The 57,671-nt window shown below is 73.9% G+C and carries 19 protein-coding genes (2 of these 19 only partly in view); 2 read left to right on the forward strand and 17 right to left on the reverse strand.

Going from position 1 to position 57,671, the window contains the following annotated elements; genetic code table 11:
* Positions 1-333: the start of a glycoside hydrolase family 13 protein gene (locus ACZ63E_RS37940; protein ID WP_465341158.1), read on the reverse strand. 1,215 nt of this gene lie to the left of the window's left edge; 333 of the gene's 1,548 nt are visible here — the first part of the coding sequence; the start codon lies at positions 331-333; the stop codon falls past the left edge of the window.
* 25 nt (positions 334-358) lie between these two features.
* Between ACZ63E_RS37940 and ACZ63E_RS37945 the strand changes: the two genes are divergently transcribed.
* Positions 359-1,168 (forward strand): class I SAM-dependent methyltransferase, encoded by an 810-nt coding sequence (locus tag ACZ63E_RS37945; RefSeq protein WP_465341159.1) that lies wholly within the window; start codon positions 359-361, stop codon positions 1,166-1,168.
* Positions 1,169-1,393: 225 nt separating this feature from the next.
* Here ACZ63E_RS37945 and ACZ63E_RS37950 read toward each other — a convergent pair whose 3' ends face one another.
* From ACZ63E_RS37950 to ACZ63E_RS37970, 5 genes are read right to left on the reverse strand one after another with little or no spacing between them, the layout of a single operon-like run.
* Positions 1,394-1,792 carry a hypothetical protein gene (locus ACZ63E_RS37950; protein WP_465341160.1) on the reverse strand — a complete coding sequence of 133 codons (399 nt, stop codon included), beginning with the start codon at positions 1,790-1,792 and terminating at the stop codon, positions 1,394-1,396.
* A 19-nt stretch (positions 1,793-1,811) separates the two neighbouring features.
* Positions 1,812-4,970 (reverse strand): WXG100 family type VII secretion target, encoded by a 3,159-nt coding sequence (locus ACZ63E_RS37955; RefSeq protein WP_465341162.1) that lies wholly within the window; start codon positions 4,968-4,970, stop codon positions 1,812-1,814.
* Positions 4,970-5,287 carry a hypothetical protein gene (locus ACZ63E_RS37960; protein ID WP_465312132.1) on the reverse strand — a complete coding sequence of 106 codons (318 nt, stop codon included), beginning with the start codon at positions 5,285-5,287 and terminating at the stop codon, positions 4,970-4,972. Before ACZ63E_RS37960 ends, ACZ63E_RS37955 begins: the two co-directional genes overlap by 1 nt.
* Before the next feature lies 1 nt (position 5,288).
* The gene (locus ACZ63E_RS37965; RefSeq protein WP_465341163.1) at positions 5,289-5,558 is read right to left on the reverse strand and encodes an acyl carrier protein; all 270 of its coding nucleotides are present in this window, start codon (positions 5,556-5,558) and stop codon (positions 5,289-5,291) included.
* A complete protein-coding gene (locus tag ACZ63E_RS37970) occupies positions 5,539-7,170 on the reverse strand; it encodes a fatty acyl-AMP ligase (protein WP_465341164.1) in 1,632 nt (543 codons plus the stop codon). The genes ACZ63E_RS37965 and ACZ63E_RS37970 overlap by 20 nt, the downstream gene beginning before the upstream one ends.
* 356 nt (positions 7,171-7,526) lie before the next feature.
* Between ACZ63E_RS37970 and ACZ63E_RS37975 the strand changes: the two genes are divergently transcribed.
* On the forward strand, positions 7,527-9,905 hold the full coding sequence (locus ACZ63E_RS37975) for a BTAD domain-containing putative transcriptional regulator (protein ID WP_465341166.1): 2,379 nt from the start codon (positions 7,527-7,529) through the stop codon (positions 9,903-9,905).
* Positions 9,906-10,032: 127 nt separating this feature from the next.
* Here ACZ63E_RS37975 and gntA read toward each other — a convergent pair whose 3' ends face one another.
* The 11 genes in view from gntA to ACZ63E_RS38030 are tightly spaced (at most 43 nt apart) and all read right to left on the reverse strand, a layout consistent with a single transcriptional unit that may run on beyond the window.
* Positions 10,033-10,737: a guanitoxin biosynthesis heme-dependent pre-guanitoxin N-hydroxylase GntA gene (gntA, locus tag ACZ63E_RS37980; protein ID WP_465341167.1), complete on the reverse strand. Its 705-nt coding sequence runs from the start codon at positions 10,735-10,737 to the stop codon at positions 10,033-10,035.
* Positions 10,734-11,471: a 4'-phosphopantetheinyl transferase family protein gene (locus ACZ63E_RS37985; protein WP_465341168.1), complete on the reverse strand. Its 738-nt coding sequence runs from the start codon at positions 11,469-11,471 to the stop codon at positions 10,734-10,736. Before ACZ63E_RS37985 ends, gntA begins: the two co-directional genes overlap by 4 nt.
* Entirely contained in the window at positions 11,468-12,211 is a 744-nt protein-coding gene (locus ACZ63E_RS37990) for a thioesterase II family protein (protein WP_465341169.1), read from the reverse strand. The genes ACZ63E_RS37985 and ACZ63E_RS37990 overlap by 4 nt, the downstream gene beginning before the upstream one ends.
* Positions 12,208-13,272, reverse strand: a complete 1,065-nt coding sequence (locus ACZ63E_RS37995) for an HAD-IIIC family phosphatase (RefSeq protein WP_465341170.1) — start codon at positions 13,270-13,272, stop codon at positions 12,208-12,210. Before ACZ63E_RS37995 ends, ACZ63E_RS37990 begins: the two co-directional genes overlap by 4 nt.
* Positions 13,269-14,408 carry an acyl-CoA dehydrogenase family protein gene (locus ACZ63E_RS38000; RefSeq protein WP_465341171.1) on the reverse strand — a complete coding sequence of 380 codons (1,140 nt, stop codon included), beginning with the start codon at positions 14,406-14,408 and terminating at the stop codon, positions 13,269-13,271. Before ACZ63E_RS38000 ends, ACZ63E_RS37995 begins: the two co-directional genes overlap by 4 nt.
* Positions 14,409-14,422: 14 nt before the next feature.
* On the reverse strand, positions 14,423-14,674 hold the full coding sequence (locus ACZ63E_RS38005; protein WP_395922619.1) for an acyl carrier protein: 252 nt from the start codon (positions 14,672-14,674) through the stop codon (positions 14,423-14,425).
* A gap of 43 nt (positions 14,675-14,717) precedes the next feature.
* Entirely contained in the window at positions 14,718-15,575 is an 858-nt protein-coding gene (locus ACZ63E_RS38010; RefSeq protein WP_465312142.1) for a 3-hydroxyacyl-CoA dehydrogenase family protein, read from the reverse strand.
* Positions 15,572-18,529, reverse strand: a complete 2,958-nt coding sequence (locus tag ACZ63E_RS38015; protein ID WP_465341172.1) for a type I polyketide synthase — start codon at positions 18,527-18,529, stop codon at positions 15,572-15,574. The genes ACZ63E_RS38010 and ACZ63E_RS38015 overlap by 4 nt, the downstream gene beginning before the upstream one ends.
* Before the next feature lie 3 nt (positions 18,530-18,532).
* Positions 18,533-27,229 (reverse strand): type I polyketide synthase, encoded by an 8,697-nt coding sequence (locus tag ACZ63E_RS38020; protein WP_465341173.1) that lies wholly within the window; start codon positions 27,227-27,229, stop codon positions 18,533-18,535.
* A 32-nt stretch (positions 27,230-27,261) separates the two neighbouring features.
* Complete coding sequence (locus ACZ63E_RS38025) at positions 27,262-38,277, reverse strand: SDR family NAD(P)-dependent oxidoreductase (RefSeq protein ID WP_465341174.1); 11,016 nt, start codon at positions 38,275-38,277, stop codon at positions 27,262-27,264.
* A 39-nt stretch (positions 38,278-38,316) separates the two neighbouring features.
* Positions 38,317-57,671, reverse strand: partial view of an SDR family NAD(P)-dependent oxidoreductase gene (locus ACZ63E_RS38030; protein ID WP_465341175.1) — the 3' portion only. The gene runs 2,425 nt beyond the window's last position; only the last 19,355 of its 21,780 coding nucleotides appear in the window; its start codon lies beyond the right edge, outside the window; the stop codon is at positions 38,317-38,319.

Consider the following 57,671-nt stretch of genomic DNA (forward strand, 5'->3'; position numbering starts at 1 on the left):
CCGGAACCAGGGGTGGCGGTCGGAGGTGTGGTTCGGGACGACGTCGATGATCACCCGCAGCCCGAGCCGGTGCGCCTCGGCGAGGAGCTCGAGCGCGTCCTCGTCGGCGCCGAAGAGCGGGTCGACCGACCGGTGGTCTTCGACGTCGTAACCGCCGTCGACCATCGGCGAGCGGTACCACGGGGTGGTCCACACGGCGTCGACGCCGAGGTCGGCCAGGTACCCGAGCCGGGAGCGCAGGCCGGCGAGGTCACCGACACCGTTGCCGTCCGAGTCGGCGAAGCTGCGTACGTAGACCTCGTAGACCACGGCGTCGCGCCACCACTCGTTCATGGATCCGAGTATCTACGCTGAGGGCATGGATTCGTCGTTGTACGCGGGCAGCGCCGAGTACTACGCGCGTGGCCGGGCCGCCTACCCGCGCGAGCTCGCCACCGCGATCGTGGCCGAGGCCGGGCTCGACGGGTCGGGCCGCCTGCTCGACGTCGGCTGCGGGCCGGGTTCGCTGACGCTGCTGCTGGCCGGTGAGTTCGCGGAAGCGGTCGGGCTGGACGCGGACGCGGACATGCTCGCCGAGGCCGGGCGCCTCGCCGCCGCGGCGGGGATCGGGAACTGCCGCTGGGTGCACCGGCGGGCCGAGGACCTGCCCGCCGGGCTGGGCCGGTTCCGGCTGGTGACGTTCGCCCAGTCGTTCCACTGGCTCGACCGGCTCCAGGTCGCCACGGCGGTGCGCGCGATGCTGGAGCCGGGCGGCGCCTGCGCCCACGTGCACGCGACGACGCACCAGGGGGTCGAGGGCGGGGCGCTCGCGCACCCACCGCCACCGCACGACGCGATCACCGAGCTGGTGCGGAAGTTCCTCGGCCCGGTGCGACGCGCGGGCCAGGGGGCGTTGCCGAACGGCACGGCCGGCGGTGAGGCGGAGATCTACCGGGCCGCGGGGTTCGGCGGCCCGCGGCGGTTCGAGGTGCCGGGGCGGGTGGTCGTGCGGCAGCTCGACGACGTCGTGGCGGCGGTGTTCTCGCTGTCGAGCTCGGCGCCGCATCTGTTCGGGGACCGGCGGGCGGAGTTCGAGGCCGAGCTGCGGGAGCTGCTGGGACGGGCGAGCCCCGACGGCGTGTTCGCCGAGACGCTGCGGGAGATCGCCGTCGACCTCTGGTGGCCATGACCCAGCCGCGGGAGCTGCCGGAGCAGGCGAGCCCGAACGGCGTGTTCGCCGAGACGCTGCGGGAGATCGCCGTCGACCTCCGGCGGCCATGACCGGCCGCGGGGAGCTGCCGGGGCGGGCCAGCCCGGAGGGGGTGTTCGCCGAGACCTTGCGGGAGATCGCGGTCGACCTCTGGTGGCCATGACCCGGCCGCGGGAGCGGGATGCTCGCCGCGGCCTGCCCCGTTCACCAGGGGTTGTTCGTGAACCCGTCGTCGTCCTCGTCCATGCGTGCGCGGCGGCCGCGGCGGGGCGGCTTGTCGCGGGGTGACGGCGGGGCCATCGGGGGCGCCGATGTCGGGGCGAACGGGGACGCCGAGCCCGGCTCGCCGCCGAACGCGTCCGAGTCGAACGCCGAAGGCGGCTCCGCGCCCGAACGGTCCGTGCTCCACCCCGACTTCGTCTTGCGCTGAGCGAGCTCCCGGCGGCGCTGGACGTACCGCTCCGCGGCCTGGACCTGCTTCGTCATGTACTCCTGCGAGCGCGCCTTGATCTCCTCGCCCCGCTGTTCCCGCAGCGCGCGGCGCTCGGACTGCTCGCGGACCAGGCCGTCCAGCTCGGCCTTCATCCCGCTGATGTCGGTCATGCGTCCTCCCGTGCCACGCTCACCACCGGCGGGCGGCCGGCGGCTCCTCCTCGTCCAGCGAGCCGACGATCCGGCCGGTCGGCTCGGCGATCGGCTCGAAGACACCGCCGTCGATCCGGTAGGCCCGGTTGCTGCGCTCCTGGTCGCCGCCACCGCCGCCGGCTCCGCCCATACCGCCCATCGGCGCCATCCCGCCGCCGCCGAAGCTCTGGCCGGCCGCGCCGGGCGCCCCGGCACCCGCCGGGGCGAACGCCGCCGTGGCGGGCTGCGGCTGGTGCGCCGCGGTCCCGCTGTGGGCGCCTTCGGACAACGACGGCGTGTCGCCCAGCGCGCCCGACGCCGCTCCGGCGCCGACCGGGTCGAGACCGGCCGACGACAGGCCACCGCCGCCGCCGAGCCCCTCGTGCCCGCCGCCACCGCCGCCGGTGAGCCCGTCGAGGGTGCCGCGGTGGGTGGGCAGGTCGTCGATCTTGTCGCCGTGGGCCGGTGAGATCGGGGTGTCGCCGAGGGCGTCCTTCTTGCCGCCTCCGAGCGTGTCGTCGGCGAGGTGGTGGGCGCCGCCCGGGGTGTCCTTGCCGTCTTCGCCGAGGGTGTAGGTGGTCGGCTTGCCGCTGCCGTCGTCGACGGTCACGACGGTCGGCCCGTCCGGCCCGTCGGGACGCTCGGCAGTGATCTTCACGCCGCCGTCGTCGATGTGGATCTTGCCGTCCGGGCCCGGGCAGTGGACGTCGTCCGTCCCTTGTGGACCGTCGCCCGCCTTCGCGTCGTCGGACCAGTCGAGCTTGAAGTCCTTCAGCGGACCGGAACCGTCGCCGACCTTGATGTCCATCTTGCCGTCGTGGTCCGGCTCGGTCATCTCGAAGGTCTTGTCGCCCTGCTTGACCTTCAGAGTGTCCGGCGTGTCGTCGCCGTTCTTGTCGTCGCCGAGCAGGCTGTCCGGCTTGCCGTCGCCGTCCTTGTCGTCGCCCAGCGGGTGGTCCGGCTTGCCGTCACCGTCCTTGTCCTCGCCGAGCGGGCTGTCCGGCTTGCCGTCGCCGTCGGTGTCGAGGCCGGGGTGGTCGCCGGCCGGCTCGGTCTTGATCGGGTCGCCGCTGAACTCCTTCAGCGCGTCGGCCGCCTTGTTCTTCGCGTCCTCCGCGGCCTGCTCCGCCGAGGCCTTGCCGTCGTCGCCGGAGCCCGAACCGGACCCGGACCCGCCGCCCGAGCCGGAACCGCCGCCGCCGAGACCTTCGTCGCCGCCGAGGCCGCTTCCGGCACCGGAACCGCCGCCGGCGCCCGAATCCGTCTCGATGCCCGGGCCGCTGAACTCGGCCAGCGCGTCGGCGGCCTTCTTCTTGGCCGCTTCGGCGGCCGCAGCCGCCGCGTCCTGACCGCCGGAAGACGGCGGCGGCACCGAGGACGGCGAAGTGTCGTCACTGCCCGAACCCGAACCCGAGCCGGAGCCCGAACCGCCGCCGCCCGAGCCGAGGTCGGACCCGGAACCCGCGCCGCCCGCGCCCGAATCCGTCTGGATCCCCGGGCCGCTGAACTGCTTCAGCGCGTCGGCCGCCTTGTTCTTGGCCTCTTCTGCGGCGGCTTGGGCCGCGGCCTGGCCGTTGTCACCCGAGCCGGAGCCGGAACCGGAGCCAGAACCCGAACCGCCGGAGCCCGAACCGGACCCGCCGCCCGCCGGACCGCTGTCGGAAGGTGTTGTCATGTCGGGGATCGGCGGCACCGAGCCACCACCCCCCGAGCCCGAACCACCGGAACCCGAGCCCGAGCCGGAACCCGAGCCGCCGCCGTCGGGAATCCCCGAGCCGGAACCACTCCCGGAACCCCCGGAGCCCGAACCGCCATCGCCCGGGCCACCGCCGCCAGGGATACCCGAACCGGAGCCACTCCCGGACCCGCCACCCGAGCCGCCCGAACCCGAACCGGAACCGCCCGAGCCGGAACCCGAGCCACCCGGACCGCCGCCCGTGCCCCCGGTTCCCCCGGGCCCCCCGCCGGAACCCCCCGGCAGCGACACCCCTTCGAACTCGTTCTTGACCTTGCCCATCACCTTGTCGAGCGCGTCGTACGCCTGGTCGACGAGGTCCTTGGTGTCCTTGCAGGTCTTCGCGAACCCCTGGTACAGCCGGTCCCACATGTCGGGGTTGAACTGGTTCTGGATCCACTGCTTGGCCAGGTCCTGGCCGTGCTTCTTGATCTCGTCGCCGTCGCAGCAGCCCTGGTCGTTGAGGGTCTTGACCAGGTTCGTGCCGAAGTTGAGGTCCATCCAGCCCGCGATCTGGGCCAGGTCCTGCTCGTTGCCGTGCTCGCCGCTGGCGACCGCGATGACCTTCTGCGCCATCGTGTAGTCGGCCTTGCCGACCAGGTCGGTGTACATGCCGACCACCGCGTCGGCCTTGCCCTTGCACAGCTGGAACACCGTGGTGGCGGTGTTCAGCGTCGCCTCGCTCACGTTGCCGAGCGTCTGGGACAGCTTCGAGGCCTTGGGCTGGATCTTGTCGTTGTAAGTGTCGGACGCGGCGTCCGCGCCGGCGCCGGTCCACGTCTTGAACAGGGAGCCCAGCTGCGAACCGGTGTCCTCCACCGTCTGGTCCACCGTCTCCGAGCCGGTCTTGAAGTGCGCGGCGTCGTTGACGAAGTGCTCGAAGCTGATTCCGCGCTGCTCGTCGAACGGCGCGCGGATGTCCTTGTCGAGGTCGATCGCGCGGGTGTTGCCCCGGCAGTCGGCGGGGATCTTCGCCAGCAGCGACCCGAAGGTCTCGAACAGCTTCAGCGCGGGCGCGGCGGCGTCGAAGATCTCGTCCGACGTCTTCGTCCCGGAGGCGCCCGCGCCGTTCTCCCCGGCGGCGGGCGGCTTCGTGCCGTCGAGCTTGGCCTTGCCGTCGTCGACGGCCTTCTTCTCCTGGTCTTCGTTGTAGGAGTTCTGGTCGCCGCTCGACTTCGCCTTGTCGTAGGCCTCGTCGACCGACTGCCCGGCGAACAACGGGTTCGCGTTGTACGCGGTCGCGTACTTGTCGGCTTCCTGGCGCTTCTGCTTGATGTCGTCCGGTTCCTGGTCGGCCAGGAACGGCGGCGGTGGCGGGTTCTCGCGCAGCCAGCTGCTGATCAGCGTGCTCTTCTGGGCCGCCGGCACGCTCGGGTCGTCGAGGATCGCCTTGACGTCGGACCACTTCTTCTTCTCGGCCATCAGAGCGACCCTCCGGCGTTCGTAATCGCGCCCGCCTGGTTTTCCTCGTTGGCGCCGTAGGCCGACCCGGCGGTGCCGAGGTTCGTGCCGAACGAGCCCAGCGTGGTGCTGTAGCCGGAGACCGCGGCCCACAACGCCTGCGCGCCCGCGGTGTACTTCGCGGCGTGGGCGTTGTGCGCCCGGCCGAACCCTTCCGCGGTCACCTCCGGCGTCTCCAGGTCCGGGTTGTCGTCCAGCAGGTGCTCCGCCAGGTCACCGATCGTCTTGGACGCCGTCGACAACGCTTCCGTCGTCGCGGTGTACCCCCCGCCGCTCATGTCAGCGCCTTTCCTCGGATTCTTCGGTTCCCAGGGCTTCCGCGAGCACGCCGGCCACGGATCCCACGTCGGTGAAGCGGTCGAGCAGGTCGAGGTCGATGGTGACCCCGTAATAGACCTCGAGTGCCGCCAGGAGGCGGATCCGGCCTTTCGAGTCGATGCCGAGCTCCTCCAGCGGGGCGTCGGGCTCGACGAGGGCCGGGTCGAGCCGGAAGGTGTCGACGACGACCCTCGTGACCTCGGCGCGGTGATCACCCACGGCCGCCACCATAACGTGCCTTGGCGGCCGACCGGGCGACCTTGCCACTGGATGTGCGCGGAAGTCCGCCGGAAGGGACCAGACGTACCGCACGGAGCGTGAGATCGTGCTCCTTCGACACGGCGCGCAGCACGGCCCGGGTCACCTCTTTGGTGTCCGCCTCGGCGCCGCGCACCCATTCCGCGACGACGACGGCCCCTTCACCCTCGTCGTCGGACACCCCGAACGCGGCGACGCGGTCGCGGCGCACCGCGGGGTGGGCCTCGCCGGCCGAGGCTTCGATGTCCTGCGGGTGGAAGTTGCGGCCGTCGATGACGATGAGGTCCTTGAGCCGGCCGGTGACGTAGAGGTCGCCGCGGTGCACCACACCGAGGTCGCCGGTGCGCAGCCAGCCGCCGAGGCCGTCGAGGGTCGCGCCGAACGCCGTGCCGTCGCCGCGGCCCCAGTACCCGGTCGCGACGTTCGGGCCGTGCACCCAGATCTCGCCGACCAGGCCGTCGGGCTGCTCCTCGCCGTCGTGGACGATCCGCACCAGCTGCCCGACCGGACGGCCGACCGACAGCAGTTCGTGGCCTTCGACGGTTTCGACGGCCCGGCCCTGCGCGAGGGCTTCGCGGTCGAACACCGCGCCCCGCGGGCCTTCCGGCCCTGCGCTCGCGACGTAGACGGTGGCTTCGGCGAGCCCGTAGGACGGCCGGTGCGCTTCGCGGCGGAACCCGTGCGGTCCGAAGACCTCCTGGAACCGCTCGACCGTGCGCGGCCGGACGGGTTCACTGCCGTTGAGGGCGACACTCACGCCGGAAAGGTCGAACTCGCCCGCACCCGCGGCGTCGGCCGCCAGGTCGTAGGCGAAGTTCGGGGCGGCGGTGAACACCGCGGGGTAGTCGCTCAGCTGCCGCAGCCAGCGCTCCGGCCGGTGCACGAACTCGGCCGGGGCCATGAACACCGAGCGCCCGCCGGCGAAGACCGGCAGGCACAGCAGCTGGATCAGGCCCATGTCGTGGAAGAACGGGATCCAGCCGGCACACGTCGTGCCCTCGTCGACGGCGTAGGCGCGGCTGCCCTGCCAGCAGGCCGCGACGATCGCCCGGTGCGGGACCACCGCGCCGGCCGGCTCGCGCGTCGAACCGGAGGTGTACTGCAGGTAGGCGGGCGTTTCCGGCTCCGACGACACCGGGTCGGCGCCCGGGCCGGCCAGGTCGTCGACGACGATCAGGCCGTCCCCTGGCAGGCGCTCCGCCACGGCTTTCGACGTCAGCCGCAGCCGCGCGCCGGAGTCGGCGAGGATCCCGGTCAGCCGCTCGGCCTGCGCGGGGTTCGACGGCGCCATCAGCGGGACGGCGACCAGCCCGGCGGCGAGCGCGCCGAAGAACGCGAGCGGGTAGGCGAGCTCCTGCCCGGCGAGGATCGCGACCCGCTCCCCCGGCTCGGCGGCCCGGCGCAGCTCCCCGGCGACCACGCGGACCCGGGCGGCGAACTCCGCCCACGTCAGCGTGTGTTCCGTGGTGTGCGAGTGGTCCTGGTGGGTGAACAGCGGGCGCTCGTCGTCCGCACGGGCGAACAGGCACTCCACGATCGAGGTGCGCAGCACCGCTTCGGGCACGGACACGGTCGGACGGGACACGCTCCGCAACCTACTGGACGCCCCGGCTCCGGTTCGCCCGCGGTGCGCGGTGCTTTGTGGACGGTGCCCGCGGGCAGCACCGAGCGCCCGGGCCGCCGTCCTGCTCACGGGCCGGGCGGCCGTCCCAGGCGCCACCACGACCACTCGGACGCGGCGGGCCCGCGTTCGGTTCCCCTCGGTTCCGGCCGGTTTCCGATAGCAGTTGCCCCGGTCATCGTCAACACATCCGGCGGTAACTGGCATCGTTCCGGTGCGGCCTGGCACCCCGCCAGTATCGGGCCCCAGGCGTTGTCGGCGACCCCGTTCGTGGCCCACGGTGGAGATCGTCTTCACAAGCCCGGACAAGGCGGTGACCCGTGCGTTTCGACCTTCTCGGCCCACTCGACGTAGTCCACGACGGACGCCCGGTCGTGCTGCGCGGGGCGACCCAGCGAGCCGTGCTGGCCTTCCTCCTGCTCCACCACAACGAGGTCGTCGCGACCAGCACGCTGCTCTCCGCCCTCTGGCCGGACGGGGTCCCCGCGACCGCGCGCAAAATGGTGCAGAACGCCGTTTCCGGGCTCCGCACGACGCTCGCCGCGCGGTCCGGCGCCGGGGAGGAGCCGCCGATGCTGCTCACCCACGCGCCCGGGTACCTGCTGCGGGTCGACGGCGAGCAGGTCGACGTCGCCCGGTTCCGGCGGCTGGTCGCGGCCGGGCGGGCCGCGGCCGCCGATGACGAGGCGGCCATCGCGGCCTACCGCGAGGCGCTCGGGCTCTGGCGGGGCCGGATGCTCGCCGACCTCGCCGAGACCGGGGTCGCCTGGCCCGAGCTCACCGCGCTCGAGGACGAGCGGCTGGCCGTGCACGAGGAGCTGTTCGCGCTCGAGCTGGACCGCGGGCGCCACCACGAGGTGCTGACCGACCTGCGGGCGCTGGCCGAGGCCCACCCGAACCGCGAGCGCCTCAACGGCCAGCTGATGACCGCGCTGTACCGCTGCGGCCGGCACGTCGACGCCCTCGAGGTCTTCCGCGCGACCCGGGTCGCCCTCGCCGAGGGGCTGGGCCTGGAGCCGGGCAAGGAGCTGCGGGAGCTGGAGCGGGCGATCCTGCAGCACGACGACACCCTGCTGACCCACGAGCCGGCGCCCGAGCCCGCGCCCCGGCCCGTCGCGCCGCCGGTCCTGCCGGCGCCGCCGGTCACGCCCGCGCCGCCCGTCTCGCCCGCGCCGCCGGTGATCGCGGTCGCCCCGGCGCGCCCGGAGCCGGCCGACGCCGAGCGGAAGCCGGTCGTCGTGGTCGGCATCGCCCCCGCCGACACCGGCGACGACGACCCCGAGGACGCCGTCGAGGTCCTCGCCCGGCTGCGCGCCGTCGCCGAAGAAGAGGCCGAAGCCGAGGGCGCCCACCTGCCCGGCGGCCCGGGCCCGGTGCAGCTGGCGGTGTTCGGCCTGCCCGGCACCCGCGACGACGACGCCGTGCGCGCGGTCCGCACCGCGCTGCGGATCCGCGACCGGCTGGCCGCCGCGGGTGTCGTCACGCAGATCGGCGTCGACGCCGGCGACGTCCTCGCGGAGTCCTCCCCCGGCGGGCCGGTGGTCACCGGGCCGGTGCTGGACCGCTGCGTCCGGTCCGCGCTGGCCGCCCCCGACGGCCGCGTCCGGGTCTCCGACGCGGTGCGGGAGGCGAGCGAGCCGACGGTGGTCTACGGCGCCGCCGACGACTCCCCCGACTGGTGGCAGGCGGCGTCGGTGCGTCCGCACGTGGTGGCCGAGACGCCCGACCCCGGCACGTTCGCCGGCCGCGACCACGACCTCGCCCTGCTGGCCCACTTCCTCGGGTTTGTCGAGCACGGCGGCCGCCCGCACCGGATCACGGTGCTCGGCGAGCCCGGCATCGGCAAGACGCGGCTGCTCGCGGAGTTCGGCGAGCTGCTGGCCAAGCGGCCCGAGGTGCGGGTGCTGGAGGCGTCCGGCGACCTGGCGGCGACGTTCGCCGGCGCGCCGGGGCTGCTCCCCCGCACGGTGGCCCGGCTGCGCGCCGAGGGCGACGACGACGCGCTGCGCGCCGCCGCGACCGAGCTGACCGCGCACGGGCCGCTGGTGGTGCTGGCCGACGACGTCCACGAGTCCGGCCTGCCGGTGTCGGGCCTCGGCGGTGTCTGCGCGGGCCTGCCGGTGCTGGTGGTCGCGACGGCGCGCCCCGGCTCGCCCGAGCCGGCGCCGGGCTCGGCCGGGCAGACGACGGTCACCCTGGCCCCGCTCGCCGACGACGCGGTCGCCGGCCTGCTCGACGTCCTGCTCCCGGGCACGACCCGCCTGGCCCGCGGCAAGCGCGAGCTGATCACACGCATCGGCGGCAACCCGCGTTTCGCACACGCTTACGCGGACAGCGTCCGCGGCCGCACGACGCCGTTCGCGGCCCAGACGACACCCCCGCTGGTCCGCCGGACGCTGTCGGCCCTGCTGGACAGCCTGCCCCCGGCCGAGAAGGCGGTCCTGAAGGCGGCGACGCTGACGGGAGACGTCTTCGACGCGTCCGACGTGGCTTCGGTCTGCGACCGGTCAGCCTCGGAGGTGGCGGCGGCCCTGACGGCGTTGACCGAGCGCGACGTGCTGCAGCGCGAGGAGGACGGCTTCACGTTCCGGCGCGCGGCGCTGCGGGAGCTGGCCTACCAGCGGATCCCGCGGTCGGTGCGGACCGAGCTGCTGCGCCGTCCGGTGGGCCGGGCGGCCCGCACGGAGATCCCCGCCTGAGCGTCTGAGTCTTGTGCCGCCTCTCGCCTGCGGGAGGCGGCACAGCCATGTCCCGCACACGGCGGGAGTCCCGGCGCACGACAAAGCCCCGGCCACCGAAGTGACCGGGGCTTCCTCGTGTCCGACGTCAGCCGGTGGGGCGCTGCATGACGTCCGAGTCGTACTTGACCGCCGACGCCTCGTGCCGGGAACTGAACGGGCACTTCCAGTCCTCTTCGGTCATCCGGCCCGCGAAGTGGCGGGACGGCATCTGGTACTCGTACGTCGTGAAGCTCGGGTTCACCGAGCCGTTGTTCGTGTTCTCGCGCTTGCGGATCGCGTCCTGCATGGAGAAGAACTTGTCGCCCAGGAGCATGAACTGCATCAGGGAGTTGAACGCGATCGCCGGGCGGACGAACCGGCGGCTCGCGCGGGACGCGCCCGGGTGCATGCCGACGATGAAGAACGCGTGGCCGGCCACGTGGAAGCCGAAGTTGGGCTCGGCCGGGTCGGACGTCGCGCCTTCGTCGAGGCCGTACGTGCGGCTGTCGATGTCGTGCATCAGCTGGAGGTGGCGCCACAGGAGGCGCTCGTGCTCCTCCTCGTCGAGGATCCCGCCGGGTGTCTCGAACGTCGAGACGAACGTGCGGAAGCTCTTGTCCGACAGCGTCGGGCGGATGCCCCGCGCGTAACCGAGCAGGTCACGGTAGTTGGCTCGGGCCGACGCCGGGTCGCCCAGTGCCGGGTAGTGACCGTGTTCGATGGAGCCGCGCTTGAGCGCCGACCGGGCGCCGAGGCAGCTGAACTCCTTGGTCTGGATGAACTCTTCGAGCTCCGCTCTCGGCTCGCTCATGTCGCTCCTTTCCCGTGCGCTCCGGCCGGGGTCCGGCCCGGGAGCCAGTCGAAGGCGCGCACCGTCACCGGGCGCGCCGGGACGGCCAGCGCCGCGGCGTGGCCGGGGCCTGCGGCCAGTTCCGTGACCGTCCATTCGGGACTGTCCGGGCACACCGCTTCGCCGCCGGTGAGGGTGAAGGCCGGGCCCGGGAGCCCGGCCAGGCCGACCCCTTCGGCCTTGAGGTAGGCCTCTTTGCAGGTCCAGTACCGGAAGAACGTCTCCGGCTCGGCGACGTCGGCCGCTTCGGACGCGGCCAGCGTGCGTGAGGCCAGCCCGACGTGGTCCACGGCGCGGATCTCCTCGACGTCGACCCCGACGCGCACCCCGGCGGCGACCGCGACCAGCGCCAGGCCGCCGGAGCGGGACAGGCTGAACTCCAGCCCGGAGTCCCCGGCCAGCGCCGGGCGGTCGCTGTCGCGGGTGAACCGCAGCTCGCCGGGCACGTACCCGGCGAGCACGTCGCGCAGGGCGACGTGCGAGGCCAGGAACCGCGTGCGCTCTTCGTCGACCGTGATCCGGGCCGCGCGGCGCAGCTCGTCGTCGGACAGCCGGCCGAGCAGGCCGCAGACGTCGGACACGCCGAGGACTCGGCCCAGGCCGATCCGCCAGACGTGCACGTCGCGGCCCGGGCGCAGCCGCTCGCCGACCGCGCCCGAGGGCTGCCGCCACGCCGGCGACCAGTCCGTGGTCACCGCGCCAGCCTCCGCCGCATCACCCGCAGCAGCTCCGGCACCCGCTCCTCGAGGTAGAAGTGCCCGCCGACGTAGGTGAACATCGCCGGGTCCGTCCCCAGCTCGAGCCACGCGGCCAGCTCGTCCTCGCTCGCCCGCGGGTCGTGGTCACCGCCGAACGCGGTCACCGGCACCGGCAGCCGCTCCCCCGGCACGTGCCGGTAGGTCTCGTTGACGGCCAGGTCGGCGCGCATCAGCGGCAGGAACATGGCCAGCAGCGACGGCTCCCGCCGCAGGACGTCGGGCAGCCCGCCGAGGGCGTGCAGCTCCGCGGCGAGCCGGTCGTCGGGCAGCGCGCGCAACGGCGGGCGCGTGTCGGGCAGCTGGGGCGCGGCCCGGCCGGACACGAACAGGTGCCGCGGCAGGGTCGCGCCGCGCTCGGCGAGCCGGCGCGTCAGCAGGTAGGCCACGAGGGCGCCGAGGCTGTGCCCGAAGAAGGCGAAGTCCCCGGTCAGCGTGTCGGACAGCCCGTCGAGCGCGTCGTCGACCAGCGCCTCGACGCTGTCGTGCGGCCGTTCGCGGCCCCGCTCGGCGCGGCCGGGCGGCTGGACCGGGAGCACGACCAGGTCGTCCCCCGCGGCGGCCGTCCAGCTCCGGTAGACCGCCGCGCTCGCCCCGGCGTGCGGGAAGCAGAACAGCTTCGTGGCGCCGGTCGCGGGCAGCCCGCCGGGCAGCCACGGCCGCGCGGTCGCCGTGGTCATCGCACCTCCAGCGTCAGGTAGGCCGGCGGCGGCTGGATCTGCCCGAGGTCCGACTCCAGCACCAGCTGGTTGCCGTCGCGGAAGATCTCGCTGAACCCGGCGAACGCGTAGGTCACGTACATGACGCGGTTGCGGCCGGTCTCGACGAAGTCCGCGCGCAGCTTGGCGCCCTCGGCCTTGGCCAGCCCCATGATGTGGTTGAGCAGCACCGTGCCGACCCCGCGGGACATCACGCGGCACGACATCAGCATCATCCGCAGGTGCCAGGCCTCGGCGCCGCGCTCGGCGAGCGCCAGGCCGATCTTGCCGTAGCCGCCGTACTTGTCCGACAGCGACGCGACGAGCAGCACGTGGTCGGGTGAGGTCCGCAGCCGGTCCAGCTCGTCGTAGGAGTAGGTCCGCCCGGTCGAGTTGAGCTGGTTGGTGCGGACGGTCAGCTCCTCGGCGCGCTGCAGGTCCTCGCGCTGCGCGGCCGAGATCGTGAACGTCATGTCCAAAGTGGACAGGAACTCCTCGTTCGTGCCCTCGTAGTCCTGCTCCACCTGGTCCCGCTCGGCGGCGGCCCGGTAGAGCTGACGGCGGACGCGCGACTCGTCGGTGACGAACTTGGGCCGGAACTCCTCCGACGCCAGCGTTTCCGCCAGGTGCGCGACGTCGACGGTCTTCACCGCGGGCAGCGCGTGCGCGACCTCTTCCAGCTCGAACGGCTGGTCGTCGACGAACGCGATCGCGTCCAGGCCGATGTTGAGGGCCTTCGCGATCCGTTCCACGGACCCGGACTTCGGGTTCCAGGTGATCTGCGGGTGCAGGAAGTACTCGGCCAGCCCGGCCGCCTTGAGACGCGTCATCGCCGCGTCGTGGTCGTTGCGGCTGGCCACCGAGTGGAGCACACCCAGCTCGTCGAGCCGCTTGATCTCGGCGACGACGCCGGGGCGCACCGTGACGTCGCCGTCCTCCAGCAGGGTGCCGTCCCACACCGTGTTGTCCAGGTCCCAGACCACGCACTTGATGCGGCCGCGCTTCGGCTTCTCCGCCACCGCCGTGGTTTCCGCGCTGGTCATCCCGCCACCTCCCGGTAGGCCTCGTCCGCGATGGTCAGCTCCTGGATCTGGGTGCTGCCCTCGATGATTTCCATGACCTTCGCGTCCCGGTACAGCCGCGCGACGGGGTAGTCGGGGCCGCAGCCGTTCGCGCCGTGGATCTGGACGGCGTCCGACGCCGCCCGCGCGGCCGCGGTGGACGCGAAGTACTTGGCCACCCAGGTGGCCATGATCGTCGCCGGGTCGCCGGCGTCCTTGAGTCGCCCGGCCTTCTCGCACAGCAGCCGCGCGGCGTCGCGCGCGGTGACCATGTCACTGATCTTGGCGCGGATCTGCGGCAGGTCGCGCAGCAGCCCGCCGCCGGCCGAGCGTTCCGAGGTATAGGCGGCGGACGCGGCCAGCGCGGCCCGCACGATCCCGACCGAGCCGCAGGCGACGCTGTAGCGGCCGAGGTCGAGCGCGCCGGTCATCACCGTGCCCGCGGCCCAGCCCGGCGGCCCGACCAGCGCGTCCGGGTCGAGCCGGACGTCGTCGAACTCGATGGTGGCCAGCATGCTGGCCGTGGTGCCGAGCACGTGCCGCACCGGCGTGACCCGCACGCCGGGGTGGTCGGCGGGCACCAGGAACGCCGTCATCCCGTTGGCGGTGTGGGCGAACACCAGCAGCAGCCCGGCCCGCTGACCACCGGTGATCCACTTCTTGCGGCCGGTGAGGGTCCAGCTGCCGTGGCCGGCGACGGCGACGGTGCCGGCCGCGGTGGCGTCGCTGCCGCTGAAGTCCGGGTCGGTCAGGCAGAACGCGCCGAGGGTGTCCCCGGCGGCCAGGGCCGGCAGCCACCGCTCACGCTGCTCGTCGTCACCCCAGCGCTCGACCGTGGCGGTGACCATGGTGTGCACGGTCAGCAGGCTGCGCAGCGACGAACAGCCGCGGCCGACCTCCTCGTGCACCCGCCCGAGGGTCACCATGTCCATGCCCGCGCCGCCGGACTCCACCGGCAGGAACGGGGCCCACAGGCCGAGCTCGGCGACCCGCCGCCGCACGTCGTGGGGAATCTCTTCGGCCTGCTCCCACCCGTTCGCGTGCGGGGCGACCTCGTCGTCGACGAAGCGCCCGACCACCACGAGCTCGGGAGCCTCCGGCCGTGTCCTCGCCGTCACCTCGGCCTCCCCGGTCAGTGCGCGGCCGCGGCCGTGCGCCGCTGCACCAGCTCGGTCATCCGCTCGACGGTGCGGAAGTTGTCCAGCTTCAGCTCCTCGTTGGGGATCCGCGTGGCGAACGCCTTCTCGATGAACATGACGAGCTCCATCGCGAAGAGCGAGTTCACGAAGCCGAGGGCGAAGATGTCCTGCTCGTCGGTGAACGACAGGCCGGGGAACTTCGCCCCGATGAAGGTGCGGATCTCGCCGCGGACGTCCTGCGACATGGGAAAGCCTCTCTCGGGTAAGGGAAGGGGGGCGCCGGCGGGGTCAGCCGGCGCCGGCCGCGCTGTAGCTGTAGAAGCCCTTGCCGCTCTTGCGGCCGTGCAGCCCGGCCGCGGTCATCTGCTTGAGCAGCGGGCAGGGGCGGTACTTGCCGTCGTTGAACTCGTCGTAGAGCACCTCGACGCTGTAGAGGATCGTGTCGACGCCGATCAGGTCCGCGGTCTCCAGCGGGCCCATCGGGTGGCCGAAGCAGCTGCGGAACACCTCGTCGACGGTCGCCGCGTCGGCAACACCTTCGTGCACCAGGAAAGCGGCCTCGTTGACGGTGAGCATGAGCACGCGGTTGGAGACGAACCCGGAGGCGTCGTTGACCGGGATCGGCTTCTTGCCCATCGACTCCAGCAGCGTCCGGACGATGTCCTTCGTGGACTCGCTCGTGTGGTAGCCGGGGATGAACTCGCACGCCGGCTTCATCGGCACCGGGTTCATGAAGTGCACGCCCATCACCTTGTCCGGGCGCGAGGTGAGCGCGGCGACCTTGGTGATCGGGATGGCCGAGGTGTTGACGACGAAGACGGTGTCGGCCTTGCAGGCCTCGTCGAGCTTCGGGTAGAGGCGGGACTTCAGGTCCCAGTTCTCGGTGATGTTCTCGATCACGACCTCGGCCTCGGCGAGCAGCTCGAGCTCGGTGCCGGTGGTGATCCGGCCGAGCACGGCCTCGGCGTCGAGCTCGGGGCCGCCGAGCATCCGGCTCATCCGGCACTCGAGCTCGATCCGGTCGCGGGCGTCGGCCAGCTTGCCCGGGTCGACGTCCACGAGCACGGCGTCGTGCCCGCTGGTGGCGAGGTTCTGCGCGACCCCGGTGCCCATCACACCGGCGCCGACGACTCCGACGAGGCTCATCGTTCCTCCTTGGCTGCGTTGCTCGTGGTCAGGTCCAGCACGCCGTCGAGCCGGCCGTGCGTCGCGCGCACGGCGTCGGCTCCCCCGGGCTGTTCGCCGGCGAACAGGACCGTGGCGCCCAGCTCGGTGGCGAGCCGGGTGGCGAGGTCTCGGGCGGTCCGGTCGAGCTCGCCTTCGACGAGGTAGACCGGCCGCTCCGCCGTCATTTCCGCGGACCGCGCGCCGAGGGCGACCTCGGCCGCCGACCGCGTCGTCGTCGGTTCGATCCAGTACCGCTCGCGGTGGAACGCGTAACCGGGCAGCGTGGTCTTGCGCGGTTCGCGGCCGGCGTGGCAGGCACGCCAGTCCACGTCCGCGCCGGACAGCCACGCCCGGCCGAGCGCCTCCGCGAGCACCGCCGTGTCCGGGCGGGGATCGGCTTCGCCCGGCAACGTCGGCACCAGCAGCGGCCAGGACTCCTGCGGGAAGTCCGGGTGGCCGCGGAACATCGAGCCCAGCGACTGCCCGGCTCCCAGCTCCAGGACCACCGTGTCAGGTGCGGCACTGGCGAGATGCTCGATCATCGCGGCGAACCGGACCGGGCGGCACATGTGCTCGGCCCAGTAGCCCGGGTCCTTGAGCTGCTTCGCGGTGATCGGCGCGCCGGTGACGTTGGACAGGTACGGGACGTCCGGCTCGCGCGGGGTGAGGTGCTGCCGGGCCCAGGCCGTCAGCTCGGCGGCGGCCGGCCGCAGCGAGCGTGAGTGGAAGGCGTGGGTCGTCCGCAGCGGACGCGCGGGGACGCCGTGCTCGGCGAGCGCGGCGGCCAGCTTCTCGACGCCCTCGGCGGGGCCGGAGACCACGATCATGCGCGGCCCGTTGACCGCGGCGACGTCGACGCCGAACGCCGTCACGTCGCCGACCAGCCTGGTGAGCTCGTCGGCGCCGACCGGGACCGCGGCCATCGCGCCGGGCGGCAGCTTCTCGACCAGCTGCGCGCGGAACGCGACCAGGGCGGTCGCCTCCGCGAGGCTCAGCGCGCCCGAGAGCGCGGCGGCGGCGAACTCGCCGACGCTGTAGCCGGCGAGCACCGACGGCTCGACACCCCAGGCGCGCAGCAGGCGGCCCAGCGCGTAGCCGAGGGTGAACACCGCGGGCTGCGTGACCGCCGGGCCCGCTTCCTCGGTGTCGGTGGCGCGGCCGAGCAGCCGGGCCAGGTCGCCGCCGTCGCCGCCGCGGGCGCCCAGCAGGGTTTCGGTCGGGTCGCTGCCGAGGTGCTGCTTGAACAGCGCCGCGCACTCATCGACGGCGGCCTTGAACTCCGGCTCGCTCTCGTAAAGGCCACCCGCCATGCCGCGGTACTGCTCGCCGACACCGGCGAGCAGGAAGGCCGTCCGCCGGGGCTTCGTGTCGGCCTCGGCGACGATCCGGTTCTCGGCGGTGAACGCGTCGGCGGCGTCGTCCAGGGACGAGACGACGGTCATCCGGCGGTGCTCGAACGCCTTGCGCCCGGCCTGCAGCGTGTAGGCGACGTCGGCGAGGTCCGTCCACTCCGGACGGTGGGCGGCGAGCCGCTCCGTGGCCGCGTCGGCGGCTTCGGCCGTCCGCGCCGACCAGACGAGCAGGTGGTGCGGCCGCGGGGCCGGCCGCACCGGGTGGTCCTCCGGGGCCTCCTCGATGACGACGTGCGCGTCCGTGCCGCCGAACCCGTAGGCGCTCACCCCGGCCAAGCGCGGCCGCTCGCCGCGCGGCCAGTCGGCCAGCTCCGCCTGGACGACCAGCTTGTCGCCGCTCTGCGCGAGCTGCGGGTTGGGGGTGCTGAAGTTGACCGCAGGCGGCAGCTTCTCGTGGTGCAGCGCGAGGGCGGCCTTGATGAACCGGGCGATGCCGCCGGCCTGGTTGATGTGCCCGAGGTTCGCGTCGATCGAGCCGAGGGTGACCTTCTCGACGCCGTCGACGTCGAAGATCTTCTGCAGCGCGCAGATCTCCGCGACGTCCCCGAACGGCGTGCCCAAAGTGGACACTTCGACGTGGTCGATCTCGGCCGGCTCGACGTCGGCGGCGGCCATCGCCTCGGCGACGACGGCGGCCTGGCCCGGCACGCCCGGCAGGTTGAAGCCCTGGCGCGCGCGGTTGCCCTCGTGGTGGATGGCCCAGCCGCGGACCACGGCGTACACGCGGTCGCCGTCGGCCTGCGCGTCTTCGAGGCGGCGCAGGACGATCACGCCGAGGCCGTTGCCCGGGACCTTGCCGTTGGCGCCGGCGTCGAGGATGCGGTTGATCCCGTCGGGGGCGAACCGGCTGCCCTCGCGGTAGAGGTAACCGGGGTCCTGCGGCACGACGACCGACACGGCGCCCGCCACGACCAGGTCGGACTCGCCGGTCAGCAGGCTGGAGCAGGCCTGGGCGACTGCGGCGAGCGCGGTCGAGCTGCAGCTCTGCACGCTCACCGACGGCCCGGTCAGGTCGAGCGCGAACGACAGCCGCGACGCCAGCAGGTCCTTCTCGTTCTGCAGGATCAGCTGGTCCGGGCCGACGGTCAGCGCCGTGACGTCGTTCTGCAGCAGGTTGGACATCAGGTACGTGCTCGGCGCGCCGCCGGCGAACACGCCGGCCAGGCCCTCGATCTTGTCCGGGTCGACACCCGCGTCCTCCAGCGCGTGCCAGGAGCACTCGAGGAACAGCCGGTGCTGCGGGTCGAGCAGCTCGGCGTCGGCGCGGCTGTAGCCGAAGAAGTCGGCGTCGAAGCGGTCGATGTCCGGCAGCAGCCCGGCCGCGGGCACGAACGCCGGGTCGTCGGCGACCTCGGGCGCGACCCCGGCGGCGAGCAGCTCGTCGCGGGTCATCCGGGTGATGCCGTCGCGGCCGGCGCACAGGTCGGCCCAGAACTTGCCGATGTCGGGCGCGCCGGGGAAGTTCCCGGCCATGCCGACGATCGCGATGTCGTCGCCGGTGTCCCTGGGTTGCGTGGTCATGGTCTACCTTCCGGTCCGGCTCGGGCGTTTGCGGAGGTTCGCGGCGCGGGCGCGGCGGCGCTCGCCGCGCGCGGCGACGTCTTCGGCGGCTTCGGCGGGCGCGGCGGTCCCGGCCGCGGGGGCCGCGTCCGGCTCGCCGAGCAGCGTGACGAACTCCGCGATGGTCGGTTTCTCGAACAGGCTGGCCGGCGCGAGCTCGACGCCGAACTCCTTGGCGACGCGGCCGATCAGCACCAGGCCGATCAGCGACGTGCCGCCGAGGTCGAAGAACGGGTCGTGCACGCCGACCTCTTCCAGGCCGAGACAGTCGCACCACGCGGCCGCGACGCGTTCCTCGGCGGGTGTGCGCGGCGCGACCAGCGCGGTGCGCAGGTCGGGGCGCGGGTAGCGCTCGCCGGAGGGGACCGCGGCGTCGGCGCCGACCAGCGCGTCGACCGAGCCCATCCGGGCCAGCGCGGCGAGGACGTCGGTCAGCGGCAGCGGCAGCACCGTCACCTGGGACTCACCGGAGGCGACGATCCGCGAGAGCAGCTCGGTGCCTTCTTCGGCGCCGATGCCGAACTCCTCGCGGAACCGCTTGGAGCCTTCCTGCGCCTCCGCCGAGCCGGACAGCCCGGCCGAGGTCCACGCGTCCAGCTGCCACGGGCCCCACGCCACCGACACGACCCGTTCGGCCGCCTTGCCGGAGGCCGATTCGACGGCGGCGAAGCCGTCGAGGAAGGCGTTGGCCGCGGAGTAGTCCGTCTCGCCGACCCCGACGGTCAGGGTGACCGTCGAGGAGTACAGGACCAGCAGCTCGACCGGGTCGACGCGCAGCGCTTCGGCGAGGGCGAGGGTGCCGTCGATCTTCGGAGCCAGGACGGCGGCCGCCTGCTCGCGGGTCTTGTTCTGCAGCAGGCCACCGCCGGCGATGCCCGCCGCGTGGATCACGCCGTCGAGGCCGCCGAAGTAGCCGCGGACCTCGGCCAGCAGCGCGGCGGCCTCACCGGGGACGCTGACGTCGGCTTTCACGGTGAGCACGTCGGCGCCGAGGGCCCGCAGGTCGCGGACGGCCAGCAGCACGGTGCTCGTGCGGTCGTCGACGCCGTGCTCGCGGATCCACTCGTCCCAGGTGTCCTCGGGCGGCAGCGCGGTGCGGCCGGCCAGCGCCAGGTTGACCCCGAGCGGCGCGAGCCGCCGGGCCAGCGCGAGGCCGAGGACACCGAGGCCGCCGGTGACGAGGTAGGTGCCGCCGGGTTTCCACGCGCTCGCGTCGTCGACCTCGGGCAGCTGGACGACGTCGTAGTCGCGCAGCCACCGCCGCCCACGGCGCCAGGCCGCGACCGCGACGCCGTCGACGGTGTCCACTGTGGACGCCGCCAGGAGATCGAGCTCGTGCAGGGCCTGCGTGGCGGTGTCGCCGTCGAGGTCGGCGTACTGGGCGCGGACCAGGGGGTATTCGGCGGCGATGGCGTCGGTCATGGCGGCGATGGTCGGGGCGAACGGGTCGGTGGCGTCCCCGCCGAGCACGTCGTACCCGCCCCGGCCGAGGGAGAGCAGCTCGACGCGGCGGCCGTTGGTCTCGGCGCCGATGGCCTTGCCGAGCCACATCAGGCTGTAGAAGCCGGCTTCGAGGTCGGTGCCGGTGAGGCCGTGCGCGTGCACGATCCGCAGCGGCCCATCTTCCTTCGCCTGGGCGAGCACCCGGCGGTAACCGTCCACATCGGACGGCTCGATCCCGGCCCGGGTGACGTGGTGCCCGGCGGCTTCGGCGGCGGCCTCGAAGCCGTCGAGGGTGCCGAACAGGATGATCTCCCCCGGGGTGGCGGGGACGCGGCGGGTGCTGTCGCGGCGCCAGGTCGGGGTGTGGGCGGCGAGGCCGTCCTTGACCGGGGCGGCGGGTTCGGCGGTGGCCTGGCCCGCCGTCATCTGGGTCATGGACCAGCCGCTGCCGCGCGAGGAGACCTCGGGCCAGTAGCGGATGCGCTGGAAGCGGTAGGCGGGCAGGCGGACGAGCTGGCGGTCCGTGTTCGGCCAGGTGACCGGGACGCCGTGCTCCCAGAGGGCGCCGAGCGCGGTGAGCCAGGCTTCCCGGCCGGGCTGCGGCTGCAGCGAGACGGCCGGCGTCTGCGAGAGGTAGCGACCGGCCGCTTCGGCCCCGGCGTCCCCAAGCCCGGCTTCGACGAGGACCTCGGCGTAGCGGGCGAGGGCGAGCAGGCCGTCCTCGAAGCGGTCGTCGGAGATGCGCCAATGGGCCGGGTCGGCGGCTTCGGCGGCGGTGAGGAGCTCCCCGGTGCGCGGGGAGATGACGGGGATCCTGGGGTCTTCGGCGGCCGGAACGGCTCCGCCGAGGGCGAGGTCCAGGCCTTCGGCGAGGGTGAAGAGCCCGCCGGCGACGGCGGCGACGTGCTCGCCGGTGCCGCGGCCCAGGATGACGGCGGGTTCAAGACCCCAGGCGGCGAGCAGCCGGGTGAGGGCGTACTCGGCCGCGAAGGTCGCGGCCCGCTCGTCCGTCGAGAGGTCCTTCACCGTCGCGACCTCGTCGATCGCCGCCCGGAAGGCCGGTTCCGTGCGGTACAGCTCGTCCGACCACGTTCCGTGCGTCCCGGGCAGCAGCAGCCCGAACCGGCGCCGGTCGGTCACCGCCGAGCCGCCGTTCACCTCGCGCAACGCAGTGATCGCGTCGGCGGTGTCACGCACCAGCACCGCCTTGCGCAGCGGCAGCGCACTGCGCCCGGCCTGCGTCGTGAAGGCGACGTCGGCCAGCTCGAGCTCCGGGTGTTCGGCAAGGTGGTCCGCCAACGCCGAAGCGTTCGCGCGCAACCCGGCCTCCCCCTGCCCGGAGACGGTCAGCAGCTGCCACTCCGGACCGGACACCGGCGCCGGAGCGGGCGCGGCCGCGTCGAGGACGAAGTGGACGTTCGATCCCGACCAGCCGAACGAGCTCACCCCGGCCCGCAGCACCCCGGCGGCGTTGGCCGGGAAGGGGCGCGAACCCGGCACCGGACGCACCGGCCCGTCCACCGTCACCACGGAGTTCGGCGTGCTCATGTTCAGGTTCCCAGGCAGGGTCGCGTTCTCCAGCGACAGCACGGTCTTGATCAGCCCCGCCATCCCCGCCGCGGCTAGCGTGTGCCCGACGTTGGACTTCACCGCGCCCACGAACAACGGCTCCGGAGCCGACCGCTCGGCGAAGATCTCCTTCAACGCCGTGAACTCGATCGCGTCACCCAGCTGCGTGCCGGACCCGTGCGCCTCGACGAACCCGATCTCGTCCGGCGTCACCCCGGCGTCGGCCAGCGCCGCGCGGATGACCGCGTTCTGGGCCGCGCGGTTGGGCGCGGTGAGGCCGTTGCTGCGGCCGTCCTGGTTGGTCGCCGAGCCGCGGATGATCGCGCGGGCGCGGCCGGCGTCGGCCGCGCGGCGCAGCACCACGACCCCGCCGCCTTCGCCGATGACGTAACCGTCGGCGGTCTCGTCGAACGTCTTGGTGCGGCCGTCCGCCGCGAGCATGCTCATCTTGCAGGACTGGATGAACACGTCCGGGTTGATCATCGCGGACGTCGCGCCGACGATCGCGATGTCGCACTCGCCCCGCCGCAGGCTCTGCACCGCCAGGTGCGCCGCGCTCAGCGCCGACGAGCACGCCGTGTCGACCGTCAGGCACGGGCCGCGCAGGTCCAGCAGGTGCGCGATGCGCCCGGCCGCCGCGGACAGCGAGCTGCCGAGACCGAAGTACGGGTCGTCGGCCGCGTCGATGCCGTCGGCCTCCAGCTGCCGCATGCTGTACTGCATCGTGTCGATCAGCCCGGCGAACACGCCGGTGCGGCTGCCGCGCAGCTCCTCGGCGGTCAGGCCGGCGTCCTCCAGGCCTTCCCAGACCAGCTCCATGAGCAGCCGGAACGACGGGTCGAGCCGCCGCGCCTCCTGCGGCGAGAGGCCGAAGAACCCGGCGTCCCAGCCGGCGAGGTCGGAGACGAACGCGCCCTGCTGCGTGTACGCCTTGCCCGGCGCGGTGCGGTCGGGGTCGTAGTAGTCGGCGGCCGTCCAGCGGTCCGGCGGCACCTCGCGCACCAGGTCCTTGCCCTCGACGAGGTTCGCCCAGAACTGCTCGGGTGTGTCACTGCCGCCGGCGAACCGGCACGACAGCCCGACGACGGCGACGTCCTGCCCCGCGGCGGCGGCCTGGCCGGTCACCACCGGCCGGTCGTCCCGGGCGCCGGGCGCGAGCGAAGCCAGCAGGTGCGCGGCCAGCGCGGCCGGAGTCGCGTGGTCGAACACCATCGTGGGCGGCAGGCCCAGCCCGGTCTCGGTGTTGATCCGGCCGCGCAGCTCGATCGCGGTCAGCGAGTCGATGCCGAGCTTGGTGAACTGCTGCCCGGCCGGGACCCCGTCGGTGTGTCCGAGCACGGCCGCCGTGTGCGTCAGGACCAGCTCGGTGATGACACGCTCGCGTTCAGCCTCGGGCAACCCCGCCAGCCGGGTCCGCCATGCTTCCGCGGCCTCCGCGCCTTCCTCCGCGCGAGCCGCTTCGGCCTCGGCGATGGCGACGACCTCGGGCAAGTCGGCCAGCAGCGGGCTCGGCCGCAGCGCGGCGAACGGCGGCGCGAACTTCTCCCAGGTCAGTTCGGCGACGGTCAGCGCGGTCTCGTCGCGGTCCAGCGCGTGCCCGAGCGCGACCAGCCCGGTCTCCGGCGCCATCGCCGGGACACCCAGGCCGCTCAGCAGCTCGTCGAGGTCCGCGCCGACCCCCATGCCGACCTGACCCCAGCGTCCCCACGCGATCGACGTCGCGGGCAGCCCCTGCGCCCGCCGCCGCTGGGCGACGGCCTCCAGGTGCGCGTTCGCGGCGCCGTAAGCACTCTGGACGGCGTTGCCGATGGACGCGGCGATCGACGAGAACAGCACAAACGCGTCGAGGTCGAGGTCGTCGGTCAGCTCTTCGAGGTTGCGCGTCCCGGCGACCTTCGGACGCAGGACGTTCGCGTAGCGCTGACGGTCCATCGACTCGACCAGGCCCAGTTCGAGGACCCCGGCGAGGTGGAACACCGCGCACAGGTCGTCGCGGATCGGCTCGATCACGGCGGCCAGGGCGCCGCGGTCGGCGACGTCGCAGGCGGCGATCGTCACGCGGTCCCCGGCCAGGTCCTGCGCGCCCGCCGCGTCCAGACCCTGGCGGGACACGAGAACCACGTGCTCGGCGCCGTGGTCGAGCAGCCAGCGCGTGACAACCCCGCCCAGGCCACCGGTGCCGCCGGTGACGAGCACGGTGCCCCGCGGCTGCCACGAGCGTTTCGGCTCGCTGACCTCGGCATGGGCAAGACGGCGGCCGAAGGCGCCGGACGCACGGACGGCGACCTGGTCCTCCCCGCGCGGGCCGGTGATGACATCGCGCAGCAAGGTGACGGCCCGCTCCCCCGGCTCGGCCGGGACGTCGACCAGGCCACCCCAGCCCTGCGGGTTCTCCAGGGCGGCGGCGCGGCCGAAGCCCCACAGCTGGGCCTGGGCCGGCGCGTCGGGTGCGTCGTCCGGGCCGGTCGAGACGGCGCCGCGGGTCAGCGTCCACAACGGACCCTGCGGGTCACGCGCCGCCAGCGCCTGGACCAGCGTCATCGTGGCCTCGGCGCCGAAGGACAGGCCGTCGGTCTCGGTCTCGTCGAGGGCCAGCAGGGAGAGGATGCCGTCGAAGTGCTCGTCGGGCAGCTCGACGTGGTCGGGGCGCTCGACGACCAGGCGCTCTACGTCGCCCAGGGCGTTTGCGGCCGCGTCGATCCACGGGTGCTCGCCGGGCGCCGTGACGAGCAGCCAGCGGCCGGTCGTGGTCGATGCAGCAGGTGTGAACGGCTGCCAGCGCAAGTGGTACGCGAGCGAGTCGGCCTCGGCGGACAGCGAGCGGGCGCGGCGGTAACGGGTCAACGCGGGCAGGACCGTCCCTAGTGGAGCGTCCACATCGGACAGCTTCAGCTCGGCGGCGAACTCGCCGAGATCGCCGCTCTCGACAACCGACCAGAATCGGCCGTCCTCGGCGGCGACCATCTGCGTGCCCGGGTCCTCCAGCCAGAAACGCTTGCGCTGGAACGGGTACGTCGGCAGGGCGACGCGGCGAGCGCCACTCCCGGCCAGGTAGGCCGCCCAGTCGACGCGCGCGCCGTGGGCGTGCAGCTGACCGAGCGCGGTGACGAGGGTCTGCGCCTGGTCGCGGTCCTTGCGCTGGGCCGCGGCGAAGACGGCGTCGTCCGGCCGCACCGAACGGCCCATCGGCGTGAGCGCGGCGTCCGGGCCGACCTCGAGGAACGTCGTCGCGCCCTGGGCGTGCAGGGTCTCGACGGCGTCGGCGAACCGGACGGTGCCGCGGACGTGCTCGGCCCAGTAGGCCGGGTCGGTGAGCCGGTCGGCGAGCTCACCGGTCAGCGTCGAGACGACGGGGATCGTCGGCTCATGGAAGGTCAAAGTCCGCGCGACCGCGGTGAACTCGGCGAGCATCGGCTCCATCAGCGCCGAGTGGAACGCGTGCGACACCGAGAGCCGCGTCGAACGGCGGCCGGGGAACTTCTCGGCGACAGCCAGGGTCGCGGCTTCGGCCCCGGAAAGGACCACCGCGCGCGGGCCGTTGACGGCAGCGAGCGCAACTTCGTCGGACAGGTGCGGGCGGACCTCGTCTTCGGTGGCTTCGAGGGCGAGCATCGCGCCACCCTCGGGCAGCGCCTGCATGAGACGACCGCGGGCGAGCACCAGCTTCGCCGCGTCCGCCAGGGACAGCACCCCGGCGACGTGCGCGGCGGCCAGCTCGCCGATCGAGTGCCCGGCCAGGAAGTCCGGCGTGACACCCCAGGACGTCACCAGGCGGTAGAGCGCGACCTCGAACGCGAACAGCGCGGGCTGCGCGAACTCCGTGCGGTCGAGACGGGCGGCATCGGCGCCGAAGACGACGTCACGGACGCCGGGCAGGTGCGCGCAGACCTCGTCGAACGCCGAGGCGAACGCCGGGAAGACCTCGTGGAGGCGGCGGCCCATGCCGAGCCGCTGCGCACCCTGGCCGGTGAACAGGACGGCCAAGCGGCCGCCGGTGTCGCTGCCGGTCGTGGTCCCCGCCTCGCCGGCGGCCAGCGCTCGCAGGCCCGCCGCCAGTTCGCCGCGGTTCGTGCCGGTGACCACCGCCCGGTGCTCCAGCGCGGCCCGGCCGGCGACGAGCGAGAGCGCGACGTCGACCGGCTCCGCCCCCGACTCATCCACAGTGGACAGCAGAGCGGCAGCCTGCGCCTTTACAGCGGCGGGAGAAGCTCCCGAAAGGACATACGGAACCACCGGCGGCGCAACAACCTCACGCTCCGAAGCGGGCTCGTCGACCGGCTGCTCCAGGATCACGTGCGCGTTGGTCCCGCTGATCCCGAACGACGACACCCCCGCGCGGCGCGGCCGGTCGGCCGTCGGCCACTCCCGGCGCGAGGACAGGACTTCGACCGCCCCGGCGGACCAGTCGACGTGCGGCGACGGCTTGTCGACGTGCAGGGTCGCGGGCAGGACGCCGTGCCGCATCGCCTCGACAACCTTGACGATCCCGGCGATGCCCGCCGCGGCCTGGGTGTGCCCGATGTTGGACTTCACCGACCCGAGCCACAACGGCGTCTCACGGTCCCGGCCGTAGGTGGCGAGCAGGGCCTGCGCCTCGATCGGGTCACCGAGCGCGGTGCCGGTGCCGTGCGCTTCGACCATGTCGACGTCCGAAGTGGACAGTCCGGCGTTCGCCAGCGCCGACCGGATCACCCGCTGCTGCGAAGGGCCGTTCGGCGCGGTGAGACCACTGGACGCGCCGTCGGAGTTCACCGCGCTGCCGCGGACCAGCGCCAGTACCGGATGGCCGTTGCGCCGGGCGTCGGAAAGCTTTTCCAGGACGAGCATCCCGGCGCCCTCGGCCCAGTTCGTGCCGTCGGCCGCGGCCGCGAACGGCTTGCAGCGGCCGTCCGGCGCGAGGCCGCGCTGACGGGAGAACTCGACAAACGCCCCGGGTGTCGCCATCACGGTGACACCGCCGGCCAGCGCCAGGGTGCACTCCCCCGACCGCAGCGCGCGGGCGGCGAGGTGCAGCGCGACCAGGGAAGACGAGCACGCCGTGTCGATCGACACCGACGGCCCCTCCAAGCCGAGCGCGTACGACACGCGGCCCGAGACCACCGAGCCCGAAGTCCCGATGCCGAGGTACCCCTCGTGTTCCTCCGGCAACGCCGTCAGCCGCGACGCGTAGTCGGTGAACCCGACGCCGGCGAACACGCCGGTCGCGCTGCCCTTGAGCGACGCCGGGTTGATGCCGGCCCGCTCGACCGCCTCCCACGCCGTCTCCAGCAGCAGCCGCTGCTGGGGGTCGGTCGCCTCCGCCTCGCGCGGCGAGATGCCGAACAGCTCGGCGTCGAACTCGGCCGCGTCGTGCAGGAACCCGCCCTCGCGGACGTAGCTGGTGCCCGGCTTGGACGCGTCGAGGTCGTGGATCGCGTCGGTGTCCCAGCCGCGGTCCGCCGGCCACGGCGAGATCGCGTCGACACCGCCGTCGACCACGTCCCACAGCTGGTCCGGGGTGCGGACCCCGCCGGGGAACCGGCAGCTCATCGCGACGATCGCGACGGGCTCGGTCTCCTTCTCCCGCGCGTCCGCCAGCTCGCGGCGGCTCTCACGCAGGTCGGCCGCCATCCGCTTGAGGTAGTCGACGTACTGCTCTTCCGAAGGCATGGGTCACGGCTCCCGAGGGGCTGGAGGGCGGGTCAGCGCGGGCCGAACTCGTCGTCGATCAGCGCGAGGAGGTCGTCCGGGGACGCGGCTTCGAGGTCGGCGGTGGCGAGCGCGGGCTTCTTCGCCGCCCACGCCGACACCAGCCGCTTCAGCCGGTTGTCGATCTCCGCGTCGGCGGGGTCGGCGCCGTCGAGGAGGGCTTCGAGCCGGGTGATCTGCTCGGTCACCGCGGCCCCGGGGCCGGTCTCGGGGGCGAGCTCGGCCTGCAGGTACTTGGCCAGCGCGTCGGGCGCCGGGTAGTCGAACACCACGGTCGTGGGCAGGCTCAGCCCGGTCGCGGCGGCCAGCGCGGCCCGGAACTCGACCGCGGTCAGCGAGTCGAAGCCCAGGTCGAGGAAGCCACGCGCCGGGGCGATCGCGGCCGGGGTCGTGTGCCCGAGCACGGTCGCGGCGTGCCCGCGGACCAGGTCGAGCAGCGTGCGCTCCTGCTCGGCCCCGGCCTGGCCGGCCAGCTTGCGCCGCAGTTCCCCGGCGTCGGCGGCCGCGGCCCGGCGCCGCACCGCGGGCACCAGGTCCCGCAGCACCGGCGGCAGCAGCCCGGCCCCGGCGGCCGCGGCGAGCGCGGCCCGTTCCAGCTTCACCGGCACCTGCGCCGCGACGTCGGTGGTCAGCGCCCGGTCGAACAGCGCGAGGCCTTCGTCGAGCGACAGCGCGGGGAAACCGGTGCGGCTGAGGCGTTGCGCGGCCGCGGTGTCGAGCGCGCCGCCCATGCCGTCGGCCCAGCGGCCCCAGGCCAGCGAGCGGGCCGGCAGGCCGAGAGCCCGCCGGTGGACGGCAAGGCCGTCGAGGAACGCGTTCGCCGCGGCGTAGTTGGCCTGCCCGGCGTTGCCGAGGACCCCGGCGGCCGAGGAGAACAGGACAAACGCCGCCAGTTCGTGGCCCTTGGTCAGCTCGTGCAGATGCCAGGCGGCCCCGGCCTTGGGCGCGAAGACGCCGTCGAGCCGCTCCGGCGTCTGGGCTTCGACCAGACCGTCGTCGAGGACACCGGCCGCGTGCACCACTCCGGTCAGACGCGGGATCCCGGCCAGCAGGGCTTCCAGGGCACCGCGGTCGGCGACGTCGCAGGCCACGACCCGGGCGCCGAGTTCGTCGGCCAGCTCGGCCGCGCCGGGCGCGTCGAGCCCACGACGGCTGGTGAGCACCAGGTCGGTGACGCCGTGGTTCCGCACGAGGTGGCGGGCGATGTGGGCGCCGAGCCCGCCGGTGCCACCCGTGACCAGCACGGTGCCGCCGGCCAGTTCGGGCGCTTCAATGACCGGACCGCTGACGGTGGCCAGCTTCGGCGCGTACGCCTGGCCGTCCCGCAGCAGCAGCTGGCCTTCGCCGGTGGCGAGCGCCCGGCCCAGGGCCGCGGTGTCGCCGTCGCCGTCGACCAGGACGAACCGGTCCGGGTGCTCCGACTGCGCCGAGCGCACCAGGCCCCAGACGGCCGCCGCGGCCGGGTCGGCACCGTCCTCTTCGGACAGCCCGGTCGCCCCGGCGGTCAGCACGACCAGACGGCTTTCGGCGAACTTCGGCTCGGTGAGCCACTCCTGCACGGCAGCGAGCACTCCGGCGAGGTCACCGTCCGATTCGGACACTTCCAGCACGACCGCGTCCGGGACCTCGTCACCGAGGTCTTCACGACGCGTCCACGTCGTCTCGGCGGTGCCGAGCGCGACCGGCGTCCAGGCCAGCCGGTGCAGGTGCTCCTGCTCGGAGCCCGCGACGGCCGGGCGTTCGCCGAAGGTGATCTCGGCGGACAGGACCGGCTCGCCGGAGACGTCGAAGACGGCCAGCTTGCCGTTCTCCACCCGAGCCCGGACCGTGGTGGCGCCGGTGGCGTGCAGGGTGACGTTCCGCCAGGCGGCGGGCCAGCCGTGCTCGGCCAGCAGCGGGTCCAGCAGTTCGGGGTGGAGGCCGTAGAGCTGGGCGGTGTCGTCGGACGCGCCGGGCACGGTCAGCTCGGTGAGCGGGCCGTCGGCGACCGGCGCCGGGGCGGGAGTGCTGACCAAAAAGCCGGTGGCGTGCCGCTGCCAGTCCTGGCCGCCGCGGGTGTGGATCGAGACCGGACGGCGTCCGTCGGCTTCGGGTCCGACGGCGACCTGGACCTCGCGGTCCCCGGCCAGCGGCGCCTCGACGGCCAGCTCGGCGATGGTGCCCGCGCCGACCTCGTCACCGGCGCGGATGGCCAGCTCGACGAGCAGCGTGTCCGACGGCTCGGCGGGCAGGACGCCGGTGCACAGCACCGAACCGTCCCCGGCCGAGGTGACCGCGCCGGCCAGCACGGGGTGGCCGAGGCCGCCGGCGGCACGGGCCACGGCGGGCTCGCGCAGCCAGAACCGTTCGTGCTGGAAGGCGTAGGTCGGCAGGTCGATCACCTGAGGCCGGGCGGGAGCGTAGAACGCCGTCCAGTCGACGTCGACGCCGACGACGTGCAGCCGCGCCAACGCCGTGACGGCCGTGGTCGGCTCGTCGTGGTCCGCGCGCAGGGCGGGGACGGCCGTGCCCGCGTCCGCGGCCAGGGCCGACAGCACGGCGTCCGGGCCGATCTCCAGGAACGTCGTCACGCCTTCGGCCTTCAGAGTCGCGACGATGTCGGCGAACCGGACCGGCTCGCGGACGTGCCGGACCCAGTGCGCCGGGTCGGTCGGGTCGGCGCCCGAGGACACCACCGGGATCGACGGCTCGGCGTAGGTCAGCTCAGCGGCGACGGCGGCGAAGTCGTCGAGCATCGGGTCCATCAGCGCCGAGTGGAACGCGTGCGAGACGTCGAGGCGCTTGATCTTGCGACCACGGCCTTCCAAGACCGCGGCGGCGGCCAGCACCGGTTCCTCGGCACCCGAAAGCACCACGGCCTGCGGGCCGTTGATCGCGGCGATGCTCACGTCGGTGAACTCCGCGACCTCCGCTTCGGAAGCCTGCACCGCGACCATCGCGCCGCCCTCGGGCAGCGCCTCCATCAGGCGGCCGCGGGCCTCGATCAGCTTGGCCGCATCCGCCAGGGTCAGCACCCCGGCGACGTGCGCCGCGGCGATCTCGCCGATCGAGTGCCCGGCGACAAACGCGGGCCGCACGCCCCACGACTCGTAGAGCCGGAACAGCGCGACTTCGAGCGCGAAGATGGCGGGCTGGGCGAGCCCGGTCCGGCCGAGCGCGACGGCGTCGTTGACGTCGCGCACGGCCGGGAGCAGTTCGGCGATCTCGTCGTAGGCCGCCGCGAACGCCGGGAAGGCGGCGTACAGGCCGCGGCCCATCCCGGCCCGCTGGGAGCCCTGGCCGGTGAAGAGGAAGGCCAGGCGGCCCGGCGCGGTCTCGCCGGTCACCAGGTGCGCCGACGTCCCGCCGGCGGCCAGCGCCTGCAGCCCGGCGGCCGGGTCGCCGACGACCACCGCGCGGTGAGCGTGGTGCGTGCGGGTGGTGGCCAGCGAGAAGCCGACGTCCGCCGGGTCGTCCACAGTGGACAGCAGGCGCGAAGCCTGCGCGGCGAGGGCGGCCGGGGTGCGGCCCGAGATCGGGTACGCGGCCACGGGCAGCGGCTGCGTCGGCTCGGGCTCGGCCGCGGCCGGCGCCTGTTCGAGGATGACGTGGGCGTTGGTGCCGCTGATGCCGAACGACGACACCCCGGCGCGACGCGGGCGTCCGGTCTCCGGCCACTGCTCCTGCGTGCCGAGGAGTGTGATCTCACCGGCTTCCCAGTCGACGTGCGGGGTCGGCTCGTCGAGGTGCAGGCTCGCCGGGACCACCCCCTGGCGCATGGCCTCGACCATCTTGATGATCCCGGCAACACCCGCCGCGGCCTGCGTGTGGCCGATGTTGGACTTCACCGAGCCGAGCAGCAGCGGCCGCTCGCGGCCCTGGCCGTAGGTGGCCAGGAGGGCCTGCGCTTCGATCGGGTCGCCCAGCGGCGTCCCGGTGCCGTGCGCCTCGACGACGTCCACAGTGGACGCCTCGACACCCGCGTTGGCGAGCGCCGCACGGATGACGCGCTGCTGCGACGGGCCGTTGGGGGCAGTGAGGCCGTTGGACGCGCCGTCCTGATTGACCGCAGATCCGGCGACGACAGCCAGGACGTGGTGACCGTGACGGCGGGCGTCGGAAAGCCGTTCCAGGACGAGGATCCCGACACCTTCGGCCCAGTTCGTGCCGTCGGCCGCGGCCGCGAACGGCTTGCAGCGGCCGTCCGGCGCGAGGCCGCGCTGGCGGGAGAACTCGACGAACATGTCCGGCGACGCCATCACGTTGACACCACCGGCCAGGGCGAGCGTGCACTCCCCCGACCGCAGCGACTGGGCCGCGAGGTGCACGGCGACCAGCGACGACGAGCACGCCGTGTCCACCGACACCGCCGGGCCTTCGAGGCCGAGCGCGTAGGCGACACGCCCGGAGATGACACTGCTGAACGACGCCGTGCCGAGGAAACCCTCGACCTGCTCGGGGATGGCGCTCAGCCGCGAGACGTAGTCGTTGGACAGCGCGCCGGCGAACACCCCGGTGCTGGTACCGCGCAGCGACGACGGGTCGATGCCCGCCCGCTCCAGGGCCTCCCACGCCGTCTCCAGGACCTGACGCTGTTGCGGGTCCATCGCGAGGGCTTCGCGCGGTGAGATGCCGAAGAACTCGGGGTCGAAGTCGCCCGCGTTGTAGAGGAACGCGCCTTCGGAGGCGTACGTCGTGCCGCGGTGGTCGGGGTCCGGGTGGAACAGGGAGTCGAGGGGCCAGTCACGGTCGGTCGGGAAGTCGCCGACGCCGTCACGGGCTTCCGCGACGAGCTGCCACAGCTCGCTCGGCGAGGTGACGCCGCCCGGGTAGCGGCAGCCCATGCCGACGATGACGATCGGGTCGTCCGGGGAGGAACCGGCGCCGGCCGCGCTGGGGGCGACCACGGCCGGGGCCGGCTCCTCGGTCCCGATCAGCTCGGCGCGCAGGAACGTGCTCAGCGCGGCGGGCGTCGGGTGGTCGAAGACGAGCGTCGCGGGCAGCCGGAGGCCGGTCGCGGCGCCGAGGCGGTTGCGGAGCTCGACCGCGGTGAGCGAGTCGAACCCGATTTCGTTGAACGCGCGGGTCGCGGCGATGCCCGCCGCGTCCGCGTGACCGAGGACCTGCGCGACTTCGCGGCGCACCAGCTCCAGCAGCAGTTCGTCCTGCTCCGCGCCGGGCAGGCCGGTGAGCTTGCGGCGCAGCTCGCCCGCCTGCTCGGCGGTGGCCGTCTTGGCCTTGCCGCGGGTGGACCCGCCGACCAGCGACCGGATGAGCGGCGAGATCGGCGCGTCGCTGCCGCGCACGGTGGCGCGGTCGAGCTTCAGGCCGAGCAGGACGGCGTGGTCGAGGGAGACCGCGCGGTCGAACATCGCCATGCCCTCTTCGGGCGCGATCGGCGGGAACCCGCTGCGGCGCATGCGTTCCTCGCCCGCGTCACCCAGCTCGCCGCGCATGCCGCCGGACCACAGGCCCCACGCGACGGACTGCGCGGCCTTGCCCTCGGCGCGGCGGCGCGCGGCCAGCCCGTCGAGGAAGGCGTTGGCGGCGGCGTAGTTGCCCTGGCCCGGGTTGCCGAGCACACCGGCGGCCGAGGAGAACGTGGCGAACCAGCGCAGCGGCAGGCCCGCGGTCAGCTCGTGCAGGTGCCAGGCGGCGTCGGCCTTCGGGTAGAGGACCCGGTCGAGGCGCTCGGGGGTCAGGGTGTCGATCGGGCCGTCGTCGAGGACGCCGGCCGCGTGGATGACGCCGGTCAGGTTCGGGATCCCGGCGAGCAGCGTGGCGACGGCGTCGCGGTCGGAGCTGTCGCACGCGGTGATGGTGACGTTCCCGCCGAGCCCGGTCAGCTCTTCGGCCAGCTCGGCCGCGCCCGGGGCGTCCGGGCCGCGGCGGCTGGTCAGCACGAGGTCGCGGAGGCCGTGCTCGGTGATCAGGTGCCGCGACAGCATCGCGCCGAGGCCGCCGGTGCCGCCGGTGATGAGGACTGTCCCGTCGGGACGCTTCGGGATGGTCAGCACCAGCTTGCCGATGTGCTTGGCCTGGCTCAGCAGCCGGAACGCCTCGGGCGCGCGCCGGACGTCCCAGACGCGACGCGGCAGCGGCTCGAACGTCCCCGCCGCGAACAGCTCCAGCACCTCGGCCCACATGCGGGAGAACTGTTCCGGCCCGGCTTCGATGAGGTCGTAGGGCCGGTAGTGAACGCCGTTATACGCCGTCGCGACCTCTTCGGGGTCGCGCAGGCCCGCCTTGCCCATCTCGAGGAACCGGCCGCCGCGCGGCAGCAGCCGCAGGGACGCGTCGACAAACTCGCCGGTGAGCGCATCGAGCACAACATCGACACCACGGCCTTCGCTGGTTGTGAGGAACTGCTGCTCGAAGTCGAGGGTGCGGGAGTTGGCGATGTGGGCGTCGTCGAGCCCGGCTTCACGCAGGATGTGCTGCTTGGCGGGGCTCGCGGTGCTGTAGACCTCGGCGCCGAGGTGACGCGCGATCTGGATGGCCGCCATGCCGACACCGCCGGCGCCGGCGTGGATCAGCACGCTTTCGCCCGGCTGCAGCCCGGCCAGCTCCTTCAGTCCGAAGTAGGCGGTGAGGAACACGAGCGGCACGGACGCGGCTTCTTCGTCGGTCCAGCTGTCGGGGATCCGCGCGCACATCGACCGCTGGGCGGTGGTGATCGTGCCGATGCCGCCGATCGCGACCCCCATGACGCGGTCGCCGGGGGCGAGATCGTCCACTTCGGACCCGACCTCGAGGACCACCCCGGCCACCTCGTTGCCGAGCGGGCCGGGCTCGCCGTCGAACATGCCGAGCACGTTGAGCGCGTCACGGAAGTTCAGGCCCGCGGCCCCGACGGCGACGCGGATGTTGCCGGGCGCCAAGGGTTCCAGGGCCTGCGGGCACGGCTCCAGCCGCAGCTCCTCCAGGGTGCCGCGGCCGGCCATGCCGAGCCGCCACGCGGGTTCGGCGGGCGGGACCAGCTCGTCCGTGCCCGGCAGCGGGCCGAGGCGCAGCGCGGAGAAGACGCCGTCGCGCAGGGTCAGCTGCGGTTCGCCGGTGGCGATGGCCGCGGCGACCTCGGAGTCGGAAAGATCGCCGGTCTCGGTGTCGATGAGGAGCACGCGGCCGGGCAGCTCGCTCTGCGCGGAGCGGCCGAGGCCCCAGACCGCGGCGGCGGCCGGGTCGACTCGGCCGGTGGTGGCGTCGGCGGTGACGATGACCAGCTTGGCGTCGGCGAAGCGGTCTTCGGTCGACCACTGCTGCAGGACGGCCAGGACCTCGCGGGTGGCGAGCCGCGCGCTCTCGGCGGCGTCGTCCGGGTCGGTCAGCACCGGCAGGACGACAACCGGCGGCACGTCCCCGCCACCGAGGCGGCCGTGGAAGGACCAGCCGACCGGCTCGGGGTCGGCGGGCGTCGCCAGCGGCGTCCAGTCGAGGCGCCACAGCGCGTCCAGGCCCGGCGTCGACGCGGTGAGCGGGCCCGCGGTGAGTTCGCGCAGGGTCAGCGAGCCGACCGTGGCGACCGGCGAGCCGGTGCCGTCGGCCGCGCGCAGGGTGACCGCGCCGGACGCGTCCCGCGTGATGCGCAGCCGCAGCTGGGACGCGCCGGTCGCGTGCAGGGCGACGTCCTGCCAGAGGAACGGCAGCTGCGCGCCGCCGCCTTCGCCGGTGAGCAGGCCGATCGCGTGCAGGCCCGCGTCGAGCAGGGCGGGGTGCAGGCCGAAGCGCTCGACGTCGGCCTTGCCCGCGTCCTCCGGCAGCGCGGTCTCGGCGAAGATCTCGTCACCGAGGCGCCAGGCGTGCGTGAGACCGCGGAAGGTCGGGCCGTACTCCATGCCCGCGGCGGCGAAGGCCGGGTAGACGTCGGTGAGGTCGACCGGGGTCGCGTCGCGCGGCGGCCACGCGGTCAGGTCGAACCCGGCGGCCGGGGCCGTCGGGGCGAGGGTGCCGGTGCCGTGCAGCGTCCAGGAACCCTCGCCGGCGCGGGAGTAGACGGCCACGGCGCGGCGGCCGCTCTCGTCCGGCCCGGCGACGGCGACCTGGACGTCCAAGGCCCCGGCCAGGACCATCGGCTCACGCAGGGTCAGCTCTTCCAGGTGCGCGCACCCGGCTTCGTCCCCCGCGCGCAGGGCCAGCTCGACCAGCGCGGTGCCGGGCACGACCACCGTGCCGCCGACGGCGTGGTCGGTCAGCCACGGGTGGGTGGACGGCGAGATCCGGCCGGTCAGCACAACCCCGGCGCCGTCGGCCAGCGTCACGGACGCGCCGAGCAGCGGGTGCCCGGCGTCGGCCAGGCCCAGCCCGCTCGGGTCACCGGCACTGCGGTTGCCGCGCAGCCAGTAGGTGTCACGCTGGAAGGCGTAGGTGGGCAGGTCGATCGTGCGGGCGCCGGTCCCGGCGTAGAAGGCCGTCCAGTCGACGCGGGCGCCGCGGACGTGCAGCTCGGCCAGCACGGACATCGCCGTCAGCGCCTCGTCGCGGTCGCGCCGCAGCACCGGTACGGTCAGCACGCCCTCGGCGGGCAGCGTCCGGGCGGCCATCCCGGCCAGCACCGAGTCCGGGCCGATCTCGACGAACCGGGAAACGCCTTCACCACGCAGGAACTGGATGCCGTCGGCGAACCGGACCGGCTGGCGGACGTGTCGCGGCCAATACCCGGGGACGGTGACCTCGTCCGGCCCGGCTAGCCGACCGGTCACATTGGACACCACCGGGATCGACGGCGCGTGGTAGGTCATCTCCTCGGCGATCGCGCCGAACTCGGCGAGCATGCCATCCATCCGCGCGGAGTGCGACGCGTGGGAGATGTTGAGCCGCTTGGTCTTGCGGCCGCGCTCGGCGAACTTCGCCGCGAGTGCCTCGGCGACGGCTTCCTCGCCGGAGACGACGATCGAGTCGGGCGCGTTGAGCGCGCCGATGGCGAGGCCGTCGGTCAGCTCGGCGGCGACCTCCTCCTCGGTGGCCTGGATGCCGATCATCGCGCCACCCGGCGGCTGCGCCTCCATCAGGCGCCCGCGAGCGGTGATCATCCGGGCGGCGTCGGCGAGGTTCCAGACGCCGGCGACGTGCGCGGCGCCCAGCTCACCGGCGGAGTGGCCGACGACGTAGTCGGGGCGCGCGCCCCAGGACTCGTACAGCCGGAACAGCGCGACCTGCAGGGCGAACATCGCGGGCTGCGCGTAGGTCATCCGGTCGAGCAGCGACTGGTCGTCCCCGAAGACGATGTCGGCCAAGGGACGGTCGAGGTGGGCGTCCACAGCGGCGCAGGCCTCGTCGAACGCCGTCCGGTACGCGGGGAAGGTGTCGTACAGCTCGCGGCCCATGCCGCAGCGCTGGGCGCCCATGCCGGAGAACAGGAACGCGGTGCGTCCGTGCAGCGGCTCACCGGTGACAACACCCGGCGCGGGGTCGCCGTTGGCCAGCGCGGTCAGCCCGGCCTCGAGGTCTTCCGCCGAGCGGCCGACGACGGCGGCCCGCGTCTCCAGCGCCGTGCGTGTGGTGGCCAGCGACCAGCCGAGGTCGAGCGGCTCGACGTCGTCCACAGTGGACAGCAGGGACCGAGCGGTACCCTGCAGCGCGGCCGGGCCGCGGGCCGAGAGCAGCCACGGCTGGACGGCGGGCGGCGTCCGGTCCTCTTCGGACTCTTCGGACGGAGGAGCCTGCTCCAGGATGACGTGCGCGTTGGTGCCACTGAGCCCGAAGGACGAGACACCCGCGCGGCGCGGATGGTCGGCGGACGGCCACTCCCGCCGTTCCGTGACCAGCTGCACCGCACCGGCTGACCAGTCGACGTGCGACGTCGGCTCGTCGACGTGCAGCGTCGCGGGCAGGACGCCGTGGCGCATCGCCTCGATCATCTTGATGAGCCCGGCCGCCCCGGCCGCGGCCTGGCTGTGGCCGATGTTCGACTTGATCGAGCCGAGCCACAGCGGCTCTTCACGCTCCTGGCCGTAGGTGGCCAGCAGGGCCTGGGCCTCGATCGGGTCACCCAGGGTGGTGCCGGTGCCGTGGGCTTCGACGGCGTCGACGTCCGCGGCGGTGAGCTTGGCGTTGGCCAGCGCGGCGCGGATGACCCGCTGCTGCGAGGGCCCGTTGGGCGCGGTGAGGCCGTTGGACGCGCCGTCCTGGTTGACCGCCGAGCCGCGGATCACCGCGAGGATGCGGTGGCCGTTGCGCTTGGCGTCGGACAGCCGCTCCAGCAGGAGCATGCCCGCGCCCTCGGACCAGCCGGTGCCGTCGGAGCCCTGGGCGAAGGCCTTGCACCGGCCGTCCGGGGCCATGCCGCGCTGGCGGGAGAACTCGACGAACGTCTCCGGCGTCGCCATCACCGTGACGCCGCCGGCGAGGGCGAGCGAGCACTCCCCCGACCGCAGCGCGTGCGCGGCCAGGTGCACCGCGACCAGCGAAGACGAGCACGCCGTGTCGATCGTGACGGCCGGGCCCTCCAGGCCGAGGGTGTAGGAGATCCGGCCGGACAGCACGCTGTTGGACGACCCGGTGCCGAGGAAGCCTTCGACCTCTTCGGACACCCCGTCGAACCCGGACACGTACTCGCTGCGCATCGCGCCGGCGAACACGCCGGTGCCGCTGCCCTTCAGCGACGCCGTGTCCAGGCCCGCCCGCTCCAGGGCCTCCCAGGTGACCTCCAGCAGCAGCCGCTGCTGGGGGTCCATCGCCAGGGCTTCCCGTGGCGAGATGCCGAAGAAGCCCGCGTCGAACTCACCCGCGTCGTGCAGGAACCCGCCCTGGTTGCTGTAGGTGGTCCCGCGGTGCTCGGGGTCCGGGTGGTAGAGCGCCTCGGTGTCCCAGCCGCGGTTGTCCGGGAACGCCGTGATGCCGTCGCCGCCCTCGGCGACCAGGTCCCACAGTCCCTCCGGCGAGCTGACGCCGCCGGGGTACCGGCAGGCCATGCCGATCACGGCCAGCGGCTCGGAGCCGCTGTCCTCGGCCTCCTGCAGCCGTCGCCGCGTCTCGCGCAGCTCGGCGGTCAGCCGCTTGAAGTACTCGAGCGTCCGCTCGTCGGTGGTCATGACGGTGGTCCTCCTAGCGGCGGCAGGGCCGGGCCGGGGTCAGAGTTCGTTGTCCAGCAAGGCGAACATGTCGTCGATGGTCTCCACTTCGAGGTCGTCCCCGGCGGCCGGGCGGGTCCGCTCCTGCCAGAGCGAGACCAGCTGCCGCAGCTTCGCCTCCACCGCGGCCCCGTCGGCCGTCGAGACGTCCACAGTGGACAGCTCGGCGGCGAGCCGGTCGATCCCGGCGCCCAGGCCGGTTTCCGGCGTCGCCGCCGCGGCCGGGACCACTTCGGACTGGAGGAACTTCGCCAGCGCGTCCGGGGTCGGGTAGTCGAAGATCAGCGTCGCGGGCAGGCGCAGCCCGGTGGCCGCGTCGAGGCCGTTGCGCAGCTCGACGGCGGTCAGCGAGTCGAAGCCGAGCTCGGTGAACGCCCGGCCGGGCTCGATCGCGTCGGCCCCGGTGTGCCCGAGCGCGGCCGCGGCCTGGCCGCGGACCACGGTCAGCAGGACCATTTCGGCGTCCTGCTGCGACAGCCCGGTCAGCTTGCGCTTGAGCCCGTCGGCCTGGGCCGCCGCGGCCATCGGGGCGGCGCGGCGGACGGATCCGCGCACCAGCCCGCGCAGCAGCGGGGGCACCGGCCCCGGCTCGGCCCGCAGGCCGGCGAGGTCGATCTTCACCGGCACGGACACCGGCTCGGCCAGCACACTCGCCTGGTCGAACAGCTCCAGGCCTTCGGCGGGGGCGAAGCTGCCGATGCCGTCGCGGCCCATCCGGGCGCTGTCCGCGGTGTCGCCCATGCCGTCGGCCCAGAGACCGAAGGCGAGTGACGTCGCGGGCAGCCCGAGGCTCCGGCGGTGCTGGGCCAGGCCGTCGAGGAACGTGTTGGCCGCCGCGTAGTTGGCCTGGCCCGGCGCGCCGAGCACCCCGGCGGCCGAGGAGAACAGCACGAACATCGCCAGGTCACGGTCGCGGGTCAGCTCGTGGAGGTTCCAGGCCGCGTCGACCTTGGGCCGCAGCACCTTCTCGAGGCGCTCGGGGGTGAGCGCGGTGAGCAGTCCGTCGTCGAGGACGCCGGCCGCGTGGATCACGCCGCCGAGGTCCGGGGTCCGGTCGAGCACGGCGGCCAGCGCGGCGCGGTCGGCGGCGTCGCACGCCTCGATCCGCACGGTCGCGCCCAGCCCGGTGAGCTCTTCGGCCAGCTCGGCCGCGCCCGGGGCGTCCGGGCCGCGGCGGCTAATGAGCACCAGGTCGGTGACACCGTGGCGGGTGACCAGGTGCCGAGCCAGGACCGCACCCAGCCCGCCGGTGCCGCCGGTGACCAGCACGGCACCTTCGGGGCGCCGCGGGATGGTCAGGACGACCTTGCCGACGTGCTTGGCCTGGCTGAGGTACCGCAGGGCCTCCGGGGCCCGGCGCAGGTCCCAGGTGCGGATAGGCAGCGGCTTGAGCGCGCCTGCTTCGAACAACACGATCAGCTCCTCCCAGATCCGCGCGATCCGGTCGTTCCCCGCGTCGATCACGTCGAACGCCCGGTAGGTCACACCGGGATGGTGCCCCTCGCCGCCGCCGTCCGGACGGACGTCGGTCTTCCCCATTTCCACGAACCGCCCACCGCGCGGTAACAGGCGCATGGAGGCGTCGATGAACTCCCCGGTGAGCGCGTTGAGCACGACGTCGACGCCGTGGCCGCCGCTGGTGGCCAGGAACTTCTCCTCGAAGTCCAAGGTCCGCGACGACGCGAGGTGACCGTCGTCCATCCCGGCTGCGCGCAGGACGTCCCACTTGCCTTCGCTCGCGGTGCCGTAGACCTCGGCGCCCAGGTGCTGGGCCAGCTGCGTCGCGGCCATGCCGACCCCACCGGCGGCGGCGTGGATGAGCACCGACTCCCCCGCCTTCAGCGCGCCGAGGTCGGTCAGCGCGTAGTAGGCGGTGAGGAACACCAGCGGCACCGACGCGGCCTCTTCGAACGTCCAGCCGTCCGGGACCGGGGCCAGCAGCGCGCGGTCGGCGAAGGTGAGCGGGCCGAACCCGCCGTGCACCAGGCCCATCACGCGGTCGCCGACCTGCAGGTCGGCCACTTCGGACCCGACTTCGACAACCACACCCGCGGCCTCGTAGCCGATCCGGCCGGCGTCACCCGGGTACATGCCGAGGACGTTGAGCACGTCGCGGAAGTTGGTGCCGGCCGCGCGGGTGGCGATCCGGACCTCCCCCGGCAGCAGCTCGCCGACGGCCTCCGGGAACGGTTCGAACGAGAACCGCTCCAGGGTGCCCTTCTCGACGCTGTCGAGGCGCCAGCCGGGCTCGTGCCACGGCGGCACGAGGTCGTTCGACGACGCCGCGGTCAGCAGCCGGGCGGCGTGGACCACCCCGTCGCGGACGGCCAGCTGCGTCTCGTCGCCTTGGACGGCGAGCGCGGTCTGGACGTCCGCCTCGGCCGCGTCGACCAGGACGAGGCGGCCGGGGTGTTCGGACTGGGCACTGCGGACCAGGCCCCACACCGCGGCGGCGGCCGGGTCGACAGTGTCCGAAGTGGACACTGCGACGGCGTTCTGCGTGCGGACCACCAGGACGGCGTCGCTTTCCTTCGCGAGCCATTCCTGCAGCTTCGCCAGGGTCTCGGTGAGGAGGGCGTGCGTGGCCACCGGGGTGGTCTCGCCGTTCGGCACCGCGTCCAGGACTTCGTGCGGGGCCACGGTTCCGGGCTCGTTCGTGACCTGGGCCCAGCCGAGCCGGAACAGCGCGTCGGACGTCTGCGGGCCGAGGTCGGTCACCTCGCGCAGCAGCAACGCGCCGACGGTCAGCACCGGGGCGCCGCCGCCGTCGGTGAGCTCCAGGCGGACGGCGTCGTCCCCGGCCTTGGCGACCCGGACGCGGGCGGCGGTGGCGCCGGCCGCGTGCAGGACGACGTCCCGCCAGAGGAACGGCAGCCGCGTGGCCGGGGCGTCCCCGGTCGGCAGCAGGCCGATGGCGTGCAGCGCGGCGTCGAGCAGCGCGGGGTGCAGGCCGAACTGCGCGGCGTCGGTGTGCGCGACCGAGGGCAGTTCGAGGTCGGCGTAGACCTCGTCCCCGTTCTGCCACGCGGCCGTGAGGCCCTGGAACACCGGCCCGTACTGCAGGCCCGCCTCGGCGAGCCCCGGGTACAGCTCGGTGACGTCGAGGGCTTCCGCACCCGCGGGTGGCCACTGGCTTTCCTGGGCCGCCGGGTGGCCCTCGCCGGTGGCGAGCAGGCCGGTGGCGTGGGCGGTCCACGGCTCCCCGGCCGGGGCGTCCGGCCGCCGGGTGTGGATCGACACCGGACGGCGGCCGTCACCGTCCGGCGCGCCGACCACGACCTGCACCGACAGGCCGCCGGACTCCGGCAGCACCACCGGCGCGGCCAGGGTCAGCTCGGCCACCCGGCCGCAGCCCAGCTCGGCGCCGGCCCGCACGGCCAGCTCGACCAGGGCCGCACCCGGGACCAGGACGGTGCCGAGCACGGCGTGGTCGGCGAGCCACGGCTGGGCCGCGCGGGACAGCCGGCCGTAGGCGACCAGGCCGTCCTCCCCCGCGGTCGGGACGGTCGCGCCGAGCAGCGGGTGCCCGGCCGCGGCCAGGCCCAGCCCGGCGGCGTCGCCGGTGCCCGCGGGTGCGTCGAGCCAGAAGCGCTCGCGCTGGAAGGCATACGTCGGCAGCGGAACCTCGCGGGCGCCGGCGCCCGCGAAGAACGCCGTCCAGTCGATGCGCGTGCCGGCTGTGACGAGCTTCGCGAACGCCGTCTCGGCGGTCTGCCGCTCGTCGCGGTCCTTGCGCAGGACCGGGACGAACACCGCGTCCGGGGCGCTGTCGAGGCCCATGGCCGAGAGCACGCCGTCCGGGCCCAGCTCGGCGAAGCGCGTGACACCGGCTTCGGTGAGCGCGCGGACGCCGTCGGCGAACCGGACCGGCTCCCGCACGTGCCGCACCCAGTAGCCCGGGTCGGTCAGTTCGTCGGCCGGGCGCCCGGTGAGGGTGGAGACGACCGGGATGGACGGCTCGGTGTAGTCGATCGACCGCGCGACCGCCTCGAACTCGGCCAGCATCGGCTCCATCAGCACGGAGTGGAACGCGTGCGAGACGACCAGGGCCTTGGTGCGGCGGCCGCGTTCGGCGAGCGCCGCGGCGGCGGCGTGCACCGGACCGTCCACACCGGACAGGACGACGGCGTTCGGGCCGTTGACCGCGGCCAGGCCGACGTCGGCGGAGAGGAACTCCGCGACCTCGTCCTCGCTCGCCTGCACGGCGACCATCGCGCCGCCCTCGGGCAGCGCCTCCATCAGCCGTCCGCGGGCCTCGACGAGCTTCACGGCGTCCGCCAGGGAGAAGACCCCGGCGACGTGGGCCGCGGCGATCTCGCCGATCGAGTGCCCGGCGAGGAAGTCGGGACGGATGCCCCACGACTCGACCAGCCGGAACAGCGCGACCTCGAGGGCGAAGATCACCGGCTGCGCGGTGCCGGTGCGGTTGATGTCCTCGCCGAGGCCCGGCAGCAACGCCAGGACCTCGTCGTAGGCCGCGGCGAAGACCGGGAACGCCTCGTAGAGCCCGGTTCCCATCCCGGCCCGCTGCGAACCCTGGCCGGTGAACAGGAAGGCGAGCTTCCCGTCGACCGCCCGGCCGATGACCACACCGGAACCGGCGCGGCCACCGGCGAGGGCGGCCAGCCCGGCCCGGACGTCGCCGGTGAGCACAGCGCGCCGCTCGAACGCGGTGCGCGTGGTCGCCAGCGAGTAGGCGATGTCGAGGGGGTCTTCGAACCCGACGGTGCCGAGCAGCCGCTCGGCCTGCGCCTGCAGGCCTTCTTCGGTGCGGGCGGACAGGACCCAGGGCAGCAGCGCGGGCGGCTCGGGAGTCCGGGCCGGCGCGGGCTGGTCGGGGGCCTGCTCCAGCACGACGTGGGCGTTGGTGCCGCTGATGCCGAACGACGAGACCGCCGCGCGGCGCGGACGTCCGGCATCCGGCCACGGCCGTGCCTCGGTGAGCAGCCGGACCTCGCCCTCGCTCCAGTCGACGTGCGGCGACGGCTCGTCGACGTGCAGGGTCGCGGGCAGGACGCCGTGGCGCATGGCCTCGACCATCTTGATGATCCCGGCGACGCCGGCCGCGGCCTGCGTGTGGCCGATGTTCGACTTGACCGAGCCGAGCCACAGCGGCTCGTCGCGGTCCTGGCCGTAGGTGGCCAGCAGCGCCTGCGCTTCGATCGGGTCACCGAGGGCGGTGCCGGTGCCGTGCGCCTCGACGATGTCCACAGTGGACGACTCCACCCCGGACGCCGCCAGCGCGCGGCGGATGACCCGCTTCTGCGACGGCCCGTTGGGGGCGGTGAGGCCGTTGGAGGCGCCGTCGGAGTTCACCGCGGAACCCTTGACCACGGCGAGGATGCGGCGCCCGTTGCGCTTGGCCTCGGAAAGCCGTTCGAGGAGCAGGAAACCGGCGCCCTCGGCCCAGGCGGTGCCGTCGGCGGCAGCCGCGAAGGGTTTGCAGCGGCCGTCGGCGGCGAGGCCGCGCTGGCGGGAGAACTCGATGAAGGGGTTGGGGCTGGACATGACGGTCGCGCCGCCGACCAGGGCCAGCGTGCATTCACCGGAGCGCAGCGCCTGCGCCGCCCAGTGCAGGGCGACCAGCGACGACGAGCACGCCGTGTCGACGGAGACCGCCGGGCCTTCGAGCCCGAAGGTGTAGGCGACGCGGCCGGACAGGACGCTGCTCGCGCTGCCGGTGCCGAGCAGGCCTTCCATGCCGTCCGGGGTGGACGGCAGGCGGGAGGCGTAGTCGTCGTACATGACACCGGCGAACACGCCGGTGGCGCTGCCCTTGAGGCTGACGGGGTCGATGCCGGCGCGCTCGAAGGCCTCGTGCGCGGTCTCCAGCAGCAGCCGCTGCTGCGGGTCGACGGTGAGCGCCTCCCGCGGCGAGATGCCGAAGAACTCGGCGTCGAAGTCGGCGGCGTCGAGCAGGAAGCCGCCTTCGCGGGCGTACGACGTGCCGGGGTGGTCCGGGTCGGGGTGGTAGAGCCGGTCGAGGTCCCACCCGCGGTCGGCGGGGAACGGCGTGATGGCGTCGGTCCCGTCGGCGACCAGGCGCCACAGGTCCTCGGGCGAGCTGACGCCGCCGGGGAACCGGCAGCTCATGGCCACGATGGCGATGGGCTCGTCCGAGGCGACCACGGTCGGCGTCTCGGCCGTTTCGGTCTCGCCGACCAGTTCGGCCCGGACGTAGGTGGCCAGGTCCAGCGGGGTCGGGTGGTCGAAGACGAGGGTGGCGGGCAGCCGCAGCCCGGTCGCCTCGCCGAGGCGGTTGCGCAGCTCGACGGCGGTGAGCGAGTCGAAGCCCAGCTCGGTGAAGGCCCGCCCGGCCTCGACGGAGGCGGTCCCGTGCCCGAGCACGCCGGCGACGTGCCCACGCACCAGGTCGAGCAGGTGCGTCTGCTGGTCGGCGGGCGAAAGCCGCGCGAGGGTGGCGGCGAGTCCCGCGGCAGCCGCGGCATTGGCAGCGCCGCGTCGCTTCGGGACCCTCACCAGCCCGCGCAGCACCGACGGCGGTTCGGTGGTGCGGGCGAGGGTGCGCAGGGTCGGCAGGTCGAGCTTGACCGGCACCGGAACGGGAGTTCCGGCGGCCAGGGCGGCGTCGAACAGGGCCAGGCCTTCGGTTTCGGTCAGGGCTCCGAATCCCGCTCGGGCCAGCCGGTCGAGGTCGGACTGGTTGCCCATGCCGTTGGCCCAGAGGCCGTAGGCGAGGGAGGTCGCCGGGAGGCCCTCGGCGTGACGCCGTTGGGCGAGGTTGTCGAGGAGGGCGTTGGCCGCGGCGTAGTTCGCCTGGCCGGGGCCGCCGAGGATGCCGGAGACCGAGGACAGGAGGACGAACTGGGTGAGCGGCTTGTCCTTGGTCAGCTCGTGGAGGGTTTCGGCCGCGTCGGCCTTGGGGCTGAGGACGGTGGTGAAGCGCTCCGGGGTGAGCTCGGTGAGGATGCCGTCGTCGAGGACGCCGGCCGCGTGGACAACTCCGGTGAGGTCCTCGATGCCGTTGATGAGCGTTTCGAGGGCTTCGCGGTCGGCGACGTCGCAGGCTACGACCTGGGCGCCGAGTTCTTCCGCGAGTTCCCTCGCACCGGGGGCGTCGAGGCCTCGGCGGCTGGTGAGGACCAGGGTGACGTTCTGGGTGGCGGTCAGGTGGCGGGCGATGGCCGCGCCGATGCCGCCGGTGCCGCCCGTGATGAGGACGGTGCCGTTGCCCCAGGTGACGGGGTCGCCGGTGGTGGTGCGGGCGAGGCGGGGGGCTTCGGTGATGCCGTTGCGGATGCGGATTTGGGGTTCGCCGGTGGCCAAGGCCAGGGCGACCTCGGCGCGGATGCGGTCGGCGGCTTCGCCGCCTGCCTCGCCGCCGAGCGGGGTGCCCTCGACCACCACGAACCGGTCCGGGTGCTCCGAAGCCGCGCTGCGGGCCAAGCCGCGGACCGCCGCCCCGGCCGGGTTATCTCCCGTGTGGATGACCATCCGCGTGTCGGCGAGCGGGTCGTCCGCCAGGAACTCCTGGATCGCCGCCAGTGTCGCGGCCAATGCCTCGTGCGGCTCGCTGTCCGGTGCCGTGAACACCTGCGTGGTCACGTCACCGACCTCTCCGGCCGGGACCTCCACCCAGTTCAGCTCGTACAGCGAGTCCGTGTCCCGCGCCCGCGGGGCCTCCGCGACCCGAACCGTGACCGTGCCGAGCGTCGCCACCGGGGCGCCCGTGGCGTCCGTGGCCAGGACCGACACCGTGTCCGTCCCGGACTGCGTGACCCGCACCCGAAGCGCCGAAGCGCCGGTCGCGTGCAAAGTGACGTCACCGAACAGGAACGGCAACCGCGTCCCCTCGCCCGGCAGCAGGCCCAGGGTGTGCAGGGCCGCGTCGAGCAGGGCCGGATGCAGGCCGAAGCCGTCGACGTCCGTGCCCTCCGGCAGCTCCACCTCGGCGAACACCGTGTCCCCGGCGCGCCACGCGCTCGTCAGGCCGCGGAACGGCGGCCCGTAGTCCAGGCCCGCCGCGGCCATGTCCGCGTAGAGCCCGTCCAACGCAACCGGCTCGGCCGCCGCCGGCCACTCGGTGAGCCCCGAGCTTTCCCGTGAAAGCTCGGGGGTGAGGGTGCCGGACGCGTGTTCGGTCCACTCCCCCTCGGCGGCGCGCGAGTGGATCGAGACCGGGCGCCGTCCAGCCGCATCGGCCGCGCCGACGAGCACCTGGACGTCGACCGTCCCGCGCAGCACCAGCGGCGCGGCGAGGGTCAGCTCCTCGACACCCGCGCACCCGGCTTCGTCGCCGGCGCGGATGGCCAGCTCCAGCAGGCCGGTGCCCGGCACCAGGACCTCGCCGAACGCGGCGTGCCCGGCCAGCCACGAGTGCGTCGCCGTCGAGAGCCGTCCGGTGAGGACCCAGCCCTCGCCGTCGGCGAACGGGACCGCCGCGCCGAGCAGCGGGTGCCCGGCCGTCTGGAGCCCGGCGGCGCGGACGTCGCCCGCGCCGGTTCCGGCGGCCAGCCAGTAGTGACGGCGGTCGAACACCGTCGTCGGCAGGTCGACCACCCGGGCGCCGGTGGGACGGAAGACCGCGGCCCAGTCGACCGGGACACCCCGGGTGTGCGCGGCGGCCAGCGTTGTCAACGCCGTGGTGGCTTCGTCGCGGTCGGCGCGCAGGAACGAGGCCGCGAAGCCGTCGTCAGCGGCCAGAGCCGTGAGGACCGCGGCCGGGCCGACCTCGAGGAACTTCGACACCCCGGCCTCGCGCAGCCACGAAAGACCGTCAGCGAACCGGACGGTCGCGCGGACGTGCTCGACCCAGTACTCCGGCTCGGCGACCCGGTCGGTCCGCGACCCGTCCACAGTGGACACGAACGGGATCCGCGGCGCCGAGAACTCCAGCTCCCGCACGACCGTGGCGAACTCGTCGAGCATCGGCTCCATCAGGGTCGAGTGGAACGCGTGCGAGACCTCCAGGCGCTTGGTGCGGCGCCCGAGCTTCTCGAACTTCTTGGCCAGCTTGAGCGTCGGCGACGCGGCCCCGGACAGCACCACGGCGTTCGGCCCGTTGACCGCAGCCAGCGACACCTTCGGCGTCAGGTGCTCACGAACCTCCTCCTCGGACGCTTGCACGGCGACCATCGCGCCGCCCTCGGGCAGCGCCTCCATCAGCCGTCCCCGCGCCTCGACGAGCTTGGCCGCGTCCTCGAGCGACAGCACCCCGGCGACGTGTGCCGCGGCGATCTCGCCGATCGAGTGCCCGGCGACGAAGTCGGGCACGATCCCCCACGACTCCGCGAGCCGGTACAGCGCGACTTCCAGGGCGAAGATCGCGGGCTGCGCGTTGCCGGTGCGGTCGAGGTCCTCGCCGATCCCCGGCAGCAACGCTCGGACTTCGTCGTAGGCGGCAGCGAAGGCCGGGAACGCCCCGTAAAGCCCGGACCCCATGCCGACCTGCTGCGAACCTTGGCCGGTGAACAGGAAAGCGGTCCGTCCAGGCAGGACACGTCCGGCCACGACGAATTCACTGTCCACACCGGACGCCAGGGCGTCCAAACCAGACTGGAGCTCACCAAGAATCACGGCACGGCGATCGTGCGCGGTACGAGTGGTCGCCAGCGAAAGGCCGACATCAACAGGCTCGCCCTCGACGTCCCGCAGTCGGGCAGCCTGCTCCCGCAGGACCTCGTCACTGCGACCGGACAGCACCCACGGCACCAAAGGAGGCGGCGTCACCGAGCGCGAAACCGGCGCCACAGCGGGAGCCTGCTCCAGGATGACGTGCGCGTTGGTCCCGCTGATCCCGAACGACGACACGGCACTGCGCCGCGCCCGCCCGGTCTCCGGCCACGCCCGCCCCTCGGCCAGCAGCGTGACATCGCCGGCTTCCCAGTCGACGTGCGGAGTCCGCTCCCCCAGGTGCAGCGACGGCGGGAGCACACCGTGGTGCATGGCCTGGACCATCTTGATGATCCCGGCAACACCGGCGGCGGCCTGGGTGTGCCCGAAGTTGGACTTCACCGAGCCGAGGTACAACGGCTCAGCGTCCCGCTCACGGCCGTAGGTGGCCAGCAAAGCCTGCGCCTCGATCGGATCCCCGAGCGTCGTGCCGGTCCCGTGCGCCTCGACGGCGTCCACAGTGGACGACTCGACACCCGCAGCGGCCAGCGCCTGCCGGATCACCCGCTGCTGCGAGGGACCGTTGGGCGCGGTCAGGCCGTTGGACGCGCCGTCGGAGTTCACCGCGGAACCGCGCACCACCGCCAGGATCCGGTGCCCGTTGCGCCGCGCGTCCGACATGCGCTCCAGCACGAGCATGCCCGCGCCCTCGGCCCAGCCGGTCCCGTCGGCGTCGGCCGAGAAGGACTTGCAGCGGCCGTCGGCGGCGAGGCCGCGCTGGCGGGAGAAGCCGATGAACGTCTCCGGCGTCGCCATCACGGTCACACCGCCCGCCAGCGCTAGCGAGCACTCGCCGGAGCGCAGGGCCTGCATGGCCCAGTGCAGCGCGACCAGCGACGACGAGCACGCCGTGTCGACCGAGACCGCCGGGCCCTCCAGGCCGAGCGTGTAGGCGACGCGGCCGGACAGCACGCTGCCGGAGGTGCCGGTGCCGAGGAAGCCCTCGACGTCGTCGGGCACGTCGCCGAGGCGGGTGCCGTAGTCGTGGTACATCACGCCGGCGAACACGCCGGTCGGGCTGCCCTTGAGCGACGCCGGGTCGGTGCCCGAGCGCTCCAGGGCCTCCCACGACGTCTCCAGCAGGAGCCGCTGCTGCGGGTCCATCGCGAGGGCTTCCCGCGGGGAGATGCCGAAGAACTCCGGGTCGAAGTAGCCGGCGTCGTGGAGGAAACCGCCTTCGCGGGTGTAGGTCTTGCCGGGGCGGTCGGGGTCGGGGTCGTAGATGCCGTCGACGTCCCAGCCGCGGTCTTCGGGGAACCGCGTGACGCCGTCACGGCCGCCGGACACCAGGTCCCACAGCTCTTCGGGCGACGTCACGCCGCCCGGGTAGCGGCACGCCATGCCGACGATGACGATCGGGTCGTCGCCGGACCGCGCCGGGGTGAACGTCGGCTTGACCGGCTCGTCGTCCGCGCCGAGCAGCTCGGCCAGCAGGAACGCGGCCAGCGCGAGCGGGGTCGGGTGGTCGAACGTCAGCGTCGCGGGCAGCCGCAGACCGGTGGCCGTGCCGAGGCGGTTGCGGAACTCGACGGCGGTGAGCGAGTCGAACCCGAGGTCGCCGAACGCGCGGTCGGCCTCGACGGCGTCGGGGCTCGTGTGGCTGAGCACCATCGCGGCTTCGGTGCGGACCAGCTCGGTCAGCAGCCGCGTCTGCTCGGACGCCGGCAGCCCGGCCAGGCGCTCGCGCAACCCGCCCGCTTCGGCGACGCCGGCGGTGCGACGGCGGGCGCGGACCAGGCCGCGCAGCACGTGCGGGACTTCGGCCGTGCGCAACGCCGGGAGGTCGAGGCGCGTCGCGACCGGGCGCGGGTCGTCGCCAAGGGCCAGGAGGTCGAACAGCTCCAGCCCGGCGTCGACCGGCAGCGGCGTGAAGCCGGAACCGCCGCGGCCGTCGCCCATGCCGGTTTCCCAGAGGCCGTAGGCGATCGACGTCGCCGGGAGGCCTTCCGCACGGCGCTGGGCGGCGAGGCCGTCGAGGAACCCGTTGGCGGCGGCGTAGTTCGCCTGCCCCGGCGCGCCGAGGGCGCCCGCGATCGAGGAGAACGTGACGAACAGCTTGAGGCCGCTGGTCAGCTCGTGCAGGTGCTGCGCCGCGACGGCCTTCGGGCCCGCGACGGCGGCCAGGCGCTCCGGCGTCATCGAAGTGAAGACGCCGTCGTCGAGGACACCGGCCGCGTGCACAACGCCGGTCAGCTCGGCCGGGACCAGGGCGAGCACGGACTGCAGCTGGTCGCGGTCGGCGACGTCGCACGCGGCGAACGTCACCTCGGCGCCGAGCTCGGTCAGCTCGCGGCGCAGGTCGTCCGCGCCGGGCGCGTCCCCGCCGCGGCGGCCGACGAGCAGCAGGTGCCGGACGCCGTGGCGCTCGACGAGCCGCCGCGCGACCTGGGCGCCGAGTCCGCCGGTGCCGCCGGTGACCAGGACGGTGCCGTCGAGTGTCCAGTCAGGATCGCCGGTCGCGCGGGCGCGGGCCAGGCGGGGAACACGCGGACCGTCATCGGTGAAGGCGATCTCGGGCTCGCCGGTGGCCGCGGCCGCCGCGAGGTCGCCGCTGCCGTGGACCAGGACCAGGCGGTCCGGGTACTCGGCCTGGGCGCTGCGGACGAGCCCGGCGACGGCGGCGTGCGCCGGGGTGTCGCCCGGGACGTGCACAACGACCCGGCCTTCTCCGGCGAGCCGTTCCTGCAGCTCGGCGAGCACGTTCTCGGGCGACGCAGCTTCGAGGACGTCCACTTCGGACACGTCCGAAGGCAGGGCCACCGGGATCCAGTCCACAGTGAACACCGCGTCGCCGGCCGTGGAGGCCAGCGGGGCGTCGCCGACCGGGCGCAGGCTCAGCGAGGCCGCGGTCAGGACCGGCTCGCCGGTGCCGTCGGTGACGGTCAGGGAGAAGGCGTCCGGCCCGGCGGGCGTGAGCTTCGCCCGGAGCGTGCTCGCGCCGGTGGCGTGCAGCCGCAGCCCGGTCCACGAGAACGGCAGCCGGGCCGGGCCAGCGGTCAGGCCGACGGCGTGCAGGACGGCGTCGAGCAGCGCCGGGTGCAGGCCGAAGCCGGTGACGTCGGTGCCGTCCGGCAGCGCGACCTCGGCGAAGACGTCATCACCGAGGCGCCAGGCGGCCTGCAGACCCCGGAAGGGATCGCCGTAGCCGAGTCCGGCGTCGGCGAGAGTCGAGTAGAAACCGTCCAGGTCAGCGGCCTCGGCTCCCGCGGGCGGCCACTGGGCCGAGCTTTCACGTGAAAGCTCGGCTTCGGGGAGGAGCGAGCCGGTCGCGTGCAGGTCCCAGTCGGTGTCGGCGTCCTGGGGGCGGGAGTGGATCGCGAGGGTGCGGCGGCCCGAGTCGTCGGCGTCCGAAAGGGACACTCGCAGCTGGACCGGCGACGTGGTGAGGACCAGCGGGGTCTGCAGGGTCAGTTCTTCGACCTCGCCGCAGCCTGCTTCGTCGCCGGCGCGGACGGCCAGTTCGGCGAACGCCGTGCCCGGCAGCAGGACCGTGCCACGGATCTGGTGTCCGGCCAGCCACGGCTGCTCGTCGAGCGAGAGCCGTCCGGTAAGGACCAGGCCGCCACGCTCGGGCAGCGCGACGGCCGCGCCGAGCAGCGGGTGGTCGAGCGCGCCGAGGCCCAACGCCGTGGCGTCGCCGCCGCCCGGCGGGGCCAGCAGCCAGAACCGGCGGCGCTGGAAGGCGTACGTCGGCAGGGACGCCGGGCGCGCGCCGCTCTCGGCGAAGAACCGCGTCCAGTCGACCGGCGCGCCCGCGGCGTGGATCGCGCCGAGGGCGGAGACAGCCGCGCGGGCCTCCTCCTGGTCCTTGCGCAGGGCCGGGACGAACGCGGCGTCGGGAGCGCTGTCCGGGCCCATCGCGGCGAGGACGGCGTCCGGGCCCAGCTCCAGGAACGTCGTGACGCCGTCGGCGGCCATGCGCTCGACCGCGTCGGCGAACCGGACGGTCTCGCGGACATGGGTCACCCAGTAGGCCGGGTCGGTGAAGTCGGCGTCGGGCGAGACCGTGGAGACGATCGGGAGGCGCGGCTCGGCATAGGTCAGCGACCGCGCGACTGCGTCGAACTCCGCCAGCATCGGCTCCATCAACGCCGAGTGGAACGCGTGGGACACCACGAGGTGCTTGGTGCGACGGCCCTCGCGGGCGAACTGCGCGGCGACCTTCCGCAGTGCACTGTCCACACCGGACAGCACGACAGCGGTGGGGCCGTTGACCGCGGCGAGCGAGACCTCGTCGGAGAGGACGTCGGCGACCTCGGCCTCGGTGGCCTCGATCGCGACCATCGCGCCGCCCTCGGGCAGCGCCTCCATCAGCCGGCCGCGCGCCTCGACCAGCTTCGCGGCGTCTTCCAGGGAGAACACTCCGGCGACGTGCGCGGCGGCGATCTCACCGATGGAGTGCCCGGCGAGCACGTCTGGTGTCACTCCCCAGGACTCGAAGAGCCGGTACAGCGCGACTTCGAGGGCGAAGATCGCGGGCTGGGCGGTGCCGGTGCGGTTGATGTCCTCGCCGAGCCCCGGCAGCAGCGCCCGGACCTCGTTGTACGCGGCGGCGAACACCGGGAACGCCTCGGCGAGCGCGTCACCCATGCCGGCGCGCTGGGAACCCTGGCCGGTGAACAACGCGGCGAACCGTCCGGTGACCGCGCGGCCGGTGACGACGTTGGCCGCCCGGCCGGTGTCGGCGAACGCGGCCAGCCCGGCGCGCAGCACGGCGGGATCGGCGCCGACGACGACCGCCCGGCGCTCGTGCGCGGTGCGAGCCGTAGCCAGCGACCAGGCGACGTCGAGCGGTTCGGCGGTGACGTCGGCCAGCCGCGCGGCCTGAGCTCGCAGGGCTTCTTCGGACCGTCCGGAAAGGACCCACGGCAGGACCGCGGGCGCAACCCCGTCGGCAGTGACCTCCTCGGCCGGGACGTGCTCCAGCACGACGTGCGCGTTGGTGCCGCTGAAGCCGAACGACGAGACACCGGACCGGCGCGGACGGCCGGTCTCCGGCCACGGCTCGGCCCCGGTGGCGACGCGGATCGCGCCGGTCTCCCAGTCGACCTGGGCCGACGGCGCGTCGACGTGCAGGGTCGCCGGGACCACGCCGTGGCGCATGGCCTCGATCATCTTGATGACCCCGGCGACGCCCGCCGCGGCCTGCGTGTGGCCGAAGTTCGACTTCACCGAGCCGAGCCGCAACGGCTCTTCGCGCTCCTGGCCGTAGGTCGCCAGGAGGGCCTGGGCCTCGATCGGGTCGCCCAGCCGGGTGCCGGTGCCGTGCGCCTCGACGACGTCGACGTCCGATGTGGACAGTCCGGCGTTGGCCAGCGCCTGGCGGATCACGCGCTGCTGCGCGGGCCCGTTCGGCGCGGTGAGGCCACTGGACGCGCCGTCCTGGTTGACCGCGGATCCCTTGAGCAGCGCGAGAACCTGGTGACCGTTGCGACGCGCGTCGGACAGATTCTCCAGCAGGACGAACCCGGCGCCTTCACCCCAGGCGACGCCGTCGGCGCCGTCGGAGAAGGCCTTGCAACGGCCGTCGACGGCCATCGCGTTCTGCTTGCTGAAGTCGACGAACGGGTCCGGGTTGACCATGATCGTGACGCCGCCGGCCAGGGCCAGCGAGCACTCGCCGGAGCGCAGGGCCTGGCTCGCCAGGTGCATCGCGACCAGCGACGACGAGCACGCCGTGTCGACCGCGACGGCCGGGCCCTCGAAGCCGAAGGTGTAGGAGACGCGGCCGGCCATCATCGCGCCGGACGTGCCGGTGCCGAGGAACCCCTCGACCTCCTCGGGGATCTTCGTCAGGCGTGACGCGTACTCGTGATAGATCGCACCGGTGAACACGCCGGTGTCGCTGCCGCGCAGCGTGCCCGGCGCGATGCCCGCGCGTTCGAACGCCTCCCACGCGATCTCCAGCAGGAGCCGCTGCTGCGGGTCCATCGCCAGGGCTTCACGCGGGGAAATACCGAAGAACTCCGGGTCGAAGTCACCCGCGGCGGGCAGGAACCCGCCGATGCGGGTGTGCGAGACGCCCTGCTTGCCGGGCGTCTGATCGAAGAGCGCGGCCAGGTCCCAGCCGCGGTCGGTCGGGAACTCGCTGAGACCTTCGCGGCCTTCGACGACCAGGCGCCACAGGTCTTCCGGCGTCGACGCGCCGGGGAACCGGCAGCTGGTCGCGACGATCGCGATCGGCTCGTCGGCGGCCGCGACCCTGGCGCGAGTCCGCGGGCCGGCGGCGAGGTCGCCGAGCAGCTCGGACCGGACGTACCCGGCCAGCGCGACCGGAGTCGGGTGGTCGAAGATGACCGTCGCGGGCAGCCGCAGGCCGGTCGCGGCGCCGAGACGGTTGCGCAGCTCGACGGCGGTGAGCGAGTCGAAACCGAGGTCCATGAAGCCGCGGCCGGGCTCGACGGTGGCCGCGGTGACGTGCCCGAGCACCAGCGCGACCTGCGTGCGGACCAGGTCCAGGAGCTCACGGTCCTGCTCGGCCTCGGTCAGCGTGGCGAGACGGCGGGCCAGGGACGAGTCCTGGCCGCCACCGGACTTCGCGGTCCGGCGGCCGGGCTTGACCAGCGTGCCGAGCAACGGCGGCAGCGGTTCGGACGCGGCCGCCGCGGCCAGCACCGGCAGGTCCAGCTTCACCGGCACGGCCAGCGGCGATCCGGCGGCCAGGGCCGCGTCGAAGAGGGCGAGGCCTTCGGCGACGGGCAGGGCCGGGGTGCCGCTCTGGCGCAGGCGGGCCAGGTGGGCCTCGCCCATCGCCTCGCCCATGCCCGCGGCCCACGGCCCCCACGCGAGCGACTGCCCGGCGAGGCCCTGCGCGCGGCGGTGCGCGGCGAGGGCGTCGAGGTAGGCGTTGGCGGCGGCGTAGTTGCCCTGACCGGGTGCGCCGAGGACCCCGGCGGCCGAGGAGAACGTGACGAACAGGTCGACGTCGCCGGCCAGCTCGTGCAGGTGCCGGGCCGCGTCGACCTTCGGGCCGAAGACGTAGTCGAGACGCTCGGGCGTGAGGGTGTCGATGGTGCCGTCGTCGAGGACACCGGCGGCGTGGACCACGCCGGTGAGGTCGACGTCCCGGAGCAGCGCGGCCACGGCGTTGCGGTCGGCGACGTCGCAGGCGACGATCTCCACCTCGGCGTCCAGCTCGGCGCGCAGGTCCGCGGCGCCCGGGGCGTCCGGACCGCGACGGCTGGTGAGCAGCAGCTTCCGGACGCCGTGGTTCTCGACCAGGTGCCGGGCGATCAGCGCGCCCAGACCGCCGGTGCCGCCGGTGACCAGGACGGTCCGCGACGGGTCGAGCACGCGCGGGAGGTTCAGCGCCACCTTGCCGATGTGCTTGGCCTGGCTGAGGAAGCGGAACGCCTCACGCGCCTCGCGGACGTCCCACGAGCGCACCGGCAACGGCTTGAGCGCGCCGGACTCGAACAGCTCGATCAGCGCGTCCCACATCTGCGCGGTGCGCTCGGGACCGGCGTCGATGAGGTCGAACGCCTGGTAACCGTCACCCTCGCGGATGTCGGTCTTGCCCATCTCGAGGAACCGGCCGCCGGGGGCCATCGTGCGGAAGGAGGCGTCGATGAAGTCACCGGCGAGCGCGTTCAGGACGACGTTGATGCCGCTGAAGCGCTCTTCGAACTCCAGGGTGCGGCTGGAAGCGATGTGGTCATCGTCGAGCCCGGCCTCGCGGAGGATGTGCTGCTTGCCCTCGCTGGCCGTGCCGTAGACGTCGGCGCCGAGGTGCTGCGCGAGCTGCGTGGCGGCCATGCCGACCCCGCCGGCGGCCGCGTGGACGAGGATCGACTCCCCCGCCCGCAGGTCCGCGAGGTCGACCAGGGCGTAGTAGGCGGTGAGGAACACCAAGGGCGTCGTCGCGGCCTGTTCGTACGTCCAGTCGGCGGGCTTGCGGGTGATCATCGGCCGTTCGGCGACCGCGATGGGACCCGCGCCGCCCGAGACGAGGCCCATGACCTCGTCGCCCGGATGCAGGTCGTGGACGTCGGCACCGACTTCGAGGACGGTTCCGGCGAACTCGCTGCCGAGCAGCCCGGCCTCGCCGGGGTACATGCCGAGGGCGTTGAGGACGTCGCGGAAGTTCAGCCCGGCCGCGCGCACGCTGACGCGGACGCCGAGCGGGCTCAGCGGCTCCTCGGGCACCTCTTCCAGGGTCAGGTGGTCGAAGGTGCCCTTCCCCGCGAGGCCGAGGCGCCAGTTCCCGGCCGGGGGCAGCAGCCGTCCGGCGGCTTCGGGCGTGACGAGCCGCGGGACACGCAGCTCACCTTCGCGGACGGCGACCTGCGGTTCTCCCGCGGCGAGGACGGCGTCGGTCAGCTCGTCGGCGTCGGCGAGGAGGAACCGGCCGGGGTGCTCGGACTGCGCGCTGCGCACCAGGCCCCACACTGCGGCGGCCACGGGGTCCACATCGGACTGTCCGGTGTGGACGAGCAGCTTCGCGTCGGCGTACCGCTCGTCGGCGAGGAACGTCTTGAGGACGTCGAGGGTCTCGCCGGTCAGCGCGCGCACGTCGTCGCCGGTGGCGCGGAAGACGACAACGTCGGCGACCTCCGGCCAGTCCGCGTGGCCGGGCACGTCGCCAGTGGGGGCGATCGGCTGCCAAGTGACCTCGTAAAGGCCGTCGACGCTCGCCGACGGACGCAGCTGCTCGGCCGAAACCGGCCGCACGACCAGGGAACCGACGGTGGCGACCGGTGCACCGGTGCCGTCGGCGACCTGCAGCGACACGGCGTCGGTGCCGGACGGCGTCAGCTTGACGCGCAGTTCGGCGGCCCCGGAAGCGTGCAGGACGACGTCGCTCCACGCGAACGGCAGCCGCGCGGGGCCGTCCCCGGAGGCGAGGGCGTGCAGAGCGGCGTCGAGCAACGCGGGGTGCAGGCCGAACCGGCCCGCCTGGTCCCGGGCGGCGTCGGGCAGCGCGACCTCGGCGTAGGTGTCCTCGCCGAGCCGCCAGACCCCTTGCAGACCCTGGAAAGTCTCGCCGTAGTCAAGCCCGGCGGCCGCCAGCTCCTCGTAACGGCCGTCAAGCGAGACCGCCTCCGCGCCCGGCGGCGGCCACTCCCCCAGGTCGGAGCTTTCACGTGAAAGCTCCGCGTTGGCGAGGGCGCCAGTGGCGTGCAGGGTCCAGTCTCCGGCGCCGTGCGGTCGCGAGTGGACGGTCAGCGGACGGCGGCCGGACTCCTCCGGCGCGCCCGCCCACAGCTGGACCTGGACCGCGCCGGTCTCCGGGAGCACCAGCGGGGTCTGGAGGGTCAGCTCTTCGAGCGCGGACAGGCCGGTCTCGTCCGCGGCGCGGACGGCCAGCTCGACCAGCGCCGTGCCGGGCACGACAACCTGGCCGTGCACGGCGTGCTCGGCCAGCCACGGGTGGGTGCGCAGGGACAGGCTGCCGGTGAACAGGAACCCGTCGGCGTCGGCGACGGACACCGCCGCGCCGAGCAGCGGGTGCTCGATCGAGCCGAGGCCGAGCCCGGCGGCGTCGCCGGTGCTCGCCGTCGCGGGCAGCCAGTAGCTCGCGCGCTGGAACGGGTAGGTGGGCAGGTCGACGCGCCGGCCGCCGTCGAGCAGCGCGGCCCAGCCGACCTTGCCGCCGTGGACGTGCACCGCGGCCAGCGCGGCGACGAGCGTCTCGACCTCGGGACGGTCGCGGCGCAGGGCGGGGACGAACAGGCCGTCCGCGCTGTCCTGGCCCGCGGCCGAGAGGACGCCGTCCGGGCCCA

This window comes from Amycolatopsis sp. NPDC104819, assembly GCF_055583145.1.

What these genes read in the sequence shown, in the direction of transcription:
- ACZ63E_RS38025 (WP_465341174.1), bottom strand. Translation starts at nt 38,277, where the DNA reads ATGACCACCGACGAGCGGACGCTCGAGTACTTCAAGCGGCTGACCGCC.
- ACZ63E_RS38015 (WP_465341172.1), bottom strand. Translation starts at nt 18,529, where the DNA reads ATGACCACGCAACCCAGGGACACCGGCGACGACATCGCGATCGTCGGC.
- ACZ63E_RS37955 (WP_465341162.1), bottom strand. Translation starts at nt 4,970, where the DNA reads ATGGCCGAGAAGAAGAAGTGGTCCGACGTCAAGGCGATCCTCGACGAC.
- ACZ63E_RS37995 (WP_465341170.1), bottom strand. Translation starts at nt 13,272, where the DNA reads ATGACCAGCGCGGAAACCACGGCGGTGGCGGAGAAGCCGAAGCGCGGC.
- gntA (WP_465341167.1), bottom strand. Translation starts at nt 10,737, where the DNA reads ATGAGCGAGCCGAGAGCGGAGCTCGAAGAGTTCATCCAGACCAAGGAG.
- ACZ63E_RS37945 (WP_465341159.1), top strand. Translation starts at nt 359, where the DNA reads ATGGATTCGTCGTTGTACGCGGGCAGCGCCGAGTACTACGCGCGTGGC.
- ACZ63E_RS38005 (WP_395922619.1), bottom strand. Translation starts at nt 14,674, where the DNA reads ATGTCGCAGGACGTCCGCGGCGAGATCCGCACCTTCATCGGGGCGAAG.
- ACZ63E_RS37960 (WP_465312132.1), bottom strand. Translation starts at nt 5,287, where the DNA reads ATGAGCGGCGGGGGGTACACCGCGACGACGGAAGCGTTGTCGACGGCG.
- ACZ63E_RS37965 (WP_465341163.1), bottom strand. Translation starts at nt 5,558, where the DNA reads ATGGTGGCGGCCGTGGGTGATCACCGCGCCGAGGTCACGAGGGTCGTC.
- ACZ63E_RS38010 (WP_465312142.1), bottom strand. Translation starts at nt 15,575, where the DNA reads ATGAGCCTCGTCGGAGTCGTCGGCGCCGGTGTGATGGGCACCGGGGTC.
- ACZ63E_RS38020 (WP_465341173.1), bottom strand. Translation starts at nt 27,229, where the DNA reads ATGCCTTCGGAAGAGCAGTACGTCGACTACCTCAAGCGGATGGCGGCC.
- ACZ63E_RS37990 (WP_465341169.1), bottom strand. Translation starts at nt 12,211, where the DNA reads ATGACCACGGCGACCGCGCGGCCGTGGCTGCCCGGCGGGCTGCCCGCG.
- ACZ63E_RS37950 (WP_465341160.1), bottom strand. Translation starts at nt 1,792, where the DNA reads ATGACCGACATCAGCGGGATGAAGGCCGAGCTGGACGGCCTGGTCCGC.